Here is a 57,671-nt window from a genome sequence, read left to right as displayed (position 1 = left end):
CCAGCTCGAAGCCACCGCACGGCTCTGCCGCGAGCGGGGCGCCTCCGTCCTGGCCACCCGGGCGGACGTACGGCGGCAGGAGGACATCGACGCCGCCGTCGCCGACACCCTCGACCGGTTCGGCCGCATCGACGTCCTGCTCAACAACGCCGGGATCGCGGCCCCTTCCGGCAAGGCCAGCCACGAGATCACCGAGGACGAGTGGCGCGTCATGCTCGACGTCGACCTGTCCGGCGCCTGGCGCATGATCAAGGGCGTTGCCCCCGCCATGGCCCGGCAGCGCTCCGGCAGCATCGTGAACATCTCCTCGACGGCGGGGCTCGTCGGCTACCGCTACTTCGCCGGTTACGTCGCCGCCAAGCACGGCCTGATCGGACTCACCAAGGCCGCGGCCCTCGACTACGCGGCCCTCCAGATCCGGGTCAATGCCCTGTGTCCCGGACAGGTCCGCGAGGAGGCCGCCCTCGAAGGCCGGATGCTCTCGGAGGTCGCCCGCTCGCTCGGTGTCGCCCCGGAGGACCAGGAGACCGCGTTCCTGGAGTCCCAGCCGATGAACGCCCTGGTGAACCCCGAGGACGTGTCCTCGGCCGCCCTGTACCTCGCCAGCGACGACGCCCGTCAGGTGACCGGGAGCGTCGTCACCGTCGACGGCGGATTCAGCACGCGATGAGCGCACAGCACCCCACCACCCCGCCTCCCACCAGCACGAGCCAGGAGATCAGCATGTCAACCCGGATCAGCCCGCCACCGACGGCCGGCCCCGCGGGCAGCGCTGCCGACTTCTTCGCCGGGACGACCTTCGACGCGCGGCCCGCGCGCGCCTGCCACAGCCTGGTGCGCCGGATGCCCGACGGGCTCACCGCCGAGCTGGCCACCGGGCGGCTGGCCGCCGCCCGGGACGCCGGCGTCCTTCCCGCAGGCCTGCGGCTGTGGGTCGAGGACGTGGCCACCCCCGCCGCCCACCCCGCCTCCGAGGCGCTGCGCTCCCGCGAGAGCGCCCGCTACGGCAACGGGCTGCGCGCGGTCCTGCTCGCCTACCCCGACGGAGCCGCCGACCTGGTCCTCGTGGCCCACCGCCGCGCCGTCGACAGCGCCGGGCTCGACCTCGTCGCCCGGGTCCTGGCCGGTACCGCGGACGCCGCGGAGCACCTCGCCGGCCCCGGCGCCGCGCCGCGCCACACCGCCGTGGACGCCGCGCCGCCCGCCTGGGGCCTCGGCGACCCGCGCCGCGCCGGCGTCACCGGCGTGACGCACATCGGCCCCGTGGCCGTCGCCCCGGAACCTGCCACCCCCGTCCTCCTCGCCGCCACCGCCCTCGTGCTGTCCCGCTACGCGGACCGGGGCCGGCCGGTCGGCCTGCTCACCGCCGACCGTGCGGGCCGTGACCGGTTCGCCGCGGTGTCCCTGCCGGTGGACGACGCCACGCCGGTCGCCGACCTGGTCCAGCAGGCCGAGCGGGCCATCGCCGCCGCCCCGCCCGTCGGCGCCGACCGGCCCGTCCCCGCCGTGGGAGTCGTGGAGCTGTCCGGCCAGGACGGGGCCTACCGGCCCTTCCTGGACCTGCCGTTCCCGGTGACCTTCACCTGGGAGCCGCGCCGCGACGGCACCTTCACCGGCCGCCTCGACTACGACGCGTCCGTGCTGGCCCCCGAGGTGGCCGCGCAACTGGCCCGCCACGTCGGCCGGACGGCGGAGCTCATCGGCGCCAAGCCGAACGCCCTGGACCTGCTGAGCGCCGACGTCGAGCTGACCGACGGGCAGGAGGGCGCGGCTCTGCTGGCCCTCGGACGCCCCGAGCCCGCCCCCTCCCGTCCGGCCACCACCGTCCACGGTGCCTTCGCCGCGATCGCGGCCGACCGGCCCGGCGCCCCGGCGCTGTCCGACGCCGCGAAGCAGCTCACGTACGCGGAGCTCGACCGGGCCGCGAGCCGGATGTCCGCCGGACTGGCCGAACGGGGCATCGGACCGGGCTCCTTCGTCGGCGTCTGCCTGGACCGGGACGCCGACCTGCTGGTCACCCTCCTCGCGGTGCTCAAGACCGGGGCCGCCTACGTCCCGATGGACCCGCGCTACCCCGTCGAGCGGCTGCGCTACACGACCGAGGACGCGGGGCTGCGCCTCGTGGTCACGACCCTCGACGGCTTCCCCGCCGTCGACGGCGTCACCGCGGTCCGGCCCGCCGCGCTGGCCGGATCCACCGCCGAGGCGCCCGAGCCCGCGCAGGACCCGGACGCCCCGGCGTACGTCATCTACACCTCCGGATCCACCGGCAAGCCCAAGGGTGTGGTCGTCCCGCACCGCAACGTCGGCGCGCTCCTGGCGGCCACCGCCGAGGACATGCGGCTGGGCCCGGACGACGTGTGGACGCTGTTCCACTCCAGTGCCTTCGACTTCTCCGTGTGGGAGATATGGGGCTGCCTGCTCACCGGCGGCCACCTCGTCGTGGTGCCGTACTGGGTCTCCCGTTCCCCGGAGGAGTTCCACGCGCTGCTCGTCGAGCGCCGCGTCACCGTGCTGAGCCAGACCCCCTCCGCCTTCGCCTCGCTGCGCGACGTGCACCTGGACCAGCAGCGGCCGCTCGCCCTGCGGCTCGTGGTCTTCGGCGGCGAACCGCTGGACGTGCGCTCCCTGGAACTGTGGTTCCGGCGCGAGCCGCACGACCGGTGCCGGCTGGTCAACATGTTCGGCATCACCGAGACCACCGTGCACGTCACCACCCAGACGGTCACCCCCGTCGAGGTGGCCGCCGGTTCCCGCTCGGTGGGCACGGCGCTGCCGGGATGGACGCTCTCCGTGCGCGACACCCGGGGCCGCGTCCAGCCGCTGGGCGTACCCGGCGAGATCTACGTCGGCGGCGCGGGCGTGGCCGACCGCTACCTGAACCGTCCGGAACTCACCGCCGAACGCTTCGTCGACGACCCGCTGACCGGCGAACGCGCCTACCGCAGCGGTGACCTGGGCCGGCTCCGTCCCGACGGGCGGCTCGACCACCTCGGCCGCATCGACGACCAGGTCAAGGTGCGGGGCTACCGCATCGAGCTCGGCGAGGTCCGGTCCGTGCTGCTCGACGACCCGACCGTCTCCGCGGGCGCCGTCGTCCTGAACCAGGGCGACGGGGACGCGGCCGGCGTGCGCCTCGACGCCTACGTGGTGCTGCGGCCGTCCGGCTCGGTCGCCGAGGTCCGGCGCCGGCTGCGCGGTGTCCTCCCGGAGCACATGGTGCCGGGCACCGTCACGGCGGTGCCCGAGATCCCGCTCACCGTGAACGGCAAGGTGGACGCGGCCAGGCTGCCGAAGCCGGACCAGCTCCCCGCGGCCGAGGCGGCCGCCGATGCCGAGGCCGCCGCCGAGGCGGAAGCGGAAGCCCCCGCGGAGCAGGAGGGCCTGACCGACGTGGTCCTGCGCGCCTGGCGGGCCACGCTCGGCCCCGAAGTGGGCCCGGACGACGACTTCTTCGAGCTCGGCGGCAATTCCCTGCTCGCGGTACGGCTCTCCGCCGCCCTGCGCCGGGAGGGTCTGCCGCCCGTACCCCTGCGCGACCTGTACCTCAAGCCGACGGCGGCGCGCCTCGTGGAGCACCTCACGGCGCAGCAGGCGGCAGCGGAAGCAGGGGCGGCGCGACCGTGACCGAGCACATACGCAAGGTGCCCCGGGTCGCGGTCCTGCACGACCTCGGCTCCGCCACGCCGAACGAGATCCTGGCCGCCGCCCACCGGCTCTGCGAAGTGGTCTTCGTGGCCGACTTCGACCGGCCCGGCACCGCCGCGGCCCGGCAGTCCATGCTCGACCTCGCCGAGGTCGTCGACGTCACCGGACGGGACCCGCAGGAGCGGATCCGGCTGCTCCGGGAAGCCGGGGTCGACGGGGTGGTGACGTACAGCGAGTACCAGCTCGCCGAGACGGCGCGCACGGCCGCCGGACTCGGGCTGCCCTACCACGAGACCGGTCTCATCCCGGCGCTGGTGGACAAGCTGGTGCAGCGCCGGATCCTGGCCGAGGCCGGGGTCCAGGCCACCCGCTGCGCGGTCATCGGGGACGATCCCGCCGAGGCGCTCGCCCTCGTCGGCGTCCCGGCGGTCATCAAGCCCCGGATCGGCGCCGGAAGCCTGCACACCACCCGGGTGGACTCCGCCGAGGAGTTCCTGGCCACGGCGGCCGCCCGGCCCGCCGGCATCGAGTTCGTCGCCGAACAGATGCTGGAGGGCGATCCGCAGGTGGCGGGCGAGTTCTGGGGGGACTACGTCTCCGTGGAGTCCGTCCACACCGCGGCCGGCTCCCGGCAGGTCTGCGTCACCGGGAAGTTCGCCCTCGCCGAGCCCTTCCGCGAGACGGGGATGCTGCTGCCGGCCACGCTCGCGCAGGAGGCCGCCGACGAGGTCCTGGCCCTGGAGGCCGCCGCGGTGGCGGCCCTGGGCCTGCGCCACGGCATCACCCACACCGAGATCAAGCTGACGCAGGACGGGCCCCGCATCATCGAGGTCAACGGACGGCTCGGCGGGTACGTCCCGGAGATCCTGCGCCGGGCCACCGGGATCAACCTGGTGCGCGTGGCCCTGGAGGTCGCCCTCGGCCGGGAGCCCCGTATCCCCGCCGCGCGCCAGCGCGGAGTCACCTACCAGTACTTCCTCACGCCGCCGGCCGTCGCGGGCACGCTCACCTCGGTCGACGGGCTGCCCGAGCTCGCCGCGCTGCCCGGCGTCCGCAACGTCGAGGCGCACGCCGAACCGGGGCGGCGCGTGGACTGGCGCGAGGGCACCCAGAGCCACTTGGGCGTGGTCTACGGCTCCGCCCCGGACCACGACAGCCTGCGGACGGTCGCGGAATCGATCACCGCCACCTTCCGCCCCGTCTTCGCGCCGTCGGCCGGCGCGGGCGCGTGAGGCAGGAGCACGAAGAGATGGAACCCACGATGAAAGCTGCGCCGGGCTATCCGCGCGAGGCCACGATCCACGAACTGTTCCTGGTCCAGGCCGCTGCGACCCCCGACGCCCCCGCGGTGATCGGCGAGCACGGCACGCTGACCTACCGTCAGCTGGAGGAGCGCTCGGCCCGCCTCGCGGCCCGCGTCCGGGCCCACGGGGTGCGCCCCGGGGAGCTCGTGGCGGTCCGCGCCGAGCGGAGCCCCGAGTGGGTGGTGGCCAACCTGGCCGTGCTGCGCGCCGGGGCCGCCTACCTGCCGGTCAGCCCTTCCGAGCCGGACCTGCGGGTGGAGTACCTCCTCGAAGACGGCGGCGTACGGCTGCTGCTCGGCGACCGCGAGGGCGAACTGCCCGGCGGCCGCGGGGCCGAGCTGTCCATCCGGGCGGACCTCGCGGACCCGGCGGCGGCCGCCGGTGAACCGGCGGCCGGGGAGCCCGACGGCGTCGGGGCCGAAGGCCTCGCCTACGTGATGTACACCTCGGGCAGCACCGGACGGCCCAAGGGCGTCATGGTGTGCCACCGCAACGTGGTGCGCCTGGTGCGCGGTACGGACTTCGTCGCGTTCTCCGCAGGCATGCGCGTCCTGCAGACCGGCGCCGTCTCCTTCGACGCGAGCACCTTCGAGCTGTGGGGCCCCCTCCTGAACGGCGGCGCGGTCGTCCTGCCCGAGGAGGACGCCGTCCTGGACGCGGGGCGGCTCGGCGCCGCGCTGCGGGAGCACGCCGTCACCACCCTGTGGCTCACCTCCCCCCTCTTCAGCCGGATCGCCCGGCAGGACCCCTCGGTGTTCGCCCCGCTGAGCGACCTCGTCGTCGGCGGGGACGTGGTCGCCGGTGAGCACGTGGCGGCCGTGCTGGCCGCCTCGCCCGGGGTCCGCGTCGTCAACGGCTACGGACCCACGGAGAACACCACCTTCTCCACCACCCACCGCATCGGTGTGGAGGAGACCGGCGGGCCACTGCCCGTCGGGCGCCCCATCGCCCACTCCACCGCCTACGTGCTGGGCCCGGACGGTGCCCCGGTCCCCGCGGGCACCGAGGGCGAGCTGTACGTGGGCGGGGACGGGGTGGCGCTCGGCTACCTGGGCCGCCCCGAACTCACGGGGCAGGTCTTCCTGCCCGACCCCTTCCTGCCCGGCGGGCGCATGTACCGCACGGGCGACCTGGCGCGGCAGCGCCCGGACGGCGTCATCGAGTTCCTCGGCCGGGCCGACGGCCAGGTCAAGATCCGGGGCTACCGGATCGAGCCGGGGGAGATCGAGGCCGTGCTGCGCGGCCACCCGTGCGTCGGCGAGGCCGTCGTCGTCCCGCGGGTGCGCGAGGGCGGCGGCCCGGCCGACCGCTACCTCGCCGCCTACTTCACGGAGGCCGAACCGGTCGACGTCCGTGAGGTGCGCGAGCACCTCGCGGAGCGGCTGCCCCGGCACCTGATCCCCGGGCACCTCGTGCTGCTCGACGCCCTCCCGCTGACGGCCCACGGCAAGGTCGACCGGGCGGCGCTGCCCGATCCGGCCGATCTCCACGACCTGCCGGCGGAGCACGTGCCGCCGCGCGACACGGTCGAGGAGCGGCTGGTGGCGATCTGGGAGAGCGCGCTGCCGGGCGCGGTGGTGGGGGTGCTCGACTCGGCGTTCGACCACGGTGTCGACTCGCTGACCGCCGCCGGGCTCGCGACCGCCATCGGTTCGGAATTCCTCATTCCGGTCACTGTCGCGGACATCTTCCGCAACCCGACCGTCGAGGACCTCGCCGCCCTGATCGGGCAGCGGGCACCCGAACCCCAGGGCCCCGCGGCCCTGCCCGCCGCCCCCTCGGCCGACCACTACCCGCTCGCGCCGCAGCAGTACCCGCTGTTCGTGGCGCAGCGCAGGGACGAGAGCTCGGTCCAGTACAACGTCCCGCTGCTGCTCGACCTGCCGGCCGGCATCGACGAGGCACGGCTCGCGGCGGCCTGGCGGGCCCTGGTCCGGCGGCACGAGGTCCTGCGCACCTCGTTCCTGCTGAAGGACGAACCCGTACAGGTGGTGCACGCCGACGTCGACGCGCCGCTGCGCGTCACCGACGGGGAGCCGCAGCTCGACGAGCTCGTCCGGCCCTTCGACCTGGCGACCGCGCCCCTGGCCCGGGCCGGTCTCCACCGCACCGGCGAGCGGTCCGTCCTCTTCGTGGACCTGCACCACCTCGTGGTCGACGGGCTGTCGCTGGGGCACCTCTTCGGCGACCTCGACGCGCTGTACCACGGCAGGGAACTGCCGCCGGTCGCCCACCCCTACCGGGACTACGCCCACTGGGCGTCCGCCGGGGACGGCAAGACCGTGGCCGAGGAGCAGCGGGCCCACTGGACGGCCGTGTTCCGCGACCGCCCCGCCGCCGCAGAGCTGCCCACCGACCGTCCGCGGCCCGCCCTGCGCACCCACGCCGGCGACCTGCTCCCCTTCCGGCTCGGCAAGGCGCGCACCACCGCGCTGCGCGCCTTCGCGGCGCAGCGTTCCGTCACCCTCTTCGCGCCGCTGGCCGCCGCCTACGCGGTCTTCCTGTCCGTCGCCACGGGGCAGGACGACGTCACCGTCGGGGTGCCGGCCTCCGGCCGGACCGCCCCCGGCCTGGAGGCGGCGGTGGGCATGTTCGTCAACACGGTGCCCCTGCGGCTGCGGCCCGCGGGCGACAAGCCGTTCGGCGTGCTCGTCGACGAGGCGGCCGCCCTGGCCCGCGAAGCCTTCGCCCACCAGGACTTCCCGTACGGCGAACTCGTGCGCGAGGCCGCCGCGGAGCCCACCCCCGGCCGCAACCCCCTCTTCGACACGCTGCTCGCCCTCCAGGCGAGCGCACTGCAGGCCGTCGACTTCCTCGGGGAGCGCGTCCTGCTGCGCCCGCGGCACACCGGACAGGGCATGGCCGACCTGAACATGCAGGTCTTCGAGGAGCCGGACGACCTCCACATCGAGTGGGAGTACTCGACGGAGCTCTTCGACCGCGCCACGGTCACGGCCTTCCGCGACACCTTCCGCGACGTCCTCGACCAGGTGCTCGCGCACCCGGACACGACGGTCGCCTCGCTGGGACGGCCGGCCGGCCCCGGCGGCCTGGACACCACCGCCGCGCCGGAACTTCCCGGCATCGCATTCGACTTCTGATCCACACGCCGAGGAGCACCTCCTTCATGACCTCTCAACTGACCGTCGGGCAGCGCAAGATCGCTGCCTCGCAGCGGCCCGCCTCGGCTGCGTTCTGGGCCCGCTTCCTCGACGGGTCCCGCGCCACCGGGTTCCCGGCCGACCGCCCCGCCGCGGCCCGCACCGGACGCACCCGCTCGGCCGCGGTGCTCGACCTCGACCCGGCGCTGACCGAGCGGCTGACCGCCGTCAGCCGCGGCGACGACACGACCCTGCACACGCTGCTCACCGCGGCCGCGTTCGCCCTGCTGAACGCGTACGGGGCCGAGCGCGACCTGGTCGTGGGCCAGCCCCCGACCGCCGTCGAGCCGCTGGCCCGGATCCTGCCGACCCGCCTCGAACTGCTTCCCGAGGACAGCCTCAAGTCCCTCCTGGGCCGCCTGCGCCAGGCCACCCTGGACGTGCTCGCCCACCAGGACTACCCGGTGGAGCTCACCGGCGCCGAGGTCGAGGTGGCCGTCGCGCTGGAGGGCCTGCACGGCGCGGAAGCCGTCGAGGCGGTCGCCACCGACGTGCTGTTCCACGTGCGCCGCACCCCGGCCGGGCTCGCCGTCGACGTACGGACCGAGACGCAGCGATTCTCCGCGGAGAGCGCCCACCGCCTCGCCGCCCACTACGCGCGCCTGCTCACCGCCGCCCTGGCCGCGCCGGACGCCCCGCTCACGGAGCTGGACCTGACCGGTCCGTCGGACGCGGCCGTGGCCGCCGCGGCCAACGACACCGCGGCGCCGTTCCCCGGCGACGTGACCCTCCCCGAGCTCTTCGCCCGCACGGTGGCGGCGACGCCCGACGCGGTCGCCGTCGTGTCCGATGACGTCTCCCTCACCTTCGCCGAGCTCGACCGCGCCACCACGCGCCTGGCCCGCACCCTGCGGGAGCGGGGCGTGGGCCGGGAGGCCGTCGTCGGCGTCCTCGCCGAGCGCTCGGTCGAGATGCTCGTCGCCGTCCTCGCCGTCCTGAAGGCCGGCGGGGCCTACCTGCCGCTCGACGTCTCCCTGCCCGCCGCCCGCATGACGTACATGCTGGAGGACAGCAAGGCGGGGATCGTCCTGGCGCAGAGCGGCCGCGCCGGCGAGCTGCCCTCCTCCGTCACCGTGCTGGAGCTCGCCGCAGACACCTCCCCGGACGCGGGCGAGCCCCTGGACGCCGGGTCCGCGACCGACGCCGCGTACGTCATCTACACCTCCGGGTCCACGGGCGCCCCCAAGGGCGTCGTCGTCGAGCACCGCAGCGTCGTCAACCGGCTCCACTGGATGCAGCGCGCGTACGCGATCGACGACACCGACACGATCCTGCAGAAGACCCCGGTCTCCTTCGACGTCTCCGTGTGGGAGCTCTTCTGGTGGCACATCGAGGGCGCACGCGTCGCCCTGCTGGCACCCGGCGGCGAGCGCGACCCGGAGGCCATCGTGGCCGCCGTCGAGCGCCACCGCGTCACCACCCTGCACTTCGTGCCCACCATGCTGGGCGCCTTCCTCGACTACGTGGCCGCCACCGGAGCCCAGGGCCGCCTGTCCTCGCTGCGCCAGGTCTTCGCCAGCGGCGAGGCCCTCGGCGTGCACCACGTGCGCCGCTTCGCCGAACTGCTCGGCCACGCCGAGCTGGTGAACCTCTACGGGCCCACCGAGGCCACCGTCGACGTCAGCCACCACCGCACCTCGGCCGAGGACACCGCGGTGCCGATCGGCCTGCCCATCGACAACATCCGGCTGTACGTGCTCGACGAGCAGCGCCGCGAGCGTCCGGTGGGACTGCCCGGCGAGCTGTACATCGCGGGTGACGGCCTGGCCCGCGGCTACCTCCACCGCGCCGAACTCACCGCCGAGCGGTTCGTGGAGAACCCCTTCGAGGGCGAATCGCGCGCCTACCGCACCGGAGACCTCGTCCGGCGGCTGCCGGACGGCTCCCTGGAGTACCTGGGCCGCAACGACTCCCAGGTCAAGCTCCGCGGCTACCGCATCGAGCTGGGCGAGATCGAGCGCCGCCTCCTCGACCACCCGGGAGTCGGCGACGCGGTGGTCGTGGTGCGCACCGGCGGGGACGGGCACCAGCGGCTGGTCGGCTACGCCGTCGCCGGCGAGGGCGCCGGGGAGCGGCCGACGGAGCAGCAGCTGCGGGGCGACCTCGCCGGGACGCTGCCCGAGTACATGGTCCCGGCCCGCATCGTCGTGCTGGACGCCTTCCCGCTCTCGCCCAACGGAAAGCTCGACCGGGGCGCCCTGCCGGAGCCCGCCACCGAGGCCGTGGGCCACGTGGAGCCCCGCACCGACAGCGAGAAGGCGCTGGCCGCGCTGATCGCCGAGGTGCTGGGCCGCGACCGGATCGGCGTGCACGACAGCTTCTTCGCGCTCGGCGGCACCTCCATCCACTTCGTCACGGTGCTGGCGAAGGCGCGCAGGCTCGGCCTGTCCTTCACGTTCCAGCAGCTCTTCGCCAACCCCACCGTCGCCGCCCTGGCGGCCGTGCTGGACGAGGGTGGAGCCACCGACGAGCTGCGCCACGAGTTCGCCCCCTTCGAGCTCATCAGCGAGGAGGAGAGGTCGCGTCTGCCGGAGGACGTCGAGGACGCGTACCCGATGTCGATGCTCTCGGCGGGCACCATCTTCCAGAGCGAGATGACCCGGGGCAGCTCCCAGTACCACGACATCATCGGCTACCTGATCAACAGCGGCTTCGACGCCGATGCCTTCACCGAGGCCGTACGCATCCTGGTCGCCCACAACCCGATCTTCCGCACCAGCTACCGCCTCAGCGGCTTCCGCGACTACCTCCAGCTCGTCCACAAGGCCGTGAACCCGCCGCCGGTGTTCATCGCGGACATCCGCCACCTCGACGAGGCGGCCCAGGAGGCCTGGTACGAGGAGTGGGAGCGCGAGGAGAAGGCCCACGCCTTCGACTGGGAGTACCCCGGGCTCATCCGGCTGCACGTCCACGTCCTGCGCGACGACCTGTACCGCTACAGCATCAGCCAGCACAACTCGGCCCTGGACGGCTGGAGCATCAACCTGGTGCACACCAAGCTGTTCGAGATCTACCACGCGCTGTGCACCGACGGCGTGTTCACCGGCGAGCCGGTCCCCAACCACCTGCGCAACTTCATCGGCCTGGAACAGCAGTCGATCAACTCCCAGGCGGACCGGCAGTACTGGCTGGACCGCCTGGAGGACCGGCCGCAGACGGTCATCCCCCGGCTGCGTCCGCGGGACGAGGAAGCCGCGTTCCACGTCGTCCTCCAGGACGTGCCGCTCCCGCGCGGGCTCTCCGACCGGATCGTGGCCCTGGCCGGCCGGCTCGGCGTCCCCGTCAAGACGGTCCTGCTCGCCGCCCACATGAAGGTCCACGCCGCGGTGACCGGCGAGCAGGACGTGATGACCGGCTACGAGCACAGCGGCCGGCCGGAAGCCGCGGACGCGGAGAAGGCGTGCGGTCTCTTCCTCAACTCGGTGCCGCTGCGCGTGGAACTCACCGGGGGCAGCTGGGAGGGGCTGGTCCGGCAGATCTACGACGCCGAGACCTCGTTCCTGCCGCACCGCCGCTACCCGATGGCCAAGATGAAGCAGGACCTGCAGACCCAGGTCCCGCTGTTCGAGACCGTCTTCAACTTCACGCACTTCTACTCGCTGAAGAAGCTGCGGGAGCTGCCCGAGTTCTCCCTGCTGGACGTCCGCGCCGTGGCCATCACGGAGTTCCCGTTCCGCTCGGAGTTCTCCCGGCACTTCTACACCGACGAGGTGCAACTGAGCCTGCACTACCACGCCGACGCGTTCGACAACGATCACATCGTGCGCATCGGCGGCTACTTCGTCACCGCGCTCGACCGGATGACCGCCGACCCGTCCGACGACCACAGCGCCCTGCCGCTGGCGGGCGACGAGGAGCTGGCCGCGCTCACGGAGTTCGGCTCCCGCCCGCAGCCGTCCCTGCCCGGCGCCGCGGCGGGCGACCGCGTCCTGGTCCTCGACCCGGCCGGGCTGCCCTCGCCGATCGGGGCCGAGGGCGACATCGCCCTGGACCGCCCGGACGGCACCCGCTCCCTCGTGGGCCGGGGGCGCTGGCTGGAGGCGGGCGTCCTGGAGCAGGCCGGTGACGGGGCCGAGGCGCCGCAGGCGCCCGAGGCGGCGCAGGACGCCCCCGGGGAAGGGGACGGCGAACTGTCCTCGATGGCGCTGCGCATCGCGGCGGTCTGGGGCGAGGTCCTCGGCACCGACCCCACGACCATCGGGCTCGGCGACGACTTCTTCGACCTCGGCGGCAACTCGCTGGCGGCGATGCGCGCCGTGATGATGCTGGGCGGCCTGGTGACGATCAAGGACGTGATGCGCAACTCCCGTCTGGGCGAGCAGGCGGCGCTGGCCGAGAAGCTCAGCCAGGACGAGGGACACGGCGTCCTGGTGCGGCTCACGCCCGCCGACGAGCGTCCGTCCTCGACGCTCGTCTGCTTCCCCTACGGCGCAGGCCACGCGGTGCACTTCCGCCCGGTCGCCGACGCGATGCGGCGCAAGGACCCCTCCTTCGCCGTCCTGGGCGTCGAACTGCCCGGCCACGACCCCAAGTCCGGCGCCGACGAGCTGATGCCGGTCGACGGCATCGCGGGCCTGGTCGTCGAGGAACTGCTGAGCCAGGAGCGCGGCAGGATCGTCCTGTGGGGCCACTGCGTCGGCTCCGCACTGGCCATCGAGGTGGCCCGGCTGCTGCGGGCCCGCGACATCGAGGTGGAGCACCTGTTCATCGGCGCCAAGCTGCTGTACGACACCGACGCCCTGCAGGAGTCCATCGACTACGTCTCCTCCATGACGTACGAGGACATCAAGCACTGGCTCACCGTGGAGACCGGCTTCACCGGCTTCGACGAGCTCGGAGCCTCCTACGCCGACCTGCTCGTGCGCACCTTCCGGCACGACTCCACCAGCGCCAACGCCTATTACCTCAACGGGCACGCCGACGCCTCCGCGGCGGCCGACGCGCCGGTGGACGTACCGACGACGGCCGTGTACGCGGCCGACGACCCGGTCACCACCGGCTTCGCGGAGCGCTACCAGGACTGGAAGCCCTTCACCGGCGTCCCGCGCCTGCTGGAGATCCCCGGCGGCGGCCACTACTTCACCCGCACCCGCCCGGCCAAGGTCGTCGAGATCGTCCTCGCGGCGCTGGACCAGGCCGGGGCCCCGACCGACGAGCCGAAGGGAGAGGCCGATGGCGACCGCTGACGCACTGGCCACCGCCTCCGTGGACCTGTCCTCCCCCGCGGAGTTCGTCCCGGACCCGCCCTACCGGACCTGGGCCGCGATGCGCGACCTGCCGCAGCTCCCCTGGCAGGACCGGCCCGACGCGCCCGGCTTCTACTCGGTGACCCGGCACGACCACACGCGGACCGTCCTGCGCGACGTCGCCACGTACAGCTCCGAGTGGGGCATGACGCTGGACAGCACCCTCGGCGTACGCGACCCCGCGGCAGGGCTGATGATCGAGCTGACCGACAAGCCCCGGCACGCCCGGCTGCGCAAGCTGGTCACCGCGGCCATCACCCCGCAGTTCGTCCACTCGCTCACCCCGGTCATCGAACGGCACGCCCGGCAACTGGCCGAAGCGGCCGTACGCCAGGGCGAGGTGGACGCGGTCAGCACGCTGACCGCCCCGATGCCGCGCCTGGCCATCGGCTCCATCCTCGGCATCCCCGAGGAGGACCGGGAGGGCGTCGCCTCGATGGCCAGCCGCGCCATCACCGGCACCGAAGCGGCGGGAGCCGCGGCGCCCACCCTGGCCGAGCGCCGCCGGTGCAGCGAGACCGGCAACAACGACCTGCTCATGTACTTCGTGGAGATCATCGAAGGCGAGCCGCACCGGCTGGACCCGAACGGGATCGTCCGCCGCCTGATGGACATCGAGATGGACGGTGAGCGGCTGTCCTCGGACGAGGTCCTGCTCAACTGCCTGAACCTGGCCATCGGGGGCTACGAGACCACCAAGAACGCCGTCGCGGCCGGCCTGTACCGGATCGCCACCCAGCCGGGGGCCTGGCAGTGGCTGCGCGAGGACCACGGCCGCATCCCGGCCATGCTCGAGGAGATGCTCCGCTTCGACACCCCCGCCATGCACCTCATCCGCACGGTGACCCGGCCCGCCGTGCTCGGCGGAACGGAGCTGAAGGAGGGGGACACGGTCTGCGTCTGGCTCTCGGCCGCCAATCGTGACCCCGAGGTGTTCGAGGCGCCGGACGAGTTCCGTCTCGACCGCACGCCCAACAACCACCTCTCCTTCACCATCGGACCGCACTTCTGCCTGGGCGCCGTACTGGCCCGGCTGGAGATGCGCTCGCTCTTCACCGAACTCCTCACCCGCGTGGAGTCGGTGGAGGCCCTGTCCGGTCTGGTCCGCAGGCCGTCGAACTTCATCGCCGGAATCGACCGGTTCGACATCGCCCTGCGTCAGGCCTGAGCCCCGCGCCCCGGGCGCCCCGGAGCCCCGGCTCCGGGGCGCCCGTCCTGCCGCTGCGCCCCCTCAACAGAGAGAAGATCCCATGCAGATGGAACTCCCCCCCGGCCGGGTGGTCATGGTCGGCTTCGGCAAGCTGCTGCTGAACCAGATGGAGCAGTTCCTGCCGGAGAACAGCGTGGTGGTGGTGGAGGACCCCGACATCATCCGCAAGCGCACGGTCCACGAGGCCGCTGCCGAGCTGCGCTGCGTCGCCTCCGTGGTCGAGGCCCCGTACCACCAGGACCTGGCGCTCGTCGCGGCCGTCGAGGAGCACCTGGCGGGAGAGCCCGTCGCCCTCGTCATCGCCGGCCTGGAGTACGGCGTACACGGCGCGGCCGTGCTCGCCGAACGGTGGGGGAGGCCCGGCGCCGGAGCCAAGGCCGCGGCCGCGCTGACCGACAAGCTGGAGCTGCGGGCCGCCGCGCGGGCGGCCGGCCTGCACAACCCCGAGTGGACCGAGGTGTTCGGCCCCGCGGACGCCGAGAGGTTCGCGGACGGCGGACCGGTCGTCCTCAAGCCCGCGAACCGGCACGCCTCCCTCGGCGTGCAGCTGCTGGAGGCGGGCGACGACATCGCCGCCGCCTGGGAGCTGACCGTCTCCGCCCGCGACGACCTGATGCTGCCCGACCGGGAGCTGGCCTGGCGGTACATGGCCGAACGCCGGCTGCACGGCCACGAGTACAGCGTCGAGGCCCTCGTGCGCGGCGGGCGGATCGTGTTCCTGAACGTCACCGACAAGCTCACGGCCGGCGGCCGCTACCCGGTCGAGCTGGGCCACGTCGTCCCCGCCGGACTCCCGGACGAGGTGCAGCAGGGCTTCGAGGACGCCATGACGCGGCTCGTCGCGGCCGTCGGCTACGACACCGGCATCCTGCACGCCGAGTGGATGCTCGGCGAGGAGGGCCCGGTCCTCATCGAATGCGCGGGACGGGTGCCCGGCGACTCGATCACCTTCCTCCTCGACGCGGCGTACGGCGGCAACGTCATCCGCACCCTGGTGGAACTGCTCGCGGGCGGCAGCCCGCGGCTGCCCGGCGGGGCCCCGATGGCCGCGGCCATCCGCTTCCTCACCGCCCCCGCGGGCACGGTGACGGCCGTGACGGGGATCGAGGAGGTGCAGCAGCGGCCCGGCGTGCTGCGCGCCGCCGTCGCCGTGGCCCCCGGGGACCAGGTGGCCGAACTCCGCTCCTCGTGGGACCGGGTCGGCGAGATCATGCTGCTCGCCGCGGACCACACCGCGGCCAGGGCGGCCGCCGACGAAGCGGCCGCCGCCGTCCACATCGCCGTGGACGCGGCGGACGCCGTTGACGCGGCGGACGCCGGGGCCGCACGGTGAGCGCCGGGCAGGCGCAGGGCGGCCGCATCGCCCGCCTGCGCGAGTCGCTGCTCGGCCCGGCCGCCGTCAAGGGCGGGGTCGCCTTCCTCGCGATCGGCCTGATCGACGCCATCGGTACGGGCATGTACCTGGCGGGCTCGGCGCTGTTCTTCACCACCGTCGTGGGACTGACCGTGGCCCAGGTGGGCATCGGTCTGTCCATCGCCGGTGTGCTCGGGCTCGCCGCCCAGCCGGTCATCGGATGGCTGGCGGACCGCTGGACCCCCCGCAGGCTCCTGGCCTTCCTGAACATCTACCGGGCCGTCGGCTTCACCGCGTACGTCTTCGCCGACGACTTCCTCAGCTTCCTGCTCATCGCGGCCTTCCTCGGCGTCGGTGAGCAGGCCGTGTTCCCGATCTACCAGGCCCTCGCCGAGCAGATGGCCGGTGCCGACGGGCGCGTCGCGATGATGGCCCGCATGCGCGTCGTCTTCAACGTGGGCTTCACCCTCGGCGGGCTGCTCGCCAGCCTCGCCATCGCGGTGGGCACCCGCGCCGCGTTCAGCGCGATCGTCCTGGGCAACGCGGCGTCGTTCGTCCTCGCCGCGCTGCTGCTGAGCAGGCTCACCCTGAACCAGCCGGCCACCCCGGGCGAGCCGAAGTCCAGGAAGTCTCCGCTGCGGCTCGTCGCCCTGCGCGACCTGCGCTACGTCGCCGTGTCGGCGGCCAACGGCGTACTGGTCCTGCACATGGCGCTGCTCGGCATCGGCGTACCGCTGTGGGTGAGCGAGCACACCTCGGCGCCCAAGGCCCTGGTCGGCCTGCTGCTGGTCGTCAACACCGTGCTCGCCGTCGTCTTCCAGGTGCGGGCCTCGGCCGGTACGGAGAACGTGGCGGGCGGAATCCGGGCGATGCACAAGGCGGCGGTGGCCCTCGTGGGCTCCTGTGCGCTGTTCGCCCTGGCGGGCTACGACCTGCCCGTGGCCGCGGTCGTCGCCCTGCTGGTCCTCGGGCTCGTCCTGCTCACCGCGGGCGAGCTCTACCAGTCCGCGGGCGGCTGGGGCCTGTCGTACTCCCTGGCCCCCGACCGCTCCCGGGCCGAGTACCTGGCCACCTTCAACCTGGGCACGAGCGCCCAGTTCGTGCTCGGGCCCACCATCGTCACGGTCGGCGTGATCGGCACCGGCACCACGGGATGGGTGGTGCTCGGCATCGTCTTCGTCCTCGCCGGCATCGCGGTGGGCCCGCTGGCCAGGGCGGCCGAGAAGCGGCCCGCCCTGCGCACCGGCGCGCAGCCGGACCCGGCCGCGGCCCCCGCCGGCTGAGGCACGGCACACGATGACCCACCAGTGAGACGAGGAGTTGACCGGATCATGGCCGAGAGCAGGGTCCTGCGCCGCCCGAACCCCCGGCCGGGGGCGGCCGTGCGCCTCCTGTGCCTGCCGCACGCGGGCGGTTCGCAGAGCCTGTACCAGGAGTGGGCGCAGCTGCTGCCGCCCGAGGTCGAGCTGGTCGTCGCCTGCCCGCCCGGGCGGCTCGACCGGATCGACGACCCCTGGCCGGCCTCGATCGCGGACATGGCGGCCGGCTTCGTGACCGAGCTGGTCCCCTGGCTGGACCGTCCCTGGGCGGTCTTCGGCCACAGCATGGGGGCCCTGGTCGGCTACGAACTCGTCCTGCGGGTCCAGCAGATGGGCCTCCCGGCCCCCGTCGGGCTGTTCGCCTCGGCCTGCGGGGCCCCGGGCCACCGGAGCGACGGCGGGCAGCACGTGATGACGGACGACGAGCTGTGCGCCGAACTGGCCGGGCTTGGCGGGATCGATCCGGAGCTGCTCGCCCTGCCCGAGATGCGGGAGATGGTGCTGCCCGTCATCCGGGGCGACTACGAGCTGCTGTCCCGCTACCGGCCGCGCCCCGGCGAGCTGCTGTCCTGTCCGGTCAGCGTGTTCGTCGGCCTGGAGGACGTCGAGCTGTCCCCGGAGGGGGCGGCCGCGTGGGGCGGGCGGACCTCGGGACCGTGCGAGGTGGTGGAGTTCACCGGCGGCCACTTCTATCTCTCCGAGCAGCCGGAACGGGTGATCGGAGAACTGCTCGCGGGCCTTCCCTTCGCGGGAGTTTCCGGCCGCGCATTCGAGTGATCCGGCCAAATGCGGGTGGTGGCCCCGGACTTCGAAGGAATTCCTGTGACTCGGGTCTCGCAGTGAAGTCTTGATATTCGGCGGCCACTTCCGGCAGGATAATCTCCGGTGCGAGTGGGCGCCGGCTCTTCCTTCGTGCGAGGAGTCTTTGCGTTCCCGCCGTCCGCCATTTCTTCATGGCGGCCGCTGCCCCGTACCGCCGGCCCTTCCGTGCAACGGTCCAGGCGATGTCGAACGGGACCCTCTTCGGGCTTTCTGCCCACTTCCGTGAATCACCCCCCCCTTTTTTTGACGACAGAGGTCACGCGTGAGCGAGTTGCGGTTCCATTGGTGCTCCCCGCTGGAGAGCGGTCAGAAGAAGGCCTCCGGACAGTACGACGCGGGAAGTCTCGACTTCGACGGCATCGTGTCGTTCGTCAAGGAGGCGGAGGAAATCGGTGTCGATTCCCTGCTGATGGCGATCAGCTATCACATGCCCGACCCGCTTCCCATGCTCGGTGCGCTCTCGCACCTGACGGACCGGATCAACCTCCTTCTGGCGTACCGTCCGGGCCTGCTGTCGCCCACGTTGTTCACCCAGGTCATCAACACCGTTTCGTGGATGTCGGACAACCGGGTCAACCTGAATCTGGTGGCGGGCATCTCGCCGATGGAGCAGGCCTACTACGGCGATTTCCTCGACCACGACGCACGCTACGAGCGGGCCGACGAATTCCTGGAGATCCTGCACGGCCTGTGGGAGAACAACGGCCCGCTCACCTACGACGGGAAGCACTACCGCATCGAGAACGCCCAGCTGGGCCTCGGGTACAAGGGCGGCGGCCGTCCCCGCGTCTACATCAGCGGCGCCTCGGGTGTGGCCCAGCAGACCGCCGTGCGGCACGGGGACTGCTGGCTGCGGTACGCCGACACCCCGGAGGAGATCGCCAAGGCCGCGGCGCCCGTCCTGGAGCAGGGCACCGCGGTGGGCCTGCGGATGCAGGTCCTGGCCCGGCGGACCCGCGAGGACGCGCTGGCGCAGGTCGCGGAGATGATGCGCGAGCCCGACGAGAAGCACCGCAAGTTCATCGCCGACTTCCTGGCCACCTGCGACTCGGAAGCGGTGAAGAACTCCTTCCGGCTCGCCGACTCCTCCGGCGACGACTGGCTCTCGCCCTACCTGTGGTCGGGCGCCGTCGCCTACCGGGGCGGCCCGGCGCTGTGCATCGTCGGCAGCTACGAGGAGGTCGCGGACTACATCCTCGAATACAAGGCCGCGGGCGTCAGCGAGTTCATCTTCTCCGGCTGGCCGTCCCGCGAGGAGATGCGGATCTTCTACGCGCACGTGCTGCCGCTGGTCAGGCAGCGCGAGGCGGAGGCCGCGGAGGCCGCAGAAGCCGAGACCGCGCAGTCCGGTGCCGCCGGTGCGGTGAACTGATGGCGGGGCCGGCGCGCGAGCGTGCACGGTTCCTGCTCTTCGGTACGGGTGTGCTGCTCGGCCTGGTCGCCGAGCAGGTGGTCATGTTCGCCGTGCCGCTGCTGATCTTCCAGGACACCAAGGACATCTCCGTACTGGGCATCTCCTTCGCGCTGGAGTGGCTGCCGGGCCTGCTCGCCTTCCCCTTCGCCGGCCTGATCGCCGACCGTGACGGCGGGCCCCGGCTCTTCTCCCGGGTGAACGCGGGGCGCGCCGTCGTCCTGCTCCTCGTCCTGGCCGCCTGCGCGATATCGCCCTCGTGGACCACTCCGGCGCTGATGGCCGGGGCCGTGTTCATGTCGCTGCTGATGGCACCGATCCGGCTGTCGGTGGAGAAGGCGGTGCTGCTGCTGGCCAAGGGCGAGAAGGTGGCCCGTACGCAGTCCCTCGTACAGAACATGGAGCTGCTGGCCATGGCCCTCGGGCCGGCGCTGGCCGTGCTCGGGGCGGCGGTCATGGGGAAGCTGTGGCTGCTGGGCATCGCCGCGACGCTGTGCGCGCTGTCGGCCCTGTGCTGGCTGCCGCTGCCGCGGGGCGAGCGCCAGCCCAACCCGGGCAGCGCGGCCGCGACCGTGGCCGAACTGCGCCTCGGCTGGTCCCTGCTGATCCGCAACAAGCCGGTCGTGCTGCTGGTCAGCATCAACTTCTCGATCAACCTGGCCTTCGCCACCGCTCTGAGCGTCAACGCGGCCGTGGTCACCGATGTCTTCAAGGCGCCGGAGTCCTCGTTCGCCCTGCTCAACACCCTGGTGGGGGTCACCGGCCTGCTGAACCTGATGCTGGTGCCCCTGCTGCTGAAGCGGGTCCACGTCAAGGCGCTGGGCGTGTTCGGCTTCGTGCTGCTCAGCGCCTCCCTGCTGGGGCTGGCCTCCTCCCCGTCCTTCGCGCTGTACGCGACGGCCTACGTGGCGGCGCTGATGGGCGTCGCCTACTTCAACGTCTACAACCGCACCCAGCGCGTCAAGGTCATCCCCTCGGCGCACCTGGGCAAGGTGATGGGCCCGTTCTACCTGCTCAACACCCTGTCCTATCCGATCGGCGGACTGCTGATCGCCTTCCTCGGCAACTCGCTGGGCCCGCAGCTGCTCGTCGGGACCCTCGCGGTGCTGCTCGCCCTGTACGGCCTGGTGGTCCTGCCGCTGACCATCCGCGGGTTCGACGTGGCCATCGCCGCGGCGGAGCAGCAGCGTCCGCTCGCGGACGTGTCGGGCGGCTGACCCGCCGCGACCGCCTTCCCCTCCAAGATCAGGAGCACTACGTGCACATCGTCATCGTCAACCGGTGGCCCAGGTTCACCGAGGGCGTGCGCTGGGATCACGAACTCACCCGCTACGACGAGTTCATCGATCACGAGGAGCACCAGGTCAGCTACGTGGTGGACCGGGTCGGTGCCACCGGCGTCCGGGCCGCGCGCGAGCGCATCGCGGCGATGGCCGAGGTGGAGGACATCAGTTCCTTTGAGGACCTGCGCGCCGCCGTGACGCAGGTGGTGCAGCAGGTCGGCCGCCCGGTGGACCAGATCATCACGCTGTCCGAGTTCACCCTCGACGCCGTGGCCCGGGTCCGCCAGGCCCTGGGCATCCCCGGCCCCGGCCCCGAGGAGGTGGCCGTCTACCGCAACAAGGTCCGGATGAAGGAGCTGCTCGCCGAGGCCGGGCTGCGGGTGCCGCACTTCGCGGGCTGCGAGAGCGTCGAGCAGACGCTGGAGTTCGCCGGCACGTGCGGGTACCCCCTGATCGTCAAGCCGGTCGACGGGGCGGGCAGCATCGGGGTGCACCTGATCGAGGACGAGCAGGCCCTGCGCGCCCTGTGCGGGACGCAGGAGCTCGACGGCAACGAGATCGAGGAGTTCATCTCCGGCACCGTCCACCACGTCGACGGGTTCGCCGACGCCGACGGGAAGATCGTCTTCCAGGTGGTCTCCCGGTACCTGAACGACTGCCTCTCCTTCGAAGGCGGCGCACCGCTCGGCTCGGTGGTCCTCCAGCGCGGCGAACTCCGTGAGCGCGTCGAGCAGTTCACGCAGAGCTGCGTCACCGCGCTCGGCATGCGCGGGATGCCCTTCCACCTGGAGCTCTTCGTCACCGAGGCCGGGGAACTGGTCTTCCTGGAGGTGGCGGGCCGGATCGGCGGCGGCGAAGTGCCCTACCTCATCCACAAGCTGTTCGGCGTCAACCTCTTCGAGGTGTGGCTGAAGTCGCTGACCGGGAAGCCGCTCCCGGCGACGCCGAAGGACGGTGACCCGGCCGGCGGATGGCTGATCATGCCCAAGCCGCGCGTGCTGCCCGCCGAGGTGCTCTCCGCCACCCGCATGAGCAGCCTGGCCGGCTCCGTCTGGCGCGAGCTCGTCCCGCAGCCGGGCGACGTGCTCGACGCGAGCGGCGGCTACGACAGCCTCCAGAGCGGACGCTGCATGGTCGTCCAGGACTCCGAGGCGCAGGCGGAAGCCGATCTGCGCCATCTGATGGAGCACTTCCGCATCGAGTTCTCGTCCCGCTAGCGGGACGACGCGCCGCGTCGAAGCGGCCCCACAACCCCGATTCCCAGGAGTGGAGTGTTTCCCTTGACCGATCGTCCCCTTGTGGCCCTGGTCTACCAGCGGCCGGGCATGCCCTGGATGTTCGAGGGCGCCCGGCGGGCGGAGGTGGACGTCGTCCTGATCCACCGCCCGAACCCGCGCCCGGACGAGGCCCTGCCCGCGCAGCTGCCCCCCGCCGTCGTGCGCACCGTCGCGCTGGACATCTTCGGGGACGAGGCCGCAGCGCTGGCAGCCATCGAGGAGCTGCACCGCGAACGGCCGCTGGCCGCCCTGGTCACCGCCCTCGACGTGGCCGTACCGTTCACCGCCAAGGCGGCCCGCGCGCTGGGCCTGCCGGGCCTGAGCGAGGAGACCTCCTTCGCGGTGCGCGACAAGCGGGAGATGCGCCGCCGCCTGGACCAGGCCGGACTGAACACGCCCGCCTACGTCGCCCTGTCCGGCCCGGAGGACTGGAAGCTCGCGGCCGACCTCGTCTTCCCCGTCGTGGTCAAGCCCGCCGGAGGCTTCACCAGCCTCGGCGTCACCCGGGTCGACTCGGCCGAAGAGCTCCAGACCACGGTGAACTCCGTGTGGGAGGTGTGCCGGCGCTACCTCGGATACGGCGGCGACTCCGCGCAGTTCGAGGGCCTGGTCGTGGAGGAGTACCTCGACGGCGACGAGTACTGCATCGAGTCCCTGTCCTACCGGGGCCAGGTGAAGATCCACACGATCGGCTACAAGGGACGCCCCGAAGGCCCCTTCTTCGAGGAGAAGGTCTACCGCGCCCCGGCCCCGCTGTCCCCCGAGGTCGAGCGGTCCATCGTCGAGCAGATCACCGGCGCCCACGCCGCCCTCGGCGTCACCGACGGCCCCACCCACTCCGAACTGCGCCTGCGCGGCGAGCAGGCCTACCTGCTGGAGATGGGCGCGCGCGTCGGCGCCTCCGGTGCCTCCCACCACATCGTGGAGTCCGTCACCGGCGCCGACTTCGCCGCAGACACCTTCCGCATCGCCATGGGCCGCGAGCCCCTCGGCTGGCACGAGCCCGTCCAGCACGTGGGCACCGGAGCCATGTACTTCGTGCCCGTCGGCGGATCCGGCCTCATCACCGGGATCGCGGGCCTGGACGAGGCCGCGGCCGACCCCCGGGTCGACCGCATCATCCAGCTGCTGCACCCGGGCAACCGCATCCTGCCCTACCCCGAGTACTCGGGTTACCCCGGCTTCGTCTTCTCCCGGCACGACTCCTACGAGGACGCCGAGGAGTTCCACGACGGGCTCGACGAATCCGTCGCCATTCACTACGAGTAGGCCCCGCCCCCCAGCTCCCCGCCCGGCATCCCCCGCCGGGCGGGGACCGCCTGGCCTGCGCACCAACAGTCCCCGGGCGCCCGTGGGCACCGGACTTCAAGGAGTCAAAGAACATGACGACAAGCGCCGCGGCCTTGTCCCCTCCCGCAGCCGGTACCGGCACCAAGCCGCCCCTGCGCCGTGTCCTCGGCAAGTTCGCGACCGGGGTCGCGGTGATCGCTTCCCAGGGTGAACGGGGTCCCGTGGGCGTACTGGTCAATTCCTTCACCTCGGTGTCCCTCACCCCGCCGTCGGTGCTCTTCTGCATCAGCACCGCGTCCCGTACCTGGCCGTCCATCGAGAGGTCCGGATTCTTCGCCGCCAGCTTCCTCGCCGACGGCCAGCGGACGGCGGCCGAACGGTTCTGGCGCTCCGACGACGACCGCTTCTCCGGGTCCCCGGTGATGACCGCCTCGACCGGCGCCCCGGTGCTGTCGGAGGCCCTCGGCTACGTCGACTGCAAGGTGACGGACGTCCTGACCCGCGACGACCACCACGTCGTGCTCGGCGAGGTCGTGGACGCCGGGGTGCTGAACGCGGGCCGGCCGCTGCTGTTCTTCGAAGGTGCCTGGAACACCGCGCAGGAGCCCGCCGCATGAGCGACGACCTCCACGCGCAGCCCGCCCCGGACCCCGAGCTGCTCCTGATCGGCGTCGGCCTCATGGGCCGGCCCTACGTCCGGGCCGCGCACCGGCTCGGGCTGCGCGTCCGCGCCGTCGAGGCCGAGACCCGGGCCGAGGAGGCCCGCGGCCTCGTGGACGAACTGGAGCTGAGCCAGGGCCGCTACGGCTCCCTGGACGAGCTGTGGGCCGAATCCGCCTACGAAGCGGCCCTGCGGCGCAGGCCGGACGGCGTACTGGCCTTCACCGAGTCCCACGTCCTGGCGGCGGCCCTGGTCCAGGACCGCCTCGCACTGCCCGGGCCGTCCCTCCAGGCCGCGGCGATCTCACGGAACAAGGCGCTGCAGCGGGGCCGTTTCCGGGCGCACGGCATCGGGCAGCCCGAGTACCGGCTCACCGGCAGCCTCACCGAGGCCGGACCCTGGGCCGAGGCCCGTCTCCCGGTCGTCGTCAAGCCGCTGTCCTCGGCCGGCAGCGAGGGAGTGGAGCTGGTCCCCGGGGCGGACGCGTACCGGGAGGCCGCGGTGCGCCGCGGCGGCGAGGGCCTCCTGCTGGTCGAGACGGCCGCGCAGGGGCCCGAGTACAGCTGGGAGGCGCTGGTCCAGGGCGGGAAGGTGTGGTTCGCCAACCTCACCGCCAAGGAGACGACGGGCCCGCCGCACTTCGTCGAGGTCTCCCACCGGGTGGCCGTACAGCTGCCGCCGGAGGAGGCCGCGGTGGTGGACGCCCTCGGGGAGTCCGTCATCGAGGCGATCGGCATGCGCACCGGCCTGGTCCACCTGGAGTTCCGGCTGACCGCGACCGGCCCGCAGGTGATGGAGGTGGCGGTCCGTACCCCGGGCGACTACCTCATGGACCTCTGCTCGCTCGCCTACGGGATCGACTGGTTCGAGATGGTCGTGCGCCTGGCCGTGGGCGCGCAGCTGCCGCCGGCTCCGCAGGCCCCCGTCCGGTACGCGGCGAGCCACTTCGTCGTGTCCGAGCCGGGCACCGTCGTGGCCGTCGAGGGCCTGGAGCAGGTGCGCGCCCACCCCGCCGTCGTGGACTGCGGAGTGTCCGTGGCCGTCGGCGACCGCATCGCGGCGACCTCCTCCTCCGGACAGCGCACGGCCTTCGCCGTGCTGGCCGCGCCCTCGCGGGAAGCGCTCGAAGAGGCGCTCGCCCAGGTGCGGAGCACCCTCCTCGTCACCACGGAGGTCCACGCGCAGACATCACGGGGAAGGGACGCACCGGAGTGACCATTCACGACAAGGCCTATGACGTCATCACGGACGACATCTTCCTGCGGCTGCCCGGCGAGCTGCCGGGCAGCGAGCTCTTCCTCAAGATCGAGGGCCTGAACCCGGCCGGCTCCATCAAGCTCAAGACGGCGGTCGGGCTGATCTCCGACGCCGAGTCCCGGGGCCTCCTGGGCCCCGGCGGCCGGGTCATCGAGTCCTCCTCGGGCAACCTGGGCGTGGCCCTGAGCATGGTGTGCGCGGCCAAGGGATACGAGTTCACCTGCGTCACCGACCCGAACGCGTCCGCGCAGAACGTGGCGGCCATGAAGGCCCTGGGCGCCCAGGTGATCGTGGTGGAGGGCCGGGACCCCAACGGCGGGTTCCTCGGCTCCCGCATCGCGCTCATCGAGCGCCTGGTGGCCGACGACCCGGCCCTGCTGTGGACCAACCAGTACGGGAACAAGGCGAACCCCCGCATCCATTCGATACGCACCGCCGCGTCCACCATGGCCAAGATCGGCGCGGTCGACTACCTGTTCGTCGGAGCGGGAACCACCGGGACCCTCATGGGATGCGCGGAGTACTTCCGCCGCTTCTCGCCCGCCACCCGCATCATCGCCGTCGACACGGAGGGCTCCGTCACCTTCGGCGGACCCAGCCGGCCCCGGTACATCCCCGGGCTCGGCACCAGCCGGCGTCCGGAACTGCTGGAGCCGCACCTGCTCGACGAGGTCGTCCTGATCGACGAGAGGGACGCGGTCCGCGCCTGCCGGGCCGTGGCCCGCCGCCACGGCGTCCTCGTCGGCGGTTCGACGGGCTCGGTGCTGGCCGCCGTGCTCGAACGGGCCGCGAGCATCCCCGAGGGGTCACGGGTCGTGGCGCTCTCGCCCGACCTCGGTGACCGCTATCTGTCCACCGTCTACAACGACACCTGGGTGGCGGCGCGTTTCGGCGCCGAGGCGCTCGACGCCGCCGGCCGGCCCCCACTTCCCGTCCCGCTTTAGGAGCAGTGCACCAGCATGTTCGAGTTCGACGTGGTGGGCGGCACCACCGCCCGCAAGATCATCAGTGAGTCCCGCTCGGACCTGGTCTCGGTGGTCCGCGACGCCTACCTGGCCCACCACCGGGGCGACTCGGTGAACCCCAACAGCTACTTCCTGCGCTTCCCCGACCGGCCGAGCGCGCGGATCATCGCCCTCCCCGCCTACCTGGGCGGCGACGTCGACGTGGCCGGGATCAAGTGGATCGGCAGCTTCCCCGAGAACATCCAGAGCAACATTCCCCGGGCGTCGGCCGTCCTGCTGCTCAACGACTACGCCACCGGCTACCCCTTCGCCTGCCTGGAGGCCTCCCAGATCAGCGCGGCCCGCACCGCGGCCTCCGCCGTCCTGGGCGCGGCCCGGCTGCTCGGCCGGACCGAGGCCGCGAAGATCGCCGTGGTCGGCTCCGGCATCATCGCCCGCAACATCGTCGAGTTCTTCGACGCCGAGGGCTGGACCGTCGGCGAGTTCGCCCTGTACGACCAGGTGCCCGAGTACGCCGGATCGCTGGCCGCGCACATCCGCGAGGAGCTCGGCCACCCCGCGGCCGTCTCCGAAGGCCTCGGCGACGCCCTGAAGGGCGCCGACGTGGTGGTCCTGGCGACCACGGCCGCCGAGCCCTACGTCACCGACCCCGACTCCTTCGCCCCCGGCCAGGTGGTCCTCAACGTCTCCCTGCGCGACATCTCCGCCGACCTCGTCCTGTCCTCGTACAACGTGCTGGACGACATCGACCACTGCCTGACCGCCCGCACCTCCCCGCACCTCGCCGAACTCAAGAGCGGCAACCGCGACTTCGTCTCCGGCGTGCTGGCCGAGGTCATCGAGGGCGGACTCACCCTGGCCGCCGACCGACCCCGCATCTTCTCGCCGTTCGGACTGGGCGTCCTCGACCTCGCCGTCGGCGCCTACGTGCACCGCCGCGCCGTCGAGACCGGGCAGGCGACCTCCGTCGCGGACTTCTTCGGGGAAACCCGCCGATGGGGGTGACCGGCCACCCCGAGCAGGTCCCGGGCGGCCCGCGCCCGCCCTGCGCCGCCTGACCGGCCCGCACCGCCTGACCGGCCCGCACCCCACCCTTCGAACCACCTAGCCAAGGAACGACCCCAGATGACCGACACCACCGTGACCACCGCCTCCGAGCGCGCGATCAAGCAGCAGAAGCCCTCCTCCCTCACCCGCAGCAGCCTCAAGACGCCCGCCGACGAGGCGCTGAGCCTGTACGAGCACTACTGGCCGCCGGTCGAGCACTTCGAGGGCTTCGACGCCGAGCTGACCGACTTCCTCGCCGCCACGCCCGAGAAGCAGCAGGCGGTCCTGGAAGGCCTGCGGCACGACCCCGAGGCGCAGGGCCGCTTCCTCCACACCCACCTCGGCTCCATCTACGCGCACTCCTTCGGGTACCGCGACGGCGCCTTCACCCGGCACACCGACGACGCCGCGGAGATCGCCCAGTTCGCCGCCAAGATCGCCCTGGAACGCGAGCTGTTCGACCACTGGGCCGCCGTCGGCGACCTCCCCGAGTTCGCCGACCAGCTGGCCGCCGCCGACCACCTCGACGAGCTCGCGGCCACCAACCCCGGCGTGGTCCACCCCCTCTTCGACTTCATCCGCGACGAGGCCTCGCGCGAGCAGATCGAGCGCTTCCTGCTCTGCGAGACGATCCGCAACGAGGTCGTCGACGACGAGGTCGCCCTCCTCGTGGTCGGGCTGCAGGGCATGCAGAAGGCCGTCGCCGCCGCCAACCTCTGGGACGAGTGCGGCCGCGGCAAGCTGGAGAACTTCCACACCTACTGGCTGCGGCGCCTGCTGGAGGCCACCGAGGACGGCTGGAACACCCTCGACGAGTACCGCCAGGGCCACCCCTGGTTCGGCAAGCTGACCTCCAACATCAACGCCGCGCTGCTCACCCGCCCCGCGCGCAAGATGATGGCGTACGGCTGCTTCCTGGTCTTCGAGAGCTGGGTCGAGCCGCACTTCGTGCGCATCCTGGAGGGCATGACCCGCGTCGGGCTCCTCGACGACGAGATGCGCATCTACTTCACCGCGCACGTGGCGATCGACCCCCGGCACAGCCGCGAACTGTCCGACGGCATGCGCCTGCAGCGCCCGGAGCTCGCCCCCGGTGAGATCAAGGACATCGTGTACGGCGCGCACCTGGCCTCGGAGACGGGCCGGCGCCAGTTCGACCGCATGCTCGGCTTCCTGCGCGCCATGCCGGCCGCCGACGCCGCCACCGCCGCCACGGCCTGACGAAGGCCCCGCAGCAGCGGGCGGGCGACGGCGCCGCGGCCCGGCCCCGTCGCCCGCCCCGCCCACCCGGAAGGAAGAGAAGTGCCCCCACCCGTCGTCCTCGTCGCGGACCCGCTCCCCGCGCACCTGACCGCGGAGCTCGCCCCGGAGTTCGACGTGCGCCACTGCACCGGCTCCGACCGCCGGGAGCTGCTGGCCGCCGTCCCCGAGGCGTCCGCCCTGCTCGTACGCAGCGCCACCCGGGTCGACCAGGAGGTCTTCGACGCGGCCCCGCTGCTGCGGGTCGTGGCCCGCGCCGGTGTGGGCCTGGACAACGTCGACGTGGAGGCGGCCGCCCGCGCGGGCGTCACCGTGGCCAACGCCCCGTACTCCAACGTGGTCAGCGTCGCCGAGCTCACCGTCGGACTCGTCATCGCCCTGGCCCGCCCCCTGGCTGCGGCCTCCGCGTCCGTCCACGCGGGCCAGTGGCGGCGCGTCGACTTCCAGGGCGTCGAACTGGCGGGCCGCACCGCGGGCATCCTCGGCCTCGGCAAGGTCGGCGAGCTCGTCGCGGCCCGGCTGCGCGCCTTCGACATGCGCGTCCTGGCCCACGATCCGCACGTACGGGCCGACGCCCTGGAGCGCACCGGCGCGCGGGCCGTGTCCCTGGAGGAGCTGCTCCGGGAGAGCGACGTCCTGACCGTCCACGTACCGCTGACCGACGCCACCCGCGGCCTGATCGGCGAGCGGGAGCTCGCCTGGGCCAAGCCCTCGCTGCGCCTGGTCAACACGGCGCGCGGCGGCATCGTGGACGAGTTCGCGCTCGCCCGGGCGCTGAAGGAGGGCCGCATCGCGGGGGCGGCACTGGACGTGTTCGAGTTCGAACCGCCGCTCTCCTCACCCCTCCTGGGGCTCCCCACGGTGATCGCCACCCCGCACATCGGCGCGGGCACGGCGCAGGCCCAGGAACGCGCGGGCCGGGAGGCCGTGGACGCGGTACGCCAGGTGCTGGCGGGCAGCGCCCCTGGCGAGGATCAGAGGCCGGGCGCCATGTCGTAGGTGACCCACATGGTCCGCGTGGCGACCTGGTCGTACTTGGCCCTCGCCCGGTGGTTGTCGTCGGCGGTGATCCACCGCACGACGCTCCAGCCGCGCTCGGCGGCGATCTCGCGCAGCGCGCCGAGCAGCAGGTCGGCGGCGCCCGAACCGCGGTGTTCCGGCGCCACGAACAGGTCGTCGAGGAAACAGCCGACGGTCGCCGACAGCGGCCGGGCGAACGGGCGGTAGTGGGCCAGGCCGACGAGGCGGCCCTCGGCGTCCTCGGCGACGAGCGCGCCCACCTCGTGGGCGGGGTCGTTCACCCACGCCCAGACCGTCCCGGCGGCCTCCTCGGTCTGCTCCACCCGGTAGAAGTCCGCGTAGCCGCGGTACAGGGCGCGCCACTGGGGGAAGTCCCCGGGCCGGGCGGCGCGGACGGTGATCTGGGACATGTGCATCACTTCCATGGTGGGGACTACGAGAAGGAGGGCCGGCGCCCGTGACGGGCGCCGGCCCTCCGCCGTGCCGCGGGATCAGCCGCGCAGCTCCTCGGCCACCAGCTCCGCGATCTGGACCGCGTTCAGGGCCGCGCCCTTGCGCAGGTTGTCGTTGGAGAGGAACAGCGCGAGGCCGTTGTCCGCGGTCTCGTCGGCGCGGATGCGGCCCACGTACGAGGCGTCCTTGCCCGCGGCCTGGAGCGGGGTCGGGATGTCCGACAGGATGACGCCCGGGGCGTCCGCGAGGAGCTCGTAGGCCCGCTCGACGCTGATCGGACGCTCGAAGCGGGCGTTGATCTGGAGCGAGTGGCCGGAGAAGACCGGAACGCGCACGCAGGTGCCGGAGACCTTGAGCCCGGGGATGCCGAGGATCTTGCGGGACTCGTTGCGGAGCTTCTGCTCCTCGTCGGTCTCGAAGGAGCCGTCGTCCACGATGGAACCGGCGAGCGGCACCACGTTGAAGGCGATCGGACGCTTGTAGACCGCGGGCTCGGGGAAGTCGACGGACTCGCCGTCGAAGGCCAGCTGGTCGGCCTTCTCGGCGACCGCGCAGGCCTGGGTGCGCAGCTCGGCGACACCGGCCACGCCCGAGCCGGAGACGGCCTGGTAGGTGGTGGCGATCAGCGCGGACAGGCCGGCCTCGTCGTGCAGCGGGCGCAGCACCGGCATCGCGGCCATGGTGGTGCAGTTCGGGTTCGCGATGATGCCCTTGGGGCGGTTCCTGACCGCGTCCGGGTTGACCTCGGACACGACGAGGGGGACCTCGGGGTCCTTGCGCCAGGCGGAGGAGTTGTCGATCACCACGGCGCCCTGGGAGGCGACCTTCTCGGCGAGGGCCTTGGAGGTGGCGCCGCCCGCGGAGAACAGCACGATGTCCAGGCCGGAGTAGTCGGCCGTGGAGGCGTCCTCGATGGTGATCTCCTGGCCCTCCCACGTGAGGGTGGAGCCCGCGGAACGGGCCGAGGCGAACAGCCGCAGCTCGTCCACCGGGAACTTGCGCTCGGCGAGGATGCCGCGCATGACTCCGCCGACCTGTCCGGTGGCTCCGACGATTCCGACCCTCACGGTGACTCCTTTGGTACGTACGACGCGGGCGCGCGTGAAGCCATCATGCGTTCGACCCCACGAGCCTTGTCCAATCCATTGTCCGAGGAACGGACGATGTTGTGGATGTGAACCCCTGTGACGTCTCCGTGGCGGGAGTGTTGCAGCCTCCCCGGAAGTCCGTTTTGCCAGGTCAGAGCTGGTTACCGTCCGGTCAGTCGCGTCCGGAGTCCGGACGTGGCAGACCGCAGACCGATCCGTCAGACCGCTGACCGACCCATCCGAAATCGGGGAGATCCACCGTGCGCGCCATCCGCCACCGCCGCCGGTCCATACCGGCCCTCGCCGCCCTCGCGGCCGCCGCCGTCGCCGCACCCGTCCTGCTCACGGCCACCCCGGCCGCGGCCCACCCGCGCGAGGGCAAGCTCGCCAAGGAGCTGGTGGAGGAGGTCACCGCGCGCGGCGCCTACCGCCACCTGGCGAAGTTCCAGCAGATCGCCGACGCCAACGGCGGCAACCGCGCCGCGGGCACGCCCGGGCACGCCGCCTCCGCCGCCTACGTGCACGACACGCTGAAGAAGGCCGGGTACGACGTCTCCTACCAGGACTTCGACATCTACGACGCCCACACGAAGACCGAGCGGACCACCGTCCTCAGCGGCTCCGGCACGCCGGGCCGCGAGCTGGCCACCGCCGCCTTCACCTTCACGAAGTCCACCCCGGCGGGCGGCCTGGCCGCGCCGCTGGCCCTGGCCCGGGTCGACGAGAGCCCCGGCTGCACCGCCGACGACTACCCGGCGGGCGCCTTCACCGGGAAGATCGCCCTGGTCAAGCGCGGCACCTGCACCTTCGTGGAGAAGCAGAACGCCGCCGCCGCGGCCGGAGCCCTCGGCGTCATCGTCTACAACCACAGCGGCACCACCCCGGTGCGCGGCGGGTTCTCCTCGCCCTCCGAGGGCCTCATCCCGAGCGCGGGCCTCACCCTGGCCGACGGTGAGGCGCTGGCCGCGGCAGCCGCGCAGGGCGAGGTCACGGTGCGCCTGGACCTGGACCAGGAGCACGTGAAGAAGACCACCCGCAACGTGGTCGCCGAGACCCGCGGGGGCCGCGCCGACCGCGTGGTGACGGTCGGCGCCCACCTGGACTCGGTCCCCGAGGGCCCGGGCATCAACGACAACGGCTCCGGTTCGGCCGGTCTGCTGGAGGTCGCGCTGAAGCTCGCGGACGAGGGCGCCAACAAGAAGGGGAAGGGGCCCGCCAACAAGGTCCGCTTCGCCTGGTGGTCGGCGGAGGAGCTGGGCCTGCTGGGCTCCGAGCACTACGTGGCGCAGCTGTCGGAGAAGCAGAAGAAGGACATCGCTCTCTACCTGAACTTCGACATGATCGCCTCGCCGAACCCGGTGCAGTTCGTCTACGACGGCGACGACTCGGACAAGACCGGCGCGGGCGCGGGCCCGGCGGGCTCGGCGCAGATCGAGGCGCTCATCAACGGCTTCCTCGACAAGAAGCGCAAGCCGCACGAGGGCAGTGACTTCGACGGCCGCTCCGACTATGGCCCGTTCATCGCGAACGGCATCCCGGCCGGCGGCACCTTCACCGGCGCCGAGGGCATCAAGACCGCGGAGCAGGCCAAGCGGTACGGGGGCACGGCCGGAGCCCCGTACGACCCGAACTACCACGGTGCGGGTGACGACCTGAAGAACCTGGACCTGAAGGCCTTCGACACCAACCTGGACGTGATCGCCCACGCGGTGGGCACGTACGCCGAGTCCCTGAGGTCGCTGGGCAAGTAGTCCCGCAGGGGGAGCGGGCACGAAGAAGGGGCGGGCGCCCGGACCAGGCGCCCGCCCCTCCTTCATGCGATCAGCGGGCCGCCGTTACGGCAGGACCTTCTCGATCTGCACGCTGCCGGTGCCGGCGGCGGTGCCGCGGGCGGTGAGCAGCTGGACCTGGCCGAAGAACTGCCGGCCCTCGGGGGCCGCGCTGGTGACCAGGACGTTCGCCGAGACCGATGCGGTGGCGCCGGTGGCGAGGTTCACCGCGGCGGCCTCGTCGACCTGGACGGAGCCCAGGGCGGCCGAGAAGAACACGTCGCGGTAGTCGTACGTGGTGGAGCCGGACGGGATCGCGTAGCCGATCACCTTCACGGTGTAGGTGCCCGCGGCCGGGTTCACCAGGCTCACGGCCTCCTCGGAGTCGCCGTCGGCGGCGGAGCCGACCTTGACGCCGTCCTTGTAGACCTCCAGGTCCAGGTCGGCGGCGGTGTCGGACACCTTGCCGATCGAGACGTCGAGGCGAGAGGTGCCCGCGGCGACCGCGACCTCGGTGGTGTGGGTCTCACCGTTCGCGATGGTCGGCTTGGCGACCTTCGCGGAGCCGAGCGGACCGCCCTTGAGCTTGCCACCGGTGATGGAGGCGGCCTCGTTCTTGACGCTCCACTGGACCGGGGCCGGGGTGCCCTGCTTCACCTCGGGCAGGACCTTGACCGCGGGGTCGAAGGCGGCACCGAGCAGGGAGATGTCGAGCTTGTACGGGTTGTCGAGCAGCGGCGACGTGCGGCGCGACTCGACCTCGATCTCCCAGACGCCCGGCGCCGGCTCGGGGTACGAGCGCACGTCGGGGCGGCAGGTGTTGGCCGGGTTGTTGTAGTTCGGGTAGCAGTTGACGGTGGACGTCGGGTCGACCGGCACACCGTACGGGTGGATCGCGATGAAGCGGGTCTGGCTGTCCGCCCCGAGACCGCTGAGGGCGACCTCCAGGCTCTTCGCGCCCGCCGGGACGGTCACGAAGTACGACTTGTGGCTGTTGCGCTGGACCGAGGAGGTCTCCGACAGGGCGAACGCGGGCTTGGCCAGCGGGGCCGAGGCGACCACGGTCGTCAGGATCTGCTTGTCGATGCCCTCGGTGGTCTCGTCGTCCAGCTGCAGGATGCCGCTGTGGACGCCGGCCGACTTGGCGTTGGCCTCGACCTTGATGGTGACGGGCTTGTTCAGCGGCAGGGTCACGTAGTCGTAGCCGCCGATGACCTTGAAGGTGCCGTCGTCGTTGCGCCAGCTCAGGTTGTGCCGGGTGCCGTACTTGACGCCCGTGGTGCGGGTGACGACGACGTTGTAGACCTTCTTCTGGCCGACCTTGAGGCCGCCCTCGCGGTCGTACAGGCCGGTGCCGAAGCCGGGGGTCTTCAGGAACTGGTCGATCGCGGTGTCGACCGGCGCCTTGACCGTGAACTCGTTCGCCTTGGCGTCGCGCTGGATGGACTCCCACGCGCCGGGGACGTCGATCAGGCCGGAGCCCTGGGCGTGCGCCGGGACGTCGGCGATCTTCTTCGCGGAGCTGGTGAGCGCCACGCGCAGGGAGGCCGGGGTGAGCTTGATGTTCTGCTGCTTGGCGGCCGAGATCAGCAGGGCGCTGGCGCCCGCCGCCTGCGGCGAGGACATCGAGGTGCCCTGGAGCATGCCGTAACCGGCGGGCAGGGTGTAGCCCGCCTCGGCCACCGGAGCGCCCGGCAGCCAGGTCTGGATGGTGTTGATGGAGGCACCGGGAGCGGTGATGGTCGGCGTGAACCCGCCGTCCTCACGCGGACCGCGCGAGGAGAAGGGGAACATGTTGTACTTCTTCGCCACGCCGGAGCCGTAGTTGGCGGCCCAGGTCTCCTTGGAGACCGCGGCGCCCACGGAGATGACCTTGTCGGCGAGGGAGGGGTCGCCGATGGTGTTGACGCCCGGGCCCGAGTTGCCGGCCGAGATGACCAGCTGGACGCCGTAGGTGTCGATGAGGTTCTTGTAGAGCTCGGAGCGCGCGTTGTTGCCGTCGTTCAGCGCCGGGAGGCCGCCGATCGACATGTTGACGATGTCCACCCCGCGGTTGACGACGAGGTCGATCATGCCCTCGGTCAGCGCGATGTTGGTGCAGCCGCCGCCCCAGGAGCAGGCGCGCGAGGAGACGAGCTTGGCGCCGGGCGCCTCGCCGTTCATCTTGCCGCCGAAGAGGCTGTTGGCGGCGGTGATGCCGGCGACGTGCGTACCGTGCTCGGACTCGATGATGCCGACGTTGACGAAGTCGGCCTTCTTGCCGACCCAGTCACCGCCCAGCGGGTCCATCGGGACGTCCTTGCGGATCTCGATCACGAACGGGATGCGCTCGGCGACCTCGGTCGCCGGGTTGTCCGTGCCGAAGTAGCCGATCTGGTAGCCGTCCTTGTACGGCTTCATCGGCTCGTTGTTCGTGAAGTCGCCGTCCTGGTCGGTGTCGACGCGGACGGTGCCCGCAGCGGCGTCGTAGAGCAGGCCGAACCGGTCGGTGGTGTCCCCGTCCCGGTTGACGTCGCCCGCCGCGTCACCGGTGGCGGTGATCGACTCGCTGAAGCGGCTCCACTGGAAGCTGCCTTCGGGGGCCTTCCAGCTCTGGCCGCCCGCGGTGAAGGTGCCGCCGGAGGGGGTGACCGGGGTGATCTGCGCGCGCCAGGTGGCGTCGTTGTCCGTGATCGGGTCGGTCGCCGTGACCCAGTCGACGATCTTGCGCTCGCCGGTGGTGGTCGTCTGCAGGGCCGGGTGGCCGAGGTCGACGCCCGAGTCCATGATGCCGATGGTCACGCCGCGGCCGTCGGCCTGCGGGTTGTCCTCGACGAAGTCGACCGCACCGGTCTCGAAGGACGGGTTGTAGGGGTTCTTCGCCGGGGTGTTCTTGTCCGGCGCCGCGTAGGTCTCGGCGGCGGTCTTCTTGACCGTGCCGGTCTCGCGGTCCGCGTCGGGGCGCGGGTCCGGCAGCTGGATCTCGTGCCGCAGGTCGATGCCGTGCACGGAGGACAGCTTGGCGGCCGCCTTCAGTGCGGCCTCCGCCTGCGCCGTGGGCAGGGTGGCGCGGACGTAACCGAGGTTGTCGTACGTCCGGCCCACCGAGGCGCCCTGGACCGCGTCGAGCTGCTCGGCGACCTGCTTGGTCTGGCCCGGGGCGGTCGCGACCATGACGGTGACGTTCGCGTCACCCTTGGCCTTGGCCTCCTGGAGCAGCTCGGCGTCGGCCGAACCGAGCTTCTGGTCCGCCGACTTGACGGCCGGGTTGGTGCCCGGTGCGTCGGCGCCGGTAGCGGCGAAGGCGGGCACGGCGCCGGCGGCCGCGAGGGCGGCGACCAGACCGGCCGCTGCCGCGACGCGCGCGACGCGTCTGGCCCCGGGTATGGAGCTGGGGGATTCGAGGGTCATCAGCATCCCTGGATAAGTGAAAGAAACGGTCCGGATTTCGGTGCCGGATGACCGGTCAGCTTTGCGCAAGGGGCAGCTCTTTGGGGAGAGTTGTCATTGACCGAGACCTGTCATGGCGGACTCTCGCCAGTGCAGTGGAACCGCCAGCGCCGCCCTACCGGGGCAGACCAGGGCGAATCTCAGGGACTTCCGAGTTGCTTTGTCGACTTAACGGCTACGCGTCGACCCCGGGGCGCGGCTGCGCCCCGGGGTGGGTGTGACAGATTCTGACCGTTCAGCGCTCGCGCGTGCGCGCGTAATGACGGGAGGCCTTCGCCCGGTTTCCGCAGGCGGCCATCGAGCACCAGCGCCGGGTGCCGTTGCGCGAGACGTCGTAGAACCGCAGGACGCAGCTCTCCGAGGCGCACTTGCGGATCCGGTCGGGCGCGGAGCCCAGCAGGTCGAGGTAGTTGCGCGCCGCCGTCCAGGCGGGCCCCCAGGCCGGGTCGGCGAACTCGGCGCGCTCGCCCGGCCCCTCGGCGGTCAGGGTGGCGCGGATGCGGCCGTGCTCCAGGACGGCGTCCACCAGGGAGCGGGCCGTCGGGTCGGCCGGGTCGGCGACGGCGCGGGCCAGCGACTCGCGGGCGGTCAGCAGGTGGATCAGGGTCGGGGCGTCAGCGCGGAAACGCCCCGACAGTCCGGTGGACTCCAGCCAGACGGCGACCCCCTCGACCCGGGTCAGTCCGGCGGCGCCCGCGAAGAGGTCGAGCGGCTCGCCGTCCACCACCCAGCGCGTGTTGAGCAGGTCGAGCGCCACCGGCTCCCCGGTCAGGGGTCGTGGGTCCGCCGCCGTCATGTCCGTCTCCTCGTGTCGCTAACCCCTCAAGAGTACGTGAGCGGTTGACGCCCTCACCTCTAACCTCTAATCTCGAAATAGAAGGTTAGTCATCCCGGCCGGGAACGGCCACGAGGAAGGGATCTCCATGACCACTCCCATCGGCAGCCTGCGCACCGGACACGTCGGTCTGGGCGTCACCGACCTGGACCGCTCGCTCGCGTTCTACCGCGACGCCCTCGGCTTCACCGTCCTCGGCGAAGGCAAGGAGGAGGGGCGCCGCTTCGCCTTCCTCGGCCAGGACGGCGAGCTCCTGCTCACCCTCTGGCAGCAGGCCGGCGAGGGGTACGACCCGGCCACGGCCGGACTGCACCACCTGGCGTTCTCGGCCGGCGCGATCGAGGAGGTGCGGGAGTACGAGGCGCGGCTGCGCGGCCTCGGCGTCGACTTCGCCTACGAGGGCGTCGTCGCCCACGGCGAGGGCGCGGCCTCCGGCGGCATCTTCTTCCACGACCCCGACGGCATCCGCCTGGAGATCTCGGTCCCGGCCGGCGCCGAAGGGGCACCCGTACCCACCGCGTCCGTGCCGACCTGCGGGTTCTTCTGATGTCCGGCTACCACTGGGGCTCGCTCGCCGTGCAGGAGCAGCTCGGCGTGCGCGATCTCGCGGAGCACGTGGGCCGCTCGATCGGCACGGGGATCAAGGACGTCGCCGCGGCCTTCCTCGGCCTCCAGCCCCACCTGGTCGTCGGCGCCGCCGACGCGCAGGGCCGGATGTGGGCCTCGCTGCTCACCGGCGCTCCCGGCTTCGTACGGGCCACCGGGCCGGACCGGATCACGGTCACGGGCGGTCTACCGGCGGGCGACCCGCTCGCCGGGGCGCTGGCCACGGCCGGGACCCGGGTGGGGACCATCGCGCTCGACCCGAGGACCCGGCGCCGGATGCGGCTGAACGGGACCCTGGAGGTGACCGGGCGGGGCTTCGCGGTCCGGGCCGAGCAGGTCTTCGCCAACTGCCCCAAGTACCTGCAGAAGCGCAGCCCGCTCCGGCTCGTCGCCGAGGGCGACGGTGTGGTGCGGCGCGGCGCCGGGCTGAGCGCCGGCGCTCAGCGGGCGGTCGCCGCCGCCGACACCTTCTTCGTCGCCACCGCGCAGGACGGGGGCGGGGCCGACGCAAGTCACCGCGGCGGCCTGCCGGGCTTCGTGCAGGTGCTGTCGCCGGTGGAGCTGGCCTGGCCGGACTACCCGGGCAACGCCATGTTCCTGACCTTGGGGAACCTGACGGCCGACCCCAGGGCCGGGCTGCTCTTCCCCGACTGGGAGAGCGGGGCGGTGCTCCAGCTCAGCGGCCGGGCCCGCACCGAGTTCGGGGCCGACGGGAGCCGTACAGTCCGCTTCCAGGTGGAATCGGCCGTCGAGAGCCTGCATCCGGGGCGGCTGCTGTGGAGCACGCCGCAGTACTCGCCGGCGAATCCTGCGCTGCCGCAGCCGGTGCCCCGGCCGCTGCCTCACCGGGGCAGCACCACCAGGTAGGCGGCGGGTTCGCGGTCGCCGGAGGCCGTCAGGGCGGTCCGTACGACCGCGGCCTGCTGCTCGGGCCAGTCGCGGAGCTTGCGCGGGGTGATGTGGATGACGGTGACCCCGAGCCGCTCCAGGGTCTCCCGCTTGCGGACCGACTCCGACCACTGCTCGTCCTCGCCCTGCCGCGGGGCCCGGGTGTCGATCTCCACGGCGACGGCCTGCTCGGGCCAGTAGGCGTCCACCCCGCCGAGGTGCGGGCCGCCGGGCAGCCGCAGGTCCACGTTCCAGACGGGCTCGGGGAGTTCGTAGCCCCGTACGAGGTGGTACAGCCGGTCCTCGGCCATGGCCCGGCCCTCCGCGAGGAGGGACTCCACGGCGTCGACCACGTGCGGCCGGTTCAGCAGCCGGGCCACCGTCAGCTCCCGCACCACGGCAGCCGGTTCGCAGTGCCCGCCGCGCACGGCCTCGCTGAGCAGGCGGCGGACCGTGCCGGCGTCCGAGAGCTGCCCGACGGCGTCGGCCACGGCCCGCGCCACCGGCGCCACCGGCAGCCCGGTCACCTCCTGGGACCGGGGCGGGGTGTGCGAGCGGACGATCCGTACGCCGCCCGCGGACCGCAGCCGCCGGGTGCCGGGGACCAGGACGTCGATCTGCGGGAGGGCGAGCAGCGCGGGCGCGGAGGCGAACCGGTACAGCGCGAGGGCCGCCAGCCCCGTGATCATGGCCTCGCCCCCGCGGCGCCCCGCGTACAGCAGCGCCGCGTGCAGCCGCTCCTCGCTGGTCGCGGGCCCGGAGTGGAGCAGGAACACCCCGGGCAGGATCTGCTGCCAGGGCCGCTCGGCGGCGTCGGAGGCGGTCACGCCGTGCTCGCGCAGCTGGGCCAGGGTCAGCACGCGGGGGCGGCTACCGGTGAGGTGGGCGAGGGGGAGGGGTGCGTTGTGGTTCATGACGCGGTGATTCCCTCAGGCCATGGCCTTGCTAACCCCTGTTACACGCCCGTCGACAAACCCGGACAAGCTGGGGCTAAAGTACGGGCGTTCGACTGCCGATAGGCTGCCCCGAACGCCCCGTCGAACAGCGCCGGACACCCCTTGGGGCATACGGCCGCGGGGCCCGGCCCGGACCCCCGGCGCGGGCCGGGGGAGCGTGGGCCGGGCCCCGCCGGGGCCGTGCCGCGTCAGGCCGAGGCCGCCCGGTCGCAGTCCTGGGCGCGCAGCGCGCGCGCCAGGTCGTCGCGGGACTCCAGGACCAGGCGGCGCAGGGCCGGCGCCGCGTCCGCCCGGGCGGCCAGCCACGCGTCGGTCGCCGCCACGGTGGACCGGTCGTCCTGGAACGCCGGGTACAGCCCCCGCACCACGTCCATCCCGATCTGGATCGACCGCTCCGCCCAGATCCGCTCGATCACCTCGAAGTAGCGGTCCCGGTACGGTGCCAGCAGGGCCCGCTGCGAGGACTGCTGCATGCCCGCGATCGTCGCCTCCACCAGCGCGTTCGACAGGCTGTCGGATTCGACCACCGCCGCCCAGGCCTGGTCCTTGACCGCCGCCGAGGGCCGCGCCGCCAGGCAGCGCACCTGGTGCCGCTTGCCCGAAGCCGTGTCGTCGCGCGCCAGTTCGGCGTGCAGCGCGTCCTCGTCCACCGCCCCGTGGGCGGCCAGCGGCAGCAGGAAGTCCCAGCGCAGCTCCTGGTCCACCTCCAGTCCGTCGATCCGCGCGGATCCCTCCAGCAGACCCAGCAGCAGCTGGAAGTCGCCCTCGGTCGCCGCGCACGCGGCGAAGAAGCGGGCCCACGTCAGCTGGTGCTCCGAACCGGGCGCCGCCAGCCGCAGCTCGTGCAGGGCGCCCGCCGCCAGCTCCCGGCCGCCCTGCTCGCGCGCGTCCGGCGCCGAGTAGCGGGTCACGGCCGTCTGCGCCTGGGCGTGCAGCATCTGCAGGACGCCGACGTCCGTCTCCCGGCCCGCGTGCGCCAGCAGCAGCGAGAGGAAGTCGCGCGCGGGCATCAGCCCGTCCCGCGTCAGGTTCCACAGCGCCGACCAGCTCAGGGCCCGGGCGAGCGGGTCCGTCAGGTCGCCCAGGTGCGCCCGCAGCGTGGCGAGCGAGCCCTCGTCGAACCGCATCTTGCAGTAGGTCAGGTCCTCGTCGTTGACCAGGATCAGGTCGGGCCGGTCCTGCCCCGCCAGCTCCCCGATCACGGTCCGGGCGCCCGCCACGTCGGCCCCGGCCCGCGCGTAGCGGAGCAGGGTGCCGTCGGTCTCCAGCCGGTACAGGCCGACCGCGACCCGGTGCGGGCGCAGCTCGTCGCCCTCCTGGAGCACGGCCAGCTCGGTCACCCGGCCGCCCGCGTCATAGGTGACCTGCGGCGTCAGCACGTTCACGCCCGCCGTCTGGAGCCAGGCCCGCGACCATTCGGCCATGTCCCGGCCGGAGACCTCGCCGAGCACCGACAGCAGGTCGTCCAGCGTCGTGTTCCCGTACGCGTGGGCCTTGAAGTAGCGCCGCGCGCCCTCCAGGAAGGCCTCCCGGCCCACGTAGGCGACCAGCTGCTTGAGCACCGAGGCGCCCTTGGCGTACGTGATCCCGTCGAAGTTCAGCTTCGCGTCCTCCAGGTCACGGATGTCGGCCGTGATGGGGTGGGTGGACGGCAGCTGGTCGGCGCGGTAGGCCCAGGCCTTGCGGTTGTTGGCGAAGGTCACCCACGCCTGGTCGAAGCGGGTGGCCTCGACCAGCCCGAAGGACCCCATGAAGTCGGCGAAGGACTCCTTCAGCCACAGGTCGTCCCACCACTTCATGGTGACCAGGTCGCCGAACCACATGTGCGCCATCTCGTGCAGGATGACGTTCGCGCGCCGCTCGTACGAGGCCTGCGTGACCTTCCCGCGGAAGATGTACTCCTCGCGGAAGGTCACCATCCCCGGGTTCTCCATCGCACCCAGGTTGTACTCCGGCACGAAGGCCTGGTCGTACTTGCCGAAGGGGTACGGGTAGTCGAAGATCTCGTGGAAGAGGTCGAAGCCCTGCTTGGTGACCAGGAAGACGTCGTCCGCGTCGAAGTGCTTCGCGAGACCCTTGCGGCACATCGCGCCCAGCGGGATCGTCAGGTCCCCGCGCGTGTAGGAGTCGGTCACGTAGTGGTAGGGCCCCGCCACGACGCAGGTGATGTAGGTCGAGATCGGCTCGGTCTCGGCGAAGCGCCGGACACCGCCCTCCTGCGACTCCTGCGCGCCGTTGCTCCACACGTGCCAGTCCTCGGGCGCGTTCACCTCGAAGCGGTAGGGCGCCTTGAGGTCGGGCTGCTCGAAGTTCGCGTAGACCCGCCGGGCGTCCGCCGGCTCGTACTGGGTGTAGAGGTAGACCTCGCCGTCCTCCGGGTCCACGAAGCGGTGCATGCCCTCGCCGGTCCGGCTGTACGCGCAGTTCGCGTCCACCACCAGGACGTTCTCGGCGGCCAGGCCGTCCAGGGCGACGCGGGCGCCGTCGAAGACCTCGGCCGGGTCCAGCACGCGCCCGTTGAGGGTCACGGAGTTCACCGACGGGGCGATCAGGTCCGCGAAGGTGGCGGAACCGGGGGTCGTGGCCCGGAAGCGGATGGTCGTCACCGAGCGGAAGGTCCTGGGACCCTCGGCCGGTTCGGCCTCGTCCACGGCGGACCTCAGGTCGAGGACCACCTCGTACCCGTCGACGGACAGCAGCTCGGCCCTCGTGCGGGCCTCGTCGCGGGACAGATTCTCTCCGGGCACGTGCACTCCTTCGTGCGTGATCGTGTTCTTCGGACGAATCCTCCCACGGGGGGAATGTGTGCGACCCGGCTCTGGTTGGCGACGGGGAACGGGATGCAGTCAGGCCCTTGTTTCCGGCACGAGTACTGAGGAGAGACATGAGCGACACCCAGGTGCGCGAGAAGACCCCCGTCGACTTCTGGTTCGACCCGCTCTGCCCCTGGGCCTGGATGACCTCCCGCTGGATGGTCGAGGTCGAGAAGGTCCGCGACGTCGAGGTCCGCTGGCACGTGATGAGCCTGGCCGTACTCAACGAGAACAAGCTCGACGAACTGCCCGAGACCTACCGCGAGCTGCTCGGCCCCAAGGGCTGGGCCCCCGTACGCGTGGTCGTGGCGGCCCAGCAGAAGCACGGCGACGAGATCACCGGCAAGCTCTACACCGCTCTCGGCACGAAGATCCACAACGAGGGCCAGGGCCCGACGCGCGAGGTCATCGCCGCCGCTCTGGACGAGGTCGGCCTGCCGGCCGAGCTGCTCGCGTACGCCGACTCCGACGAGTACGACGAGGTCCTGCGCGCCTCCCACAACAACGGCATAGACCGCGTCGGCCAGGAGGTTGGCACCCCGGTCATCTCCGTGCCCGGCGCCGACGGCGACGACGTGGCCTTCTTCGGCCCCGTGGTCACCCCCACCCCGCGCGGCGAGGCCGCGGCCCGGCTGTGGGACGGCACCCTGCTCGTGGCCGCCACCCCGGGGTTCTACGAGATCAAGCGCACCCGCACCAAGGGCCCGTCCTTCGAGTAGCCCGCGAGCGCCGGCCGGTCCGGCAGGACGCAGAAGGCCCCCGGGAGTCATGTCCTCCCGGGGGCCTTCTGGTGGACACGCCCGCTGGTGAAGGTTGAGAAGACGATCACGAGGCGGACGGGTTCGGGGTGCTGATCAGGCCTTGTTCGCGGGGATCAGCAGCGGGGTGTTCGCCTTGGCGTCGGCGTAGCGCTTGGCCACGTCCTGCCAGTTGACGACATTCCACATCGCCTCGATGAAGTCCACCTTCTGGTTCTTGTACTGCAGGTAGAAGGCGTGCTCCCAGGCGTCGAAGACCAGGACCGGCACGGAGGCCTGGCCCACGTTGCCCTGGTGGTCGTAGACCTGCTCGACGATCAGACGGCCGCTGATGGGCTCGTACGCGAGCACGCCCCAGCCGGAGCCCTGCGTGGCGGAGGCCGCGAAGGTCAGCTGCTTCTTGAAGGCGGCGAAGGAGCCGAAGGACTCGGTGATCGCGGCCGGGAGGTCGCCCAGGCCGTCCTTCTCGTCCGGGATGCCGCCGCCGTCACCGGTCTTCGGGCTGGCCATGTTGTGCCAGTAGATGCTGTGGAGGATGTGGCCGGAGAGGTGGAACGCGAGGTTCTTCTCCAGGCCGTTCAGCGCGCCCCAGTTCTCCTTGTCGCGCGCCTCCTCCAGCTGCTCCAGCGTGTTGTTGGCGCCCGTGACGTAGGCCGCGTGGTGCTTGTCGTGGTGCAGTTCGATGATCTGCGGGTTGATCACCGGCTCGAGCGCCGCGTAGTCGTAAGGAAGCTCAGGAAGCGTGTAGATGGCCATGCGTGTGTCCGGTCCCCTCGGCGTGCCAACTGCTTATTGCAATCAATGCGCAACTGCACGCTAGCAGTAGCTATTCCCCTGTGCATGTAAGGGTCACCTCTCTTGTGGCGCCCTACGGAACGACGGAGGCCGGGTCCGTGCGATCGCACGGACCCGGCCTCCGGGAAGCTGGACTGACGCGGGCTCAGACCTTCGGGCGCGCCGCCGCCCGGCGCTGCATCACGTAGCCCGTGACCGCGAGGGCGATGGTCAGGCCGCCGGTGAACAGGACCTGGACGCGGGTGTCCTCGTCCAGGGCCATCAACGCCAGGACGCCGCCGACCCCGGCCAGCGCCACCCAGGTCAGGTACGGGAAGCCCCACATCTTCACGACCAGCTTCCCGGGGGCCTCGCGCTCGGTGCGCCGGCGCAGCACGAACTGCGAGACGGCGATGAAGCCCCAGACGACGAGGATGACCCCGCCGACCATGTTCAGCAGCCAGGCGAACAGGGTGTCCGGGTACCAGTACGACAGCAGCACGGTCACGAAGCCGAAGCCGGAGGAGGCGAGCACCGCGCGGCGCGGGACCCCGCGCGTGACCTTGCCCAGGGCCTTGGGGCCCTGGCCGCGGGCGACGAGGGAGTAGGCCATCCGCGAGGAGCCGTAGATGTTGGCGTTCATGGCCGACAGCAGGGCGATCAGGATGACCACGTTCATGATCTCGCCGGCCGCCGGGATGCCGAGGTGGTCCAGGGTCGCGGCGTAGGGGCCGTCCTCCGTGACCGCCGGGTCGTTCCACGGCAGCAGGGTGACGATGACCAGCATGGAGCCGACGTAGACGATCGCGATCCGCCACATCGTGGTGCGCACGGCCTTGGCCACGCCCTGGACGGGGTTGTCGGACTCGGCGGCCGCGATGGTCACCGTCTCCAGGCCGCCGTACGCGACGACCGAGGCCAGCAGTCCGACCAGCAGGCCGTCCACGCCCTTGGGCAGGAAGCCGCCGTCGTGCAGCAGGTTGGCCGTGCCGGGGGAGGAGGTGCCGGGCAGCAGCCCCATGAGGGCCAGGACGCCCAGGCCCAGGAAGAGCGCGATGGCGCCGATCTTGAGGGCGGCGAACCAGAACTCGAACTCGCCGAAGCGCGAGACGGCGCCCAGGTTGGACCCGCAGAACACCGCCATGAAGACCAGCACCCACATCCACGAGGGGGTGCCCGGGAACCAGCCCGTCATGATGTGCGCCGCGCCGATGGCCTCGATCGCCACGCCCACGCACAGCAGGGTCCAGAACATCCAGCCCGCCGTGAACCCGGCCCAGGGGCCGACGGCCCGCTCCGCGTGCACCGAGAAGGAGCCGGAGGCGGGGTTCGCGGCGGACATCTCGCCGAGCATCCGCATCACGAACATCACGAGCAGCCCGGACGCCGCGTAGGCGAGCACGATCGAGGGGCCCGCGGCCGCGATCCCGGCCCCGGAGCCCACGAAGAGCCCGGCGCCGATGACCCCGCCGAGGGCGATCATCGAGAGGTGGCGCTGCTTGAGGCCGTTCCCGAGGGGGGAACCGGTGCCGCCGGGCGGCGGTGCCTGCTGCTGGTGGGGTGCGATCGTGCTCTGGCTCATGCGGGCCAGTCTCTCCATCGTCCGATAGTCGGACGTTTTGCGTCCGGTATTCGGACGCGCTCTTCACGGATCGTGATCGCACCCCTCCCCGACGTCAGGGGGCCGGGGTCGTGCCCTGCCCCTGCTTCCCGCTGCGGCGCTCCCGCAGTTCGCGCAGCCCCGCCACCGCGAGGACCAGCGCTGCCGCGCCGGTGGACCACAGCAGCTGCGGCCGCGCGGAGTCGTCGAACAGCATCAGGACCAGCACCGTCGCCATCCCGATCAGCGCCGTCCAGGTGAGGTACGGGAACAGCCACATCGGCAGCGTCAGCCGCTCCGGCATCTCCCGCTCGATGACCCGGCGCAGCTTCAGCTGCGAGACGGCGATCAGCGCCCACACGAAGAGCAGCACCGCCCCGACCGCGTTCAGCATGTAGAGGAAGATCGTGTCCGGCCACAGCAGGTTCAGCACCACCGACACGAAGCCGAAGGCGACCGACGCGAAGACCGCCCGGCGCGGCACCCCGCCGCCCGAGACCTTCAGCAGCGCCTGGGGCGCCTCACGGCGCTCGGCCAGCGAGAACACGATGCGCGAGGACCCGTACAGGTTCGCGTTGAGCGCCGACAGCAGGGCCACGAACACCACGATGTTCATGATCTGGCCGGCTCCCGGGATGCCGATGGAGTCCAGCACGGCCACGTACGGGCTCTCGCCCGGCTCCAGCGAGTCCCACGGCAGCAGGGTGACGATGACCAGCATCGAGCCGACGTAGAAGAAGAGGATGCGCCACACCGCGCTGCGCACGGCGCGGGCCACGGAGCGGGCCGGGTCCTGCGATTCCGCGGCCGCGATGGTGACGACCTCCAGGCCGCCGAAGGCGAAGACGACCGCGAGCATGCCGGCGACGACCCCGCCGATGCCCGCCGGGAAGAAGCCGCCCTGGCCCGTCAGGTTGGTCAGGCCCACCGGATCGGTGTCGGGGAGCAGGCCGAAGACCGCCAGGGTGCCCAGGATCAGGAAGAGCACGATCGCGCCCACCTTGAGGGCGGCGAACCAGAACTCGAACTCGCCGAAGTTCTTCACGGCGGCCAGGTTGCTCACGGTGAAGACCACCATGAAGATCAGCACCCAGACCCACTGGTCGACCGAGGGCAGCCAGCCGTTGGCGATCTTGGCGGCGCCGGTGGCCTCCACGGCGAGCACCACGACCAGCAGGAACCAGTACAGCCAGCCCGCGGTGAAACCGGCCCAGCGGCCCAGCGCCTTCTCCGCGTACACGGAGAAGGAACCGGAGGCGGGCATCGCGGCGGACATCTCGCCGAGCGCCCGCATGACCAGCATCGCGAGGACGCCCGCGAGCAGGTACGAGCAGATGATCGCGGGACCGGCGATGCCGATGCCGGCGCCCGAGCCGACGAAGAGCCCGGCGCCGATGACGCCGCCGAGGCCCAGCATGGTCAGGTGGCGCTGCTTGAGACCGTGGCTCAGTGGCTCCTCGGGCAGGTCGGACGTCAAGGGAGAAGCTTCTGGCTGGCGGTTGGGCATGAGGGGCGCTCGTACTCTCGTTCGGCCCAGCGGCGGTGGGGGCTCCGCATCAGGATTGGCGGGACCCTACAGTCTCACTGGGTAGCGGCCTTCCGTGCAAAACGGACGTGCTGTCGGATCTTCCCCGTGACGCGCATCACGCTGTCGCGGTCGGGGCGGGGGTCTTTGTCCGGTCCCCACCAAACCGGGGAGTATGCCTTTGTGCCGGGCAACTGTGGGGAGGCGGCGGACCGCGGACTAACGTCGGTGATCGTCCCGTCACCACCACCCCCCGGAGCCTTCGATGAGCACCGCTTCCGTCTCCTTCCGGCCCGGCGCCGTCCTCGCCGACCTGCTGCCCGCGAGCCGCGTCCGCGACATCGCGCTCGTCGCCGGCGGAGCCGCGCTGACCGGTCTGGCCGCGCAGATCGCCGTGCCCGTTCCGGGCTCCCCGGTCCCGGTCACCGGCCAGACCTTCGCGGCGCTGCTCGTCGGAACCGCCTTCGGCGCCCGCCGCGGCTTCCTCGCGCTGGCCCTGTACGCCCTCCTCGGCTCGGCCGGCCTGCCGTGGTTCGCGAACGGCACCTCCGGTGCGGGCGGCGCCTCCTTCGGCTACGTGCTCGGCATGCTGCTCGCCGCCACCGTCGCCGGAGCCCTCGCGCAGCGCGGCGCCGACCGCTCGGTCCTGCGGACCGCGGGCACCATGGTGCTGGGCTCCGCCGTGATCTACGCGGTGGGCGTGCCGTACCTGATGGCCGTCACGGGGATGTCCCTGGGCGCGGCCGTCGCGGCCGGCCTGGTCCCGTTCCTGATCGGCGACGCGATCAAGGCCGCCCTGGCCATGGGCGCGCTGCCGGCCGCCTGGAAGCTGGCCGGCCGCCGGGGCTGAGCCCGCGTACCCGAGCACAGCAGCCCCCGGACCGCGAGCGGTGGTCCGGGGGCTGCTGCCGTTCACGGGCGGGCGGTTCAGACGCGGGCCGCGGCCTTGCGGCGCATGTCGCGCACCACGCCGATGGCCAGCACGACGGCCGCCACCAGCAGGGACAGCAGGACGACCTGGCGGTTGTCCTTGTCGTAGACCATGTAGCCCAGAACGAAGGTGATCATCGCAGCAGTGGCCCAGGTCAGGTACGGGAAGAGCCACATCTTGACGGTGAGCTTCTCCGGCGCCTCGCGGACCAGGATCTTGCGCATCCGCAGCTGGGTCAGGCAGATGACCAGCCACACGAAGAGCGCGATGGCGCCCGAGGAGTTCAGCAGGAAGCTGAAGACGGTGTCCTTGAAGGCGTAGTTGAAGTAGACGGCGACGAAGCCGAACACCACGGAGCCCAGGATCGCGGCCGTCGGGACGCCCTTCTTGTTGACCTTGGCGAAGGCCTTGGGCGCGTCGCCGCGCTCACCGAGGGAGAAGGCCATGCGCGAGGCCGTGTAGAGGCCGGAGTTCAGGCAGGACAGCACGGCCGTCAGGACGATCACGTTCATGATCTGGCCGGCGTGCGCGATGCCGATGGAGTCCAGGGCGGCGACGTAGGAGCCCTTGTCGACGATCGACTGGTCGTTCCACGGCAGCAGGGTCAGCACGATGAAGATCGAGCCGAGGTAGAAGATGCCGATGCGCCAGATCACCGAGTTGGTGGCCTTGGTGACCGCGCGGCGCGGGTCCTCGGACTCGCCGGCGGCCAGCGTGACGATCTCGGAGCCCATGAAGGAGAAGACGACCATCAGCACACCGGTGAGGATCGAGCCCCAGCCGTTGGGCATGAACCCGCCGGTGTCGGTGAGGTGGGCGAAGCCCGCGCCGGGGTTGTCCGAGCCCGGCAGCACGCCGAAGACGGCCAGCATGCCGATGACGACGAACGCGCCGATGGCGACGACCTTGATGCCCGCGAACCAGAACTCGAACTCGCCGTACGAGGCGACCGAGCCGAGGTTGGTGACGGTCAGGACCGCCATCACGATGAGCGCCCAGGCCCACTGCGGGACGGCCGGGACCCAGCCTTCGAGGATCACCGCTCCGGCGGTGGCCTCCACGGCGAGCACGACGACCCAGAAGAACCAGTAGAGCCAGCCGATGGAGAAGCCGGCCCAGCGGCCGAGCGCCCGGTCGGCGTAGGCGGAGAAGGACCCGGAGTTCGGGCTGGCGGCAGCCATCTCGCCGAGCATCCGCATCACGAAGACGACCATCGCGCCGACGAGTGCGTACGAGACGAGGATGGCGGGGCCGGCCTTGGCGATGCCGCCGCCGGAACCGACGAAGAGACCGGCGCCGATGACACCGCCAATGGCGATCATGGACAGGTGGCGGTTCTTGAGACCGGCCTTCAGACCGTCGGAAGGCTGACCGTCACCGGGGTTACCGGTGGGGTCGCCTGCCTTCTGAAGGGTCGTCGTGGAGCTCATGGACGGATCCTTAGGTTCTCGGGTTGCGAGCCCCGGCATTCAAACCTGAGATGAACGCAGGACGGAAGACCTCAATCCGGATCGTTGCGTACGGACGAACGTCCAGGACCTTGGTCCTGCGGTGTCCCATCTGCGTTCTTTGGGTTTACTTGAGCTTTAGAAGTGATTTACACGACACCCGCTGCGGGCCCACGGGCGCCCTCGTGCCACACTCGACCCATGCGCGTGTACCTCGGATCCGACCATGCAGGCTTTGAGCTCAAGAACCACCTCGTGGACTGGCTCAAGAACAACGGCCACGAGCCCGTCGACTGCGGGCCCCACATCTACGACGCCGTGGACGACTACCCGCCGTTCTGCCTGCGCGCCGCGCAGAAGACCGCCGACGACGCCGACAGTCTCGGCATCGTGATCGGCGGCTCCGGCAACGGGGAGCAGATCGCCGCGAACAAGGTCAAGGGCGTCCGCGCCATCCTCGCCTGGAGCGTGGAGACCGCGAAGCTCGGCCGCGAGCACAACAACGCCAACGTGATCTCCGTCGGCGGCCGCATGCACACCCAGGACGAGGCCGTCTCCTTCATCGAGGCCTTCCTGGCGACCCCGTACTCCGGCGAGGAGCGCCACACCCGCCGCATCGAGATGCTCTCGGCCTACGAGCAGACCGGCGAGCTCCCCCCGATCCCCGCCCACCACCCGCAGGGCTGATTCCGTCCGGCCGTGCCCCCGGGGACCCCCCCCGGGGCACGGCCGTTTTTTGATTTCCGAGGAGAACAGCCGTGCCCGAGGGGCATACGATCCACCGCCTCGCCGAGGACCACCTCCACCGGTTCGCCGGGCAGGAGGCCGCCGTCAGCAGCCCCCAGGGCCGGTTCGCCGAGAGCGCCGCCCTGCTCGACGGGCGGGTCCTGGACTCCGTCGACGCCCACGGCAAGCACCTCTTCCTCGGCTTCCGGGAGAGCGGCTGGATCCACATCCACCTCGGTCTCTTCGGCAAGTACGCGCTCGCCGCCGCCCCGGCCCCGCCGCCCACGGACACCGTCCGGCTGCGCCTGGCCAACGAAGCCCACTACTCCGACCTGCGCGGCCCGACCACCTGCGCGTGGATCACCGACGAGGAGAAGCGGGCGGTGCACGAGCGCCTCGGCCCCGACCCGCTGCGCCCGGACGACGACCCCGGCCGGGCCTGGGCCCGGATCTCCCGCTCCCGCACCACGGTCGCCGCCCTGCTCATGGACCAGAAGGTCGTGGCGGGCGTCGGCAACGTCTACCGCGCCGAGGTCCTCTTCCGGCACGGCATCGACCCGTACCGGCTCGGCAAGGACCTCGTCCGCGCCGAATGGGACGCCATGTGGCTCGACCTGGCCGCCCTGATGCGCGAGGGCGTCCGGAACAACCGCATCGACACCGTCCGCGACGAGCACCTGCCCGAGGCCATGGGCCGCCCGCCGCGGGTGGACGACCACGGCGGCGAGGTGTACGTCTACCGCCGGGCGAACCTGCCCTGCCACATCTGCGGGGGCGAGATCCGCACCGCCGGACTCGCCGCGCGCAACCTCTTCTGGTGCCCGGCCTGCCAGGCCCGCTGAGCGGCCCGGCGGCCGTTCCGCACCGCCGCTGACCCGCGCCCCGCTCGTAGGGGGCTGCGGCCGACCTGCGCCGCCGCTCCTCAGAAGCCGTGCGGCAGCCAGGGGGCCACGTCCCCCGCGAAGGCCCGCGAGGCCTGCGCCAGCGCGCCCGGGCGCAGCTCGCGCACCCGGCCGGCCGCCGCCAGCGAACTCAGGCCGACCCCGCCCAGGTAGGCCGCGCCCAGCTCCCGTACCGACAGCGCCAGCTCCGCCGGGTCCTCGGTCCGCGTGCAGGAGGCCTCCCCGGCCGCGCTTTTGGCCCCCGGCCCGGCGGTCAGCCGCCAGCGCCCCGCGTTCCACGGGCAGAAGGCGTCCTCCACCTCCAGGACCACGTCCACCGGGGACCCGTACGTCCGGGCGGTGAGCGCCGCCGGCAGGTCCACGAGCCGTACGTGCAGCGAGTCGCGGAATCCCGGCCGCGACCGCCGCACGTCACTGACCAGGTGCAGCAGCGGATCGTCCACCGGCCGCCTGGAGGCCCGTACGGTCCATGTCAGGTCGATGGAGAACAGGTAGCGCCACAGCGCGGCCGTCGCCGCCGGATCCAGCGCGTCCAGGTCCTCGACCACGACCTTCCCCTCCGAACCGGACGGGGCCCAGTCCGGCTTCACCCGGTAGCGGGCGTACCCCGCCGGCTCCCCGTCCGCCCGCTCGGCGACCACGCACTTCAGCGGGGAGGCGCCCTCCCGGTCCTCGGGCGGATCCGTGACGGCCTGCCGCTCCCAGCCCGGCTGCCGGGCCGGCATCCCCGGCCGCCGGCCGACCAGCTCGGCGTACACCCGCTCGCAGTCGGGCAGCGCCTTCTCGGGGTCCACGAGCCGCAGCCGCAGCTCGTCCGTCCCCGGCGGCACGCTCAGCCGTACGCGGGTGGTGTCGACCTCCACGGAAAGGGCGTAGGTGGCCGTGCCGTAGCCGAAGCGCCCGTAGATCGCCGGATCCGAGGCCGTCAGCACCGCGAGCGGCTCGCCCCGCTCGCGGACGTCGTCCAGCTGACGCCGCATCATCGAACTGAGCACCCCGCGGCGCCGGTGCGTCGGCGCGACGCCCACCATCGTCACCCCGGCCGCCGGCACCAGCGCCCCGCCCGGCACCGAGAGGCGGAAACTGAACGCCGAGGCGGAACCCACGCAGTCCCCGCCGTCCCAGACAGCGAGGGAGCGCTCGGGCTCCGTCAGTGACCGGAACAGTTCGCGCCCCTGAGGGGACTCGGCCACACCACCGAACGCCAGTTCCAGGTGATCGAACCAGGCATCCCACTCGTTCAGTCGCAAAACGCGCATCTCAAGAGTCATGCGGTCATCCTCACCCGGGCATTCCACCGCGGTCGAAGGGTTTTCGGGCGGCAAAGTGCCCGAGGTCCAGGGGTACCCCTGCGCATCCACAGCCAGGATGGATAGGGTCCCGATGCAATGGCCGGAGCACGCGTGGAATCCCTCATGGCCCGGATGCGCATGCTGTCGCACCGGGGCCGCACCGCCCTGCGCAAATCAGCCGTCGACTACTTCCGCGGCGACGGCTCCGACTGGATCGCGTTCGGCGGACTGCTCCTCACCGTCCCCGCCATCGCCTGCGGCACCCTCATGCTGCCGGTCTGGTTCTCGCCCTCCGCGCTCGTCCTGCCGATCGTGGCCGGCGGACTCCTGCTGCGCCCCGCGAGCCTCCTCGCCCTCTACGCCGCCTCCGCGGCCGCACTGATCGTCGAGGCCCTCGTCCTCGGCCCGTACACGATGGGCCCGGCCCGCGTCACCCCCGGCACCGTCCTGGTCGTCGCGGCCTGCGGATTCTTCGGACTGGTCATCGCCCAGTTCCGCAGCCGCGTCGGCGTGCCCTGGCGGCGCGGCGGCACCATGCTCTTCGACCTGCGCGAACGCATCCGCGTGCAGAGCAAGCTGCCCGCCCTGCCGCGCGGCTGGCACCGCGAGATGGCCCTGCGCCCGGCCGGCGGCCAGTCCTTCTCCGGCGACTTCGTGGTCGCAGCCCGGACGAACGGCGGCCGCACCCTGGAGATCGTCCTGACCGACGTCTCCGGCAAGGGCATGGAAGCAGGCTCCCGGGCCCTGCTGCTGTCCGGCGCTTTCGGCGGGCTCCTCGGCGCCCTGCCACCGCACGGATTCCTGCCCGCCGCCAACGGCTACCTGCTCCGCCAGGACTGGGACGAGGGCTTCGCCACCTCCATCCACCTCGTCCTCGACCTGGAGACCGGGGACTACGAACTCCTCTCCGCGGGCCACCTGCCCGCACTCCAGCGCTCCGCGGGCACCGGCCGCTGGCAGGAGAAGACCGGCGAGGGACCGCTCCTCGGCGTCTACGACGGGGCCGAGTTCACCGCCGCCCGCGGCAACCTGCGCCGCGGCGACGTCCTGATGCTCTTCACCGACGGCCTCGTCGAGACCGCCGACCGCGAGATCAGCGAGGGCATCGACCGCCTCACCGGCGAAGCCGACCGCTACGTGGCCTCCGGCTGGGACGGCGCTGCCTGGCACCTGATCGAGAAGGTCGCCAAGGACGTCAACGACGACCGCGCCCTGCTCCTCATCCGCCGCTCGCCCTGACCCCTCGCCCTGACCCCTCGCCCTGACCCCACCGGGAGGCGGGCCACCCCTGGTGGGGTTTACCCCACCGCGTACCCGCCAGCTTCCGCCATGTCCCCGCCCACCTGCCGGTCCGTAGCGTCGAACCCGTCACCGCACCACCGCGGCGGACGGCGCACGACAGCGGACGACAGCACGGAAGGCGGCACACCATGGGGCTCCGGCGGAGCAGGCGGCGGCACGAGGAGACCCCGGCGGCGCAGGCGTACGACACCACCGCGGCCGTGGAACTGAGCGGGGTCCGGCGCCGGTACGGGCGCGGAGCCGCCACCGTGCACGCCCTGCGCGGGATCGACCTCAGCCTGCCGCGCGGCAGCTTCACCGCCGTCATGGGACCCTCCGGTTCCGGCAAGTCCACCTTCCTCCAGTGCGCCGCCGGACTCGACCTGCCCACCGAGGGCTCCGTACGCCTCGGCGGCACCGAGATCACCGGCATGAACGAGAACGAACTCACCGAACTCCGCCGCAGCCGCCTCGGCTTCGTCTTCCAGGCCTTCAACCTGCTGCCCTCCCTCACCGTCGAGCAGAACGTGCTGCTCCCGATGCGGCTCGCCGGCGGCCGCGCCGCCTCCCGGGGCCAAGGCCGCGCCACGGACCTGCTCGCCCGGGTCGGCCTCGAAGGCAAGGGCCGCCGCCGCCCCGCCGAACTCTCCGGCGGACAGCAGCAGCGCGTCGCCATCGCCCGCGCGCTCGTCACCCGCCCCGACGTGGTCTTCGCCGACGAACCCACCGGCGCCCTCGACACCACCACCGCCGCCGAGGTCCTCGCGCTCCTGCGCGACGCCGTCGACTCGATGGACGCCACCGTCGTCATGGTCACCCACGACCCCGTCGCCGCCTCCCACGCCGACCAGGTCCTCTACCTCGCCGACGGGCTCATCGCGGACCGGCTGCCCCGCAGCTCCGCCGCGGCCGTGGCCGCCCGGATGGCCGCCCTCACCACCCGCCCCGCCGCGGCCCCCGCCTCCGCCTCCGCCGGGGTGGCGGCCTGATGTCCCTGCGCCCCAACGGCCTCGCCCGCGCCGCGGTACGGCTGCGCCCCGCCGCGTTCGCCGGGACCTTCGTCGCCCTGCTCATGACCGTCGCCATCGTCTCCGCCTGCGGCATCCTCCTGGAGAGCGGGCTGCGCGCGGGCGTCCCGCCCACCCGCTACGCCGCCGTCCCCGTCGTCATCGCCGCCGACCAGCAGATCCACCTGCGCTCCGGCAGCGGCGAGGGCTCCTACGAGGTCTCGGCGCGGGTCCCCGAACGGGCCCGCGTCGACGCCGCCCTGCTGGAGCAACTGGCCCCGCTGGGCCGCGCCGTACCCGACGTGGTGTTCCCCGTGCGCGACGCCGCGGGCAACACCTCCGAGGCGAGCGGCTGGGGCTCCACCGCCTTCACCGGTACGCAGCTCAGTACGGGCCGCGCACCCGGCGCGGGCGAGGTGGTCCTCGGCGGCCCGGCCCGCGGCGAGGCCCGCGTCACCCTGGACACCCCCGTCGGCCCGCGCGAGTTCCGCGTGACGGGCCACACCGAAACCCCGGGCACCTGGTTCTCCGACCCCGAAGCCCGCACCCTCTCGGGCCACCCCACCACCCTGGACGCCATAGCCCTCCTCCCGCAGACCGGGCCCGCCGGCTCCGTCTCGCCCGAGCGGCTCGCCGCCTCCGCCGAGGCCGTCGTCGCCGGCCGGGCCGAGGTGCTCACCGGGGACGACCGGGCCCTGGACCCGCAGCTGCACGGGGCCAAGGAACTGCTCACCGCCCTCGGCGGGTCCTTCGGCGGCACCGCCACCCTCGTCGCCGTCTTCACCGCCGCCGGGACGGTCGCCCTCTCCGTCGGGCAGCGCTCCCGCGAGTTCGCGCTGCTGCGCGCCGTCGGAGCCACCCCGCGCCAGATCCGCCGCACCATCGCCACCGAGGCCCTCCTCGTCGCACCCGTCGCCGGAGCCCTCGGCTGCCTGCCCGGATACGCCCTCGCCTCCTGGTGGTTCGGCCAACTCAAGGCCAAGGGAGCCGTCCCCGCCGCCGTCGAACTCTCCGTCTCCTGGATCCCGCTGCTCAGCGCCGTCGGCATCGGCCTCGCCACCGCCCTGCTCGCCGGCTGGGCCGCCGCCCGCAGGCCCGCCCGCATCCGCCCCGGCCAGGCCCTCGCCGCCGCCGCGGTGGAACGCGTCCGCCCCGGCTGGGTCCGTACCCCCCTCGGCCTCGCCGCCCTGGCCGGCGGAGCCGCCTGCGCCGCTCTCGCCGCCACCGGCAGCGGCGCCGACGCCGCCGACGCCTCCCTCGGCGTCGTCATGCTCTTCATGCTGGCCGTGGCCCTCCTCGGACCGCTGATCGCCCGCGCCTGCGCCACCGTCCTCGGACTCCCCATGCGCCTGGGCGGCGGCCCCTCCGGCGCACTGGCCGCCGCCAACTCCCGGGCCCACGCCCGCCGCCTCGCCTCCGCGATCACCCCGATCGTCCTCGCCATGGCCTTCTCCTCGACCCTGGTCTTCCTCCACACCAGCGAGGACCGCGCCGCGCGCCTGCAACAGGAGAGCGGGCTGCTGGCCGACCGCATCGTCACCGCGCCGCCCTCCGACGCCGCCACCCGGCCCCTGCCCGCCGGAGCGACCGCCGCCGTGGCCGTCACCCGTACGTCCGTGGTCGCCGTCCTCGGCTCCGGCTCCGACCGCTGGCTCCAGAGCGCCTCCGCCCAGGCCGTCACCGGCTCGGGCGCCGACCTCGCACAGGTCCAGGACCTCGGCGTCCGCGAAGGCAGCCTCGCCGCCCTGCGCCCCGGCACCGTCGCCGTCGACCGCACCCTCGCCGACTCCGCGAAGGCGGGCCTCGGCGACCGGCTGCACCTGCACCTGCCCGACGGCACCGCGGCCGCACCCGAGATCGTCGCCGTCTACACCCGCGGCCTCGGCCTCGGCGAGCTCACCCTCCCCGCCGCCGACCTCGCCGGCCGCACCACCTCCGGGACGCCCACCGAACTCCTGGTCCGCGGCGACCCGCCCGCCCTCGCGGCCCTCGCCGGCCTCGGCCCGGTGACCGACCGGCAGGGCTGGACCACCGCCCAGGACGCCGGCCGCGAGCTCAACGCCTGGGCCAACACCACCATGGCGGCCGTCCTCGGCGGCTTCGCGGCCGTCGCCGCCGCGAACACCCTGGTGATGACCGTCCTGGACCGCCGCCGCGAACTGCAGATGCTGCGCCTCATCGGCTCCACCCGCCGCCAGGTCCTGCGGATGCTCCGCTGGGAGGCCCTGCTGATCACCGGCGCGGGACTCGCCCTCGGCTCCGCGATCGCCCTGGCCACCCTGTTCCCGCTGACCCGGGCGCTGACCGGCGAAGCCCCGTACGTGCCCCCGGTCCTCTACGGGTCCTTCGTGGCCGCAGGGCTCCTGCTGGGCCTGGCCGCCACCGGCCTCCCGGCCCGCCGCGCCCTGCACCCGGCCCGCTCCTGATCAGGGCCTGGACGGCTCCCGCGACGGCTCCCGCCACGGCCCGATCCCCAACTGCCCGGTGTTGCCGAGGTCGACGGGCCGGGTCAGCGGGAGCACCAGGCGCGGAGCACCCGGCTTCGGCGTCACCTCCAGCACCCAGCCCTCCACCGCGGGCACGGTCACGTCCGTGACCCGGTTGCGCCACACCAGCGCCATCGACGCGGCCTGCCCCGGCTTCAGCTCCACCCGCCGGGCGGGGGCGTCCACGGCCGGGACCTCGGAGGTGATCGGCGCCGAACCGTGCCCGACCGACACCTCCACCGGACGCCGCTCCTTGTCGAGCAGCCGGACCTCCGGGAAGCCCTCCAGCACGTAGTCGCCCGTACCGCAGTTGACGAGCCGGTACCCCTCCACCCGCAGCCCCATCGCGGCGTCCCCGTCCGCCTCCACGAGCCGCACCCCGCCCTCGGGGCACTCCTGCCACGACGGCTCCGCCGACGGCCGCCCGGACGCGGCAGGAGCAGGGCCGACGGTCCGCGGCGCCCGCGCGACGGGCCCGGGCGCGGCCTCCGGCGGGGGCGGCACATCACACCCCGTCAACACCCCCAGAACCACCAAGCCCCCGAACCCCGCCCGCCCCCACCCAAGTC

General features: G+C 72.5%; 41 protein-coding genes (1 of these 41 running past the window's edge). 29 read left to right on the top strand and 12 right to left on the bottom strand.

Translation table 11 applies throughout. The features are described from left to right. The 19 genes from IO30_RS0134785 to IO30_RS0134690 form a co-directional block, all read left to right on the top strand. Window positions 1–670 carry the 3' portion of a mycofactocin-coupled SDR family oxidoreductase gene (locus IO30_RS0134785; protein WP_031149831.1) on the top strand. It extends 155 nt beyond the left edge of the window, so 670 of the gene's 825 nt are visible here — the last part of the coding sequence; its start codon lies off the left edge, out of view; the stop codon is at window positions 668–670. A 53-nt stretch (window positions 671–723) separates the two neighbouring features. After that, window positions 724–3,627, top strand: coding sequence for an amino acid adenylation domain-containing protein (locus tag IO30_RS0134775; protein WP_234321911.1), 2,904 nt, complete (start codon window positions 724–726; stop codon window positions 3,625–3,627). After that, window positions 3,624–4,880: an ATP-grasp domain-containing protein gene (locus IO30_RS0134770; protein ID WP_051859783.1), complete on the top strand. Its 1,257-nt coding sequence runs from the start codon at window positions 3,624–3,626 to the stop codon at window positions 4,878–4,880. Before IO30_RS0134775 ends, IO30_RS0134770 begins: the two co-directional genes overlap by 4 nt. 29 nt (window positions 4,881–4,909) lie before the next feature. Continuing rightward, on the top strand, window positions 4,910–8,053 hold the full coding sequence (locus IO30_RS0134765) for a non-ribosomal peptide synthetase (protein ID WP_167347304.1): 3,144 nt from the start codon (window positions 4,910–4,912) through the stop codon (window positions 8,051–8,053). 26 nt (window positions 8,054–8,079) lie between these two features. Next, complete coding sequence (locus tag IO30_RS0134760; RefSeq protein ID WP_051902788.1) at window positions 8,080–13,299, top strand: non-ribosomal peptide synthetase; 5,220 nt, start codon at window positions 8,080–8,082, stop codon at window positions 13,297–13,299. Further along, window positions 13,286–14,527, top strand: a complete 1,242-nt coding sequence (locus IO30_RS0134755) for a cytochrome P450 (RefSeq protein ID WP_051902787.1) — start codon at window positions 13,286–13,288, stop codon at window positions 14,525–14,527. The genes IO30_RS0134760 and IO30_RS0134755 overlap by 14 nt, the downstream gene beginning before the upstream one ends. An 82-nt stretch (window positions 14,528–14,609) precedes the next feature. Further along, the gene (locus tag IO30_RS0134750; RefSeq protein ID WP_078904908.1) at window positions 14,610–15,902 is read left to right on the top strand and encodes an ATP-grasp domain-containing protein; all 1,293 of its coding nucleotides are present in this window, start codon (window positions 14,610–14,612) and stop codon (window positions 15,900–15,902) included. Continuing rightward, entirely contained in the window at window positions 15,899–17,206 is a 1,308-nt protein-coding gene (locus IO30_RS0134745) for an MFS transporter (protein ID WP_051902786.1), read from the top strand. The genes IO30_RS0134750 and IO30_RS0134745 overlap by 4 nt, the downstream gene beginning before the upstream one ends. 48 nt (window positions 17,207–17,254) lie before the next feature. Then, entirely contained in the window at window positions 17,255–18,019 is a 765-nt protein-coding gene (locus IO30_RS0134740) for a thioesterase II family protein (RefSeq protein WP_051902785.1), read from the top strand. A 307-nt stretch (window positions 18,020–18,326) separates the two neighbouring features. Then, window positions 18,327–19,436, top strand: coding sequence for an LLM class flavin-dependent oxidoreductase (locus IO30_RS0134735; RefSeq protein ID WP_051902784.1), 1,110 nt, complete (start codon window positions 18,327–18,329; stop codon window positions 19,434–19,436). Beyond that, entirely contained in the window at window positions 19,436–20,692 is a 1,257-nt protein-coding gene (locus IO30_RS0134730; RefSeq protein ID WP_031149809.1) for an MFS transporter, read from the top strand. Before IO30_RS0134735 ends, IO30_RS0134730 begins: the two co-directional genes overlap by 1 nt. A gap of 41 nt (window positions 20,693–20,733) precedes the next feature. Continuing rightward, entirely contained in the window at window positions 20,734–21,975 is a 1,242-nt protein-coding gene (locus tag IO30_RS0134725) for an ATP-grasp domain-containing protein (protein WP_031149807.1), read from the top strand. A 63-nt stretch (window positions 21,976–22,038) separates the two neighbouring features. Next, window positions 22,039–23,304, top strand: coding sequence for an ATP-grasp domain-containing protein (locus tag IO30_RS0134720; RefSeq protein ID WP_037896048.1), 1,266 nt, complete (start codon window positions 22,039–22,041; stop codon window positions 23,302–23,304). Window positions 23,305–23,417: 113 nt separating this feature from the next. After that, on the top strand, window positions 23,418–23,942 hold the full coding sequence (locus IO30_RS0134715) for a flavin reductase family protein (protein ID WP_078904356.1): 525 nt from the start codon (window positions 23,418–23,420) through the stop codon (window positions 23,940–23,942). Next, window positions 23,939–25,201, top strand: a complete 1,263-nt coding sequence (locus IO30_RS0134710; RefSeq protein WP_031149801.1) for an ATP-grasp domain-containing protein — start codon at window positions 23,939–23,941, stop codon at window positions 25,199–25,201. The genes IO30_RS0134715 and IO30_RS0134710 overlap by 4 nt, the downstream gene beginning before the upstream one ends. Then, window positions 25,198–26,187 carry a 2,3-diaminopropionate biosynthesis protein SbnA gene (sbnA, locus tag IO30_RS0134705; protein WP_031149800.1) on the top strand — a complete coding sequence of 330 codons (990 nt, stop codon included), beginning with the start codon at window positions 25,198–25,200 and terminating at the stop codon, window positions 26,185–26,187. Before IO30_RS0134710 ends, sbnA begins: the two co-directional genes overlap by 4 nt. Before the next feature lie 15 nt (window positions 26,188–26,202). Next, entirely contained in the window at window positions 26,203–27,213 is a 1,011-nt protein-coding gene (gene sbnB / locus IO30_RS0134700; protein ID WP_031149798.1) for a 2,3-diaminopropionate biosynthesis protein SbnB, read from the top strand. Between the two features lie 120 nt (window positions 27,214–27,333). After that, a complete protein-coding gene (locus IO30_RS0134695; RefSeq protein ID WP_031149796.1) occupies window positions 27,334–28,476 on the top strand; it encodes an iron-containing redox enzyme family protein in 1,143 nt (380 codons plus the stop codon). An 81-nt stretch (window positions 28,477–28,557) separates the two neighbouring features. Further along, window positions 28,558–29,514, top strand: a complete 957-nt coding sequence (locus tag IO30_RS0134690) for a hydroxyacid dehydrogenase (protein ID WP_051902783.1) — start codon at window positions 28,558–28,560, stop codon at window positions 29,512–29,514. On the opposite strand, the gene IO30_RS0134685 is transcribed toward IO30_RS0134690, so the two are convergent. Together IO30_RS0134685 and IO30_RS0134680 are read right to left on the bottom strand one after the other, a co-directional pair. Next, window positions 29,490–29,945 carry a GNAT family N-acetyltransferase gene (locus tag IO30_RS0134685; protein WP_031149792.1) on the bottom strand — a complete coding sequence of 152 codons (456 nt, stop codon included), beginning with the start codon at window positions 29,943–29,945 and terminating at the stop codon, window positions 29,490–29,492. The two genes, IO30_RS0134690 and IO30_RS0134685, sit on opposite strands and share 25 nt — an antisense overlap. An 81-nt stretch (window positions 29,946–30,026) precedes the next feature. Further along, the gene (locus IO30_RS0134680; RefSeq protein ID WP_031149790.1) at window positions 30,027–31,055 is read right to left on the bottom strand and encodes an aspartate-semialdehyde dehydrogenase; all 1,029 of its coding nucleotides are present in this window, start codon (window positions 31,053–31,055) and stop codon (window positions 30,027–30,029) included. A gap of 281 nt (window positions 31,056–31,336) precedes the next feature. On the opposite strand from IO30_RS0134680, the gene IO30_RS0134675 reads away from it, so the two are divergent. After that, window positions 31,337–32,827, top strand: a complete 1,491-nt coding sequence (locus IO30_RS0134675; RefSeq protein WP_051859775.1) for a M28 family metallopeptidase — start codon at window positions 31,337–31,339, stop codon at window positions 32,825–32,827. Window positions 32,828–32,911: 84 nt separating this feature from the next. Here the strand turns inward: IO30_RS0134675 and IO30_RS0134670 are convergent, their stop codons facing one another. Together IO30_RS0134670 and IO30_RS0134665 are read right to left on the bottom strand one after the other, a co-directional pair. Beyond that, window positions 32,912–36,235, bottom strand: coding sequence for a S8 family serine peptidase (locus IO30_RS0134670; RefSeq protein WP_031149786.1), 3,324 nt, complete (start codon window positions 36,233–36,235; stop codon window positions 32,912–32,914). Between the two features lie 274 nt (window positions 36,236–36,509). Next, window positions 36,510–37,070, bottom strand: coding sequence for a CGNR zinc finger domain-containing protein (locus IO30_RS0134665; protein WP_031149784.1), 561 nt, complete (start codon window positions 37,068–37,070; stop codon window positions 36,510–36,512). 127 nt (window positions 37,071–37,197) lie between these two features. On the opposite strand from IO30_RS0134665, the gene IO30_RS0134660 reads away from it, so the two are divergent. Together IO30_RS0134660 and IO30_RS0134655 are read left to right on the top strand one after the other, a co-directional pair. Continuing rightward, window positions 37,198–37,656 carry a VOC family protein gene (locus IO30_RS0134660; protein ID WP_031149783.1) on the top strand — a complete coding sequence of 153 codons (459 nt, stop codon included), beginning with the start codon at window positions 37,198–37,200 and terminating at the stop codon, window positions 37,654–37,656. Then, window positions 37,656–38,582, top strand: a complete 927-nt coding sequence (locus IO30_RS0134655; RefSeq protein WP_031149781.1) for a pyridoxamine 5'-phosphate oxidase family protein — start codon at window positions 37,656–37,658, stop codon at window positions 38,580–38,582. Before IO30_RS0134660 ends, IO30_RS0134655 begins: the two co-directional genes overlap by 1 nt. On the opposite strand, the gene IO30_RS0134650 is transcribed toward IO30_RS0134655, so the two are convergent. Continuing rightward, window positions 38,558–39,517, bottom strand: coding sequence for a hypothetical protein (locus IO30_RS0134650; RefSeq protein WP_031149779.1), 960 nt, complete (start codon window positions 39,515–39,517; stop codon window positions 38,558–38,560). The genes IO30_RS0134655 and IO30_RS0134650 overlap by 25 nt on opposite strands. Before the next feature lie 230 nt (window positions 39,518–39,747). Then, window positions 39,748–42,306 (bottom strand): aminopeptidase N, encoded by a 2,559-nt coding sequence (gene pepN, locus IO30_RS0134645; RefSeq protein WP_031149777.1) that lies wholly within the window; start codon window positions 42,304–42,306, stop codon window positions 39,748–39,750. A gap of 137 nt (window positions 42,307–42,443) precedes the next feature. Between pepN and IO30_RS0134640 the strand changes: the two genes are divergently transcribed. Continuing rightward, the gene (locus IO30_RS0134640) at window positions 42,444–43,091 is read left to right on the top strand and encodes a mycothiol-dependent nitroreductase Rv2466c family protein (protein WP_031149776.1); all 648 of its coding nucleotides are present in this window, start codon (window positions 42,444–42,446) and stop codon (window positions 43,089–43,091) included. 135 nt (window positions 43,092–43,226) lie between these two features. Here the strand turns inward: IO30_RS0134640 and IO30_RS0134635 are convergent, their stop codons facing one another. The 3 genes from IO30_RS0134635 to IO30_RS0134625 all read right to left on the bottom strand — a co-directional run bounded on the left by IO30_RS0134635 (window position 43,227) and on the right by IO30_RS0134625 (window position 47,011). Beyond that, on the bottom strand, window positions 43,227–43,886 hold the full coding sequence (locus tag IO30_RS0134635) for a superoxide dismutase (RefSeq protein ID WP_031149774.1): 660 nt from the start codon (window positions 43,884–43,886) through the stop codon (window positions 43,227–43,229). Window positions 43,887–44,070: 184 nt separating this feature from the next. After that, window positions 44,071–45,486 carry an amino acid permease gene (locus tag IO30_RS0134630; protein WP_031149772.1) on the bottom strand — a complete coding sequence of 472 codons (1,416 nt, stop codon included), beginning with the start codon at window positions 45,484–45,486 and terminating at the stop codon, window positions 44,071–44,073. Window positions 45,487–45,580: 94 nt separating this feature from the next. Beyond that, complete coding sequence (locus IO30_RS0134625; protein WP_037896044.1) at window positions 45,581–47,011, bottom strand: amino acid permease; 1,431 nt, start codon at window positions 47,009–47,011, stop codon at window positions 45,581–45,583. Window positions 47,012–47,294: 283 nt separating this feature from the next. On the opposite strand from IO30_RS0134625, the gene IO30_RS0134620 reads away from it, so the two are divergent. Next, complete coding sequence (locus tag IO30_RS0134620) at window positions 47,295–47,879, top strand: biotin transporter BioY (protein ID WP_031149768.1); 585 nt, start codon at window positions 47,295–47,297, stop codon at window positions 47,877–47,879. A gap of 77 nt (window positions 47,880–47,956) precedes the next feature. On the opposite strand, the gene IO30_RS0134615 is transcribed toward IO30_RS0134620, so the two are convergent. Next, entirely contained in the window at window positions 47,957–49,390 is a 1,434-nt protein-coding gene (locus IO30_RS0134615) for an amino acid permease (RefSeq protein ID WP_031149766.1), read from the bottom strand. Window positions 49,391–49,609: 219 nt separating this feature from the next. On the opposite strand from IO30_RS0134615, the gene IO30_RS0134610 reads away from it, so the two are divergent. Continuing rightward, entirely contained in the window at window positions 49,610–50,095 is a 486-nt protein-coding gene (locus tag IO30_RS0134610) for a ribose-5-phosphate isomerase (protein ID WP_031149764.1), read from the top strand. A 71-nt stretch (window positions 50,096–50,166) separates the two neighbouring features. After that, window positions 50,167–50,976 (top strand): Fpg/Nei family DNA glycosylase, encoded by an 810-nt coding sequence (locus IO30_RS0134605; RefSeq protein ID WP_031149762.1) that lies wholly within the window; start codon window positions 50,167–50,169, stop codon window positions 50,974–50,976. Between the two features lie 80 nt (window positions 50,977–51,056). Here the strand turns inward: IO30_RS0134605 and IO30_RS0134600 are convergent, their stop codons facing one another. Further along, window positions 51,057–52,307, bottom strand: a complete 1,251-nt coding sequence (locus tag IO30_RS0134600; protein ID WP_031149760.1) for a GNAT family N-acetyltransferase — start codon at window positions 52,305–52,307, stop codon at window positions 51,057–51,059. Between the two features lie 117 nt (window positions 52,308–52,424). Here IO30_RS0134600 and IO30_RS0134595 point away from each other — a divergent pair, with 117 nt between their 5' ends. The 3 genes from IO30_RS0134595 to IO30_RS0134585 all read left to right on the top strand — a co-directional run bounded on the left by IO30_RS0134595 (window position 52,425) and on the right by IO30_RS0134585 (window position 57,042). Then, window positions 52,425–53,567 (top strand): PP2C family protein-serine/threonine phosphatase, encoded by a 1,143-nt coding sequence (locus IO30_RS0134595; protein WP_031149758.1) that lies wholly within the window; start codon window positions 52,425–52,427, stop codon window positions 53,565–53,567. Between the two features lie 191 nt (window positions 53,568–53,758). Then, entirely contained in the window at window positions 53,759–54,598 is an 840-nt protein-coding gene (locus IO30_RS0134590; RefSeq protein WP_031149756.1) for an ABC transporter ATP-binding protein, read from the top strand. Beyond that, a complete protein-coding gene (locus IO30_RS0134585) occupies window positions 54,598–57,042 on the top strand; it encodes an ABC transporter permease (RefSeq protein WP_031149754.1) in 2,445 nt (814 codons plus the stop codon). Before IO30_RS0134590 ends, IO30_RS0134585 begins: the two co-directional genes overlap by 1 nt. Here the strand turns inward: IO30_RS0134585 and IO30_RS41390 are convergent, their stop codons facing one another. Beyond that, a complete protein-coding gene (locus IO30_RS41390) occupies window positions 57,043–57,606 on the bottom strand; it encodes a DUF4232 domain-containing protein (RefSeq protein ID WP_157853439.1) in 564 nt (187 codons plus the stop codon). It lies immediately after the preceding gene. Window positions 57,607–57,671: the final 65 nt, after the last annotated feature.

Origin of the sequence: Streptomyces xanthophaeus (assembly GCF_000725805.1) — a bacterium.
GTDB lineage: Bacteria > Actinomycetota > Actinomycetes > Streptomycetales > Streptomycetaceae > Streptomyces > Streptomyces xanthophaeus.
This window is presented reverse-complemented; position numbering and strand designations above follow the sequence as displayed.

What these genes read in the sequence shown, in the direction of transcription:
- IO30_RS0134775 (WP_234321911.1), top strand. Translation starts at nt 724, where the DNA reads ATGTCAACCCGGATCAGCCCGCCACCGACGGCCGGCCCCGCGGGCAGC.
- IO30_RS0134765 (WP_167347304.1), top strand. Translation starts at nt 4,910, where the DNA reads ATGAAAGCTGCGCCGGGCTATCCGCGCGAGGCCACGATCCACGAACTG.
- IO30_RS0134760 (WP_051902788.1), top strand. Translation starts at nt 8,080, where the DNA reads ATGACCTCTCAACTGACCGTCGGGCAGCGCAAGATCGCTGCCTCGCAG.
- IO30_RS0134755 (WP_051902787.1), top strand. Translation starts at nt 13,286, where the DNA reads ATGGCGACCGCTGACGCACTGGCCACCGCCTCCGTGGACCTGTCCTCC.
- IO30_RS0134750 (WP_078904908.1), top strand. Translation starts at nt 14,610, where the DNA reads ATGCAGATGGAACTCCCCCCCGGCCGGGTGGTCATGGTCGGCTTCGGC.
- IO30_RS0134740 (WP_051902785.1), top strand. Translation starts at nt 17,255, where the DNA reads ATGGCCGAGAGCAGGGTCCTGCGCCGCCCGAACCCCCGGCCGGGGGCG.
- IO30_RS0134730 (WP_031149809.1), top strand. Translation starts at nt 19,436, where the DNA reads ATGGCGGGGCCGGCGCGCGAGCGTGCACGGTTCCTGCTCTTCGGTACG.
- IO30_RS0134715 (WP_078904356.1), top strand. Translation starts at nt 23,418, where the DNA reads ATGACGACAAGCGCCGCGGCCTTGTCCCCTCCCGCAGCCGGTACCGGC.
- IO30_RS0134710 (WP_031149801.1), top strand. Translation starts at nt 23,939, where the DNA reads ATGAGCGACGACCTCCACGCGCAGCCCGCCCCGGACCCCGAGCTGCTC.
- sbnB (WP_031149798.1), top strand. Translation starts at nt 26,203, where the DNA reads ATGTTCGAGTTCGACGTGGTGGGCGGCACCACCGCCCGCAAGATCATC.
- IO30_RS0134695 (WP_031149796.1), top strand. Translation starts at nt 27,334, where the DNA reads ATGACCGACACCACCGTGACCACCGCCTCCGAGCGCGCGATCAAGCAG.
- IO30_RS0134685 (WP_031149792.1), bottom strand. Translation starts at nt 29,945, where the DNA reads ATGTCCCAGATCACCGTCCGCGCCGCCCGGCCCGGGGACTTCCCCCAG.
- IO30_RS0134670 (WP_031149786.1), bottom strand. Translation starts at nt 36,235, where the DNA reads ATGACCCTCGAATCCCCCAGCTCCATACCCGGGGCCAGACGCGTCGCG.
- IO30_RS0134665 (WP_031149784.1), bottom strand. Translation starts at nt 37,070, where the DNA reads ATGACGGCGGCGGACCCACGACCCCTGACCGGGGAGCCGGTGGCGCTC.
- IO30_RS0134660 (WP_031149783.1), top strand. Translation starts at nt 37,198, where the DNA reads ATGACCACTCCCATCGGCAGCCTGCGCACCGGACACGTCGGTCTGGGC.
- IO30_RS0134655 (WP_031149781.1), top strand. Translation starts at nt 37,656, where the DNA reads ATGTCCGGCTACCACTGGGGCTCGCTCGCCGTGCAGGAGCAGCTCGGC.
- IO30_RS0134650 (WP_031149779.1), bottom strand. Translation starts at nt 39,517, where the DNA reads ATGAACCACAACGCACCCCTCCCCCTCGCCCACCTCACCGGTAGCCGC.
- IO30_RS0134640 (WP_031149776.1), top strand. Translation starts at nt 42,444, where the DNA reads ATGAGCGACACCCAGGTGCGCGAGAAGACCCCCGTCGACTTCTGGTTC.
- IO30_RS0134635 (WP_031149774.1), bottom strand. Translation starts at nt 43,886, where the DNA reads ATGGCCATCTACACGCTTCCTGAGCTTCCTTACGACTACGCGGCGCTC.
- IO30_RS0134630 (WP_031149772.1), bottom strand. Translation starts at nt 45,486, where the DNA reads ATGAGCCAGAGCACGATCGCACCCCACCAGCAGCAGGCACCGCCGCCC.
- IO30_RS0134625 (WP_037896044.1), bottom strand. Translation starts at nt 47,011, where the DNA reads ATGCCCAACCGCCAGCCAGAAGCTTCTCCCTTGACGTCCGACCTGCCC.
- IO30_RS0134620 (WP_031149768.1), top strand. Translation starts at nt 47,295, where the DNA reads ATGAGCACCGCTTCCGTCTCCTTCCGGCCCGGCGCCGTCCTCGCCGAC.
- IO30_RS0134615 (WP_031149766.1), bottom strand. Translation starts at nt 49,390, where the DNA reads ATGAGCTCCACGACGACCCTTCAGAAGGCAGGCGACCCCACCGGTAAC.
- IO30_RS0134610 (WP_031149764.1), top strand. Translation starts at nt 49,610, where the DNA reads ATGCGCGTGTACCTCGGATCCGACCATGCAGGCTTTGAGCTCAAGAAC.
- IO30_RS0134600 (WP_031149760.1), bottom strand. Translation starts at nt 52,307, where the DNA reads ATGACTCTTGAGATGCGCGTTTTGCGACTGAACGAGTGGGATGCCTGG.
- IO30_RS0134595 (WP_031149758.1), top strand. Translation starts at nt 52,425, where the DNA reads ATGGCCGGAGCACGCGTGGAATCCCTCATGGCCCGGATGCGCATGCTG.
- IO30_RS0134590 (WP_031149756.1), top strand. Translation starts at nt 53,759, where the DNA reads ATGGGGCTCCGGCGGAGCAGGCGGCGGCACGAGGAGACCCCGGCGGCG.
- IO30_RS0134585 (WP_031149754.1), top strand. Translation starts at nt 54,598, where the DNA reads ATGTCCCTGCGCCCCAACGGCCTCGCCCGCGCCGCGGTACGGCTGCGC.